Source organism: Stenotrophomonas sp. PE591, assembly GCF_018320795.1.
Lineage (GTDB): Bacteria > Pseudomonadota > Gammaproteobacteria > Xanthomonadales > Xanthomonadaceae > Stenotrophomonas > Stenotrophomonas maltophilia.
In genome coordinates this window covers 54,580-112,250 of sequence record NZ_JAAOKO010000008.1, presented here as the reverse complement: position 1 = coordinate 112,250, position 57,671 = coordinate 54,580, and the positions used below count along the sequence as shown (strand labels likewise).

Sequence of the window (57,671 nt, the reverse complement as noted above, 5' to 3'; positions counted from 1 at the left end):
ATGGCCACTGCACTGGGCGCGGCCGTGTCGGATGCACTGGACGACGGACGTGTGGTGTCCGGCGTGGGTGGCCAGTACAACTTCGTGGCGATGGCACATGCCCTGCCGGAAGCGCGCAGCGTCTTGATGTTCCGCGCGGCGCGCGATGACAAGGGCCAGCGCGAATCCAACGTGCGCTGGAACTATGGGCACACCACCATCCCGCGCCACCTGCGCGACATCTACCTCAACGAATACGGCATCGCCGATCTGCGTGGACTGACGGACGAGGACTGCGTGCATGCGATGACGGCGATCACCGAAGCCCCGTTCCAGAGCGGCCTGCTGCAGCAGGCACACGCCTCGCGCAAGCTGCTGGCAGCCACGCAACCGGATCCGCAGCGCCAGCAGCGCAACACGCCGCAGGCACTGGCGGCGGCACTGGCACCGTTCCGCGCCGACGGCAGCCTGCCGGACTATCCGCTGGGCAGCGACTTCAACGAGATCGAGCAGGTGCTGGTGAAGGCGCTGGGTTGGCTGAAGGCCAACACTCAGACCCGCGGCGACAAGCTGCGCACGGTCTGGGCAGCGCTGCGCCAACCGGCCGGCGATGGCGATGCGGTGTACCTGCAGCGCATGGGCCTGCAGGCCCCGAAGGATTTCGCCGAACGGCTGGACGCGCGCCTCCTGCGGCTGGCACTGGCGCGCACCGCCTGAGAAAAGGGGACGGAGGGGATTAAGTCGCATGTGCACAAACGACTTGATCCCCTCCGTCCCCTTTTTCCTGCGGCAAAGAAAAGGCCGGCGTGCGCCGGCCTTTTCTCATTACGTCGCGAAGCTGCTTACAGCGACTTGGCCGCTTCCACCACGTGCGCGGTGGTGATGCCGAAGTGCTTGTACAGCTGGTCGGCCGGGGCCGAGGCGCCGAAGGTGTCGATACCGATCACGGCACCGTCCAGGCCGACGAACTGGCGCCAGAAACCGGTGACGCCGGCTTCCACCGCCACGCGCTTGCGCACGGCGTTCGGCAGCACCGATTCACGGTAGGCCGCATCCTGGCGCAGGAACACGTCGGTGGACGGCATCGAGACCACGCGGGTCTTGAGGCCGGCCGCGTCCAGCTGGGCCTTGGCTTCGGTGGCCAGCGAGACTTCCGAACCGGTGGCGATCAGGATCACGTCCGGGGTACCGTCGGCATCGGCCAGCACGTAACCACCGCGCTCGATCTGGGCGATCTGCTCGGCGTTGCGCGGCTGGTGCGGCAGGTTCTGGCGACTGAACACCAGGCAGCTCGGGCCGTCCTGGCGGGTGATCGCAGCCTTCCAGCTCACCGCCGACTCGACCGCATCGCACGGACGCCACACGTCGTTGTTCGGGATGTAGCGCAGCGAGGCCAGGTGCTCCACCGGCTGGTGGGTCGGACCGTCTTCGCCCAGGCCGATCGAGTCGTGGGTGTAGACGTGGATGGCGTGGGCCGGGATCAGCGCGCTCATGCGCACGCCGTTGCGGGCGTAGTCGCTGAACACCAGGAAGGTGGCGTCGAACGGAATGAACCCACCGTGCAGGGCCAGGCCGTTGGCAATGGCGGTCATGCCGAACTCGCGCACGCCGTAGTACACGTAGTTGGCGTTGGCGTCGTCGCTGGCGACCGACTTGCTGCCCTTCCACAGGGTCAGGTTGGAGTGCGCCAGGTCGGCCGAGCCGCCGACGATTTCCGGCAGCAGCGGGGCGTAGGCTTCGATGGCCAGTTGCGACGCCTTGCGCGAGGCGATCGTCGGGCCTTCAGCGGCCACCTGGGCGATGTAGGCATCGGCCTTGGCAACGAAGTCGGCCGGCAGTTCGCCATGCGAGCGGCGGGTCAGTTCGGCTGCTTCAGCCGGGTACTGGCTGGCGTACTTGTCGAACAGCTGTTCCCATTCGGCCTGGCGCAGCGTGCCGGCGCCGTTGGCGCGCCAGCCGTCGTAGATCGCCTGCGGGATCTCGAACGGACCGTATTCCCAGCCCAGCTGCTTGCGGGTGGCTTCCAGTTCGTCCTTGCCCAGCGGTGCGCCGTGGCTGGATTCCTTGCCCGCCTTGTTCGGCGAACCAAAGCCAATGGTGGTGCGGCAGCAGATCAGGGTCGGCTTGTCGCTCTGCGACAGCGCGGCCTCGATGCCGGCCTTGATGCTCTCCGGGTCATGGCCATCGACATCACGCACCACGTTCCAGCCATAAGCCTCGAAACGCTCCGGGGTGTTGTCGGTGAACCAGCCTTCGACGTTGCCGTCGATGGAGATGTGGTTGTTGTCCCAGAAGCAGACCAGCTTGTGCAGGCCCCAGGTACCGGCCAGCGAAGCGGCTTCATGCGACACACCTTCCATCAGGCAGCCATCGCCCATGAACACCCAGGTGCGGTGGTCGACCACTTCCAGCTCCGGGCGGTTGAAGCGCTGTGCCAGCAGCTTCTCGGCCAGGGCGAAGCCCACGGCATTGGCGAAACCCTGGCCCAGCGGGCCGGTGGTGGTTTCCACGCCCGGGGTCTCGTGGCGTTCCGGGTGGCCGGCAGTGTGGCTGCCCAGCTGGCGGAACAGCTTCAGCTGTTCGATCGGCAGGTCGTAACCGCTCAGGTGCAGCAGTGCGTACTGCAGCATCGAACCGTGGCCGTTGGACAGCACGAAACGGTCGCGGTTGAACCAGTGCGGATTGCTCGGGTTATGGCGGAGGTAGTCGTTCCAGAGGACTTCGGCGATGTCGGCCATGCCCATGGGCATGCCGGGGTGGCCGGACTTTGCGGTTTCAACCGCATCGGCGGCAAGGAAGCGGATGGCGTTGGCCAACTGGCGACGGGTAGGCTGCGTCATGGTTCTGTCGGAATCGGGAGGCGGCCGCGGACGTGCGGGCGGCCTATTGTCCCATAGTCGCCGGGCCGGGGGTCGGTTCACCTGGCCTGGTCGTGGCGGCCGCTGGCCGGCAGCGTCGTGGTCTCCGCCGGATTCCGCACATGAAAAGGGGTCGGAGCCCTTTCCCTGCGGAAAGGAATCCGACCCCGATCAGGTCGCCAGCTGTGGCGTTGGACTTAGTCCTGCTGCTGGCCCAGCGCCGGGCCGTCGTGGGACTCGCCCTTGGCCACCAGGGTGGTCAGGGCCAGGTCGCCGGTCACGTTCAGCGCCGTACGGCACATGTCCAGGAAGTGGTTCACGCCCAGGATCAGGCCAATGCCCAGCGGGTTCACGCCCACCATCGCACAGATCATCGCCACCACCGGCAGCGAGCCCGACGGCACGCCGGCGGTGCCGATGCCACCGAGGATGCAGACCGCCATCACCATGATCTGCTGGCCGATGCTCAGGTCCACGCCGAAGAACTGGGCCAGGAAGATCACCGTCACGCCCTCGAACAGCGCGGTGCCGTTCTGGTTGGCGGTGGCGCCCACGGTCAGCACGAAGCGCGACACGCGCTGCGGCAGGCCCATCTGGTCGGCCACGCGCAGCGCGGTCGGCAGGGTGGCGTTGCTGGAGGCGGTGGAGAACGCCATCACCGTCGCTTCCTGGGTATCGCGGAAGAACGACAGCGGCGAACGGCCGGACAGCCACACGGCGGTACCGTAGGTCACGATCATGTGCAGGCCGAGTGCCAGCACCACCACGCCCACGTAGGCACCGAGGCGGATGATCAGCTCGAAGCCGAACAGCGCGGCCAGGTTGAACATGAAGCAGGCCACCGCATACGGGGCCAGGCGGATGACCAGGTTGATCAGGGTCATCGAGATTTCGAACACGCCTTCAATGGCGCGGCGCAGCGGCGCGACCTTCTCGTTGTCGGTCAGCACCATGCCGATGCCGAACATCAGCGCGAAGAACATCAGCGACAGGATCGCGCCGTTGTCGGACGCGGCCTGCAGCACGTTGCTCGGCACGATCGACAGCAACATGTCCATGCCCTTCGGCGTGCCATGGATGCCAGCAACGATTTCCTTGCTGCGCTCGGCGTTCTCCGAGAGCATCATCGCGGCGACCTGCGGATCGACGCCGGCACCCGGCTTGAGCAGGTTGACCAGCACCAGGCCGATGCCCACGGCAATGCCGGACAGCAGCACGGTATACGCCAGGGTCTTCCAGCCGATGCGGCCAAGGGCGCGGATGTCGCCCATCTCCGACACGCCCATGATCAGCGCCGAGAAGATCAGCGGCACGATCAGCATGAAGATCAGGTTGAGGAACAGGCCCGACGCCGGGGTGGTGATGTAGTCCATTACCCACTTGGCACCGGCCTGCAGACCATCGACGCTGCCGCCCAGGGCGTGCACGATCAGTCCCAGGATCAGGCCGATCGCAAAGCCGATGCCCATCTTCCAATGCAGGGGCAACTTCTTCTTGTCGGCAGCAGCTGCTGTCATGCGCGGGTTTCCTCGAAAAATGAATGCACTCTAACAAAGCGCGCAAGCGGCGCCGGTTCAGGTTCGCCGCGTTGGATACAGCGGCGCCAGGCCAGTGTCAGCGGCGCCGGTAGCCGCCGACCAGTGCGGTCCGTCACGGAAGACCTCGCGCAGACGCGCGCGCAGCGATGCCAGATCGCCCTGCCCGCCCCAGCGTGCCTGCTGCAGGTCCTGCAGCACCTGGCGCTGGCCAGGGTCATCCAACCGCGCGATGACCTGCTCGATGCGCTCAACCTCGGCCATCGCGCACAGCTGCGCTTCCACCTGATCGAAGCCTTCGCCATCCAGCGTGCGGCGCAGCTCGGCCAGGCCGGCACGTCCGCGCGCCACAGTCGGCACAGAGGGCTTGCCGGCTGCAGGCGTCGCCGCACGCGGCCGGCGGCCTCGCTGCCAGCCCCACAACAGGGTCAGCAGCCACAGCAGCGCCAGGCCGATGGCCGCGCCCATCCACGGCCACGGGCGTTCGGCCAGGCCGCTGGCGCGCGGATCGGTCGCGGCGATGCGGCTGTCCTGGCCATCGCCGCCCGGCAGCGCAGCATCGGTGTCGATCGGCGGCAGCGGCGCAGGTGAAGCACTGCCACCGCCACTGCCGGCTGCGACAGCCAGTGTCAGGTCCGGCAGCTTCGCTTCCTGCGCCTTGCCTGCTCGCACATCCCACCACGGCAGGCGCGGCCCCGGCACCACCAGCGAGCCTGGCTGGCGCGGCACGATCGAATAGCGGCGGGTGATCTTCAGCCGCGGCGTGCTGCCATTGAACGATTCTTCGTACTGCGCAGGTTCGGCGAATACCTGCGCATGGGTGCCCAGATCCGGCACCGGCAGGTCGGTGAACTGTGCGCGGGTTGCCCCTTCGGCAATCGCCTCGACCACCACAGTGGCGGCCTCACCGGTACGGGCACTGGTCGGCGCACTGGTGTAGCGCAGCTGGAGGCTCTGCAGCGGAAGCCATGGCTGCGGCGCCTGTGCCGGTTGCGCCTGCACCTGCAACGTGCGGTCGGCGCCGGTGGCATTCATGCGGCCGTCGCCGCCGCCGAAGAAGTCGTCGAAGAAGCCACCGGCACTGCGCCCACTGAAGCGCGCACCGGCCAGCCGAAGTGCACCGCTGCGCTCGGGGATCAGCAGGAAGCGGCGCTCGACCACGTTGTAGCGGCGGCCGTTGACCTGGCGCACATCGGTGCGGTCATCGCCCACCCGCTGCAGCGACGCACCCGCCGGGGTATCCAGCACCAGTTCGCCAGAGGCCAGCTGAGAGGCGAAGAACAGCCTCACCACCACGCCTACGCTCTGCTGCACATACGGCGTTTCGTCATCGACAACGGTTTCGATGAATGCCATCGCATTGCTGTCGGGGCCGGCCACGGCAGCGGCATCCACCTGCAGGGTCAGCGGCGCGGTACGGACGCTGCCCACCTGCAGGCCCGGCACCACCAGTGCACCACTACGCCGTGGCGTCAGCGCCACGCCATACAGGTTGCGCTGCTGCATGCTGCCGTTGCTCCACTCCACCTGGCGGCTGCTGGTCTGCCCGCTGAGGTCGAAGTCGGTACGCAACGGTGTGAAGTCAGGGGCGCCCTGGTCGCTCTCGACATTGAGCGTGACCGTGTCGCCCATCGCGATGCGGTCGCGGTCCAGCCACGCGCGCGGCTGCGCCCAGGCCAGCAGCGGCAGCCACAGCAGCAGCGTCGCCAGTACCTGTCGGGGCCAGTGCCCGTGCATGTTGATCGCCCGCGTCATCGCCCTTCCCTCTTCCTGCGCTCGTTTTCCAGCTGGAACTTGGCCCGCAGCAATGCGCCCGGATCATCCGGCACGCGTCGCATCCACGCCTCCACCGCCTGTTGCTCTTCGCGTTGGCGCGGAGTAGTGCCGTCACTGCCTGGCACGGGTTTGCCATCCTGTTCGCCCTTGCCCTCACGTGCCTGCTGCATCGCCTGCTGCATGCGCTGGCGCTGCTGCTCATCAGCCTGGGCCTGCGCCTTGGCATCCTCCACCTGTGGTGGCGCCTGCTGTCCATCGCGGCCACGCTCACCGGGCTGAGGCGCCGACTGCGCGTTGTCGTTACCCGCCTGGGGCTGCCCCTGCTGGCCCTGCTGAGATGGTGGCTGACCCTGTCCTGGATCCTTCTGGCCCTGCTGCGGTTGCTGGCCCTGCGGGTTCCGCTGGCCCTGTGAATTGTTCTGCTGCTTCTGCTGCCCGTTCTGCTGCGGTTTCTGCTGGTCCTGGCCCTGCCCCCCCGACTGCTTGCGCTTGCGTGCGGCATCAACCACGGCACGGTTGGCGACCGCATCGGCCATGCCGGGATGCAGCGCCAGCGCGCGGTCGTAGGCGGCGATGGCTTCGTCGTAGCTGCCCTGGCGCGCCAGCGTGTTGGCCAGGTTGTACCAGCCCGCATCACTGTCGATGCCCTCGAACTGATTGCGCGCAGTGGCGAAGTCGCCCGCGCGATAGGCCTGCACGCCGTCGGCCAGGCGCTGGTGCTGCAACTGGTCGGCCCGCTTCCACAGCGTGCCCTGCGATGGCGGCGAAGCGGGCGCTGGAGCTGCCTGCGCCTGCACATCCCCCATCCATGGCAGCAGGCCCACCGCCAGCACTGCGGCCAGCAGCGCGCGGCGGCGGAAGGAGAGCAGCGCCAGCAGCATCACCGGTGGCAGCAGCCAGAATCCTTCATCGCGCCATTGCCTGCCCTCGCCGGGCCGCTGCGCCGCAGTACCTTCGCGTGCATCAAGCACACCCAGTGCGCGCAGGTCACTGCCATCGGCGGTGATGCGCGCATAGCGACCGCCACCTGCCGTGGCCACCGCACGCAGGCGACCTTCGTCCAGCGCAGCCTGGCGGATCTGTCCGCTGTCGTCACGATACGCCGCACCCGCCGGTGTACCGAGCCCCAGCACCGACACCTGCAGGCCGAGCCCACGTGCCTGCGCGGCCGCCAATGCAGCTTCATCATCGGCTTGATCGGTGACCAGCAGGATCTGTCCCTGCGCTGCAGCGATCTGCCGCATCAGCCGCGTGGCCCAGTCGATGCCACGGTCGGCACGCTGGCCATCACGCGGCATCACATCCGGCGACAAGGCATCCAGATACAGCGCGACGTTGCTGCCGTCATCGGTCAGCGGCGCGACGGTGTAGGCATCTTCGGCGTACACCACCAGCCCCACCTGCCCACCCTTGCGTGCGCGCAGGAGCTCGCCGACCTTGGCCCTTGCCTGCAGCAGGCGCGACGGTGGCAGGTCGGTGGCAGTGATGCGGCTGGACAGATCCAGCACGATCAGCAGCGGTGCGCTGGGCTGGAACATCGGCTGTGCCTGCTGCCGCCAGCTCGGCCCCGCCATCGCCAGTGCTGCCAGCGTCCAACCCAGCAGCACTGCCAATGGCAGCCGCACGCGACGGCGAGCACCGGCCGCCAGCAGATGCGGCAACAGGTGCGCATCCACCGCCTGCCGCCACGCATCGCTGCGCCGCTGCCGGTACAGCGCCACGGCGAGAATCACCGGCAAGGCCAGCAAGGCCCACAGCCATTCCGGGCGCAGGAAGTGCAGTGCATTCCAGTCGGGAAGATGGGATGCAAACGCGATCATCGACGGCGCTCCGGCCACACCCATGCCAATGCCCCCAGCAGCAAGGCCAGGCCCAATGGCCACGCATAGCACTCCTCGCGCGGGCGCAGGCTCGGCCCCTTCGCAGCGATCGGCTCCAGACGATCCAGTTCGGCGTAGATGCCGGCCAGCTGCGCGGTATCGCGTGCACGGAAGAACTGGCCACCGGTCAGGCTGGCAATCTTCTTCAACGTGGCCTCGTCGACCGGGTCCTGGTCAGCGGAAATCGGAATACCGAGGAAGCGCATGCTGCCATCGCCACCAAACGCGACGGTGTGGATGCGTACCCCTTCGGCCTGCGCGACTTCGGCCGCACGCAGCGGTTCCAGCACGCCGGCATTGCTGACGCCGTCGGTCAGCAGGATCAGTACACGTTGCCCTTCCGGCTGGCTGCGCAGGCGCTTCACCGCCAGGCCGATGGCATCACCGATGGCCGTCTCGCGCCCGGCCAGGCCGACCACGCTGTCGCGCAGCTGGTCGCGCACACTGGCCAGGTCCGCAGTGAGTGGCGTGAGCGTATAAGCGCGGTCCCCGAAGATCAGCAGGCCGATGCGATCGCCGGCACGACGATCCAGGAAATCGGCCAGCACGGCCTTGGCTGCGGTGAGGCGATCCACCGCCTGCCCCCCCAGCACCATGTCGCCCTCGCCCATGCTGCCGGACACGTCCATCGCCAGCATCATCTGCCGGCCCTGCTGCGGTGGCGTGATCGCTTCGCCCAGCTGTTGCGGGCGAGCCAGTGCGACGCACAGCGCGCACCAGCCCAGCCACAACAGCAGCGTACGCAGCCACGAAACATCGACGCGGCCGCCACCGGCCAGCGCTTCCAGTTCCGTCGCCGCATAGGGCACGCGCAGCGCAGCGCCGGGGTCGGCACGACGCTTCCACCAGCGCATCAGCAGTGGCAGCGGCAACGCCAGCAGGGCCAGCGGCCACGCCAGCTGCAGGTCCGGCCATGGCCAGTAACTTGCCAGCAGGTTCATCGGCGGCGTTCCAGCAGCATCGCCAGGTAGCGCTCGCGCGCCCAGCTACGCACGGCCGCCACTTCGCTGGCGTCCACGCGGGGACGATAGGCACCTTCGGCCAGCAGGCTGCGGCGCGCACCCGGCAACGTGCCCTTCGGATCCACGCGCTGCCACCAGGCATCGTCACGCAGGGATTCACTGCCGGGCTGTGCCTGCCGCGCGGCGCGACGCAGCAGGCCGGCGATCGCCGCCAGCTCCGCGGTGGCATCGGCGGTGGTGGCCAGCTCCTGGTCGAACGCCTGCAACCAGCGTTGGCGACGACGGCGGCGTTTCCACCACAGCAGGGCCAGCGCCAGGATCACCAGCAACACCGCGCCGCCGATCATCAGATAACCGGGGGCCGGCGGCCACCACGACGGTGCGGGCGGCAACTGTACATCGCGCAGCGGAAGGTTGGCGCTCATGCCGGCACCTCGGTTACCGGTGGTGCCAACCAGGCGTCGCTGGGCGCATCGGTGGACAACACCTGCACGTCAACGCGGCGTGCGCCGAGCTGGCGGCGCAGCGCCTGCAGTGGTTCGACGAAGTGCGCCTGCCAGTGCGCCTGCACCTCGCTGCGACGCAGGTCGAGGCCAATGCGCTGCTGCGCGGTCTGGAACTGCAGGGCCGCCGAGGGCGGTTGCAGCTCGAGGGGATCGACCAGCAGCACCAGGCTGAGGTCATGGTGCTGGGCCAGCGCGCTCCAGCGCACGACGGGAATCCGCGCGGCCTGCTGCGGATCGGCCAGCACCAGCATGCGCGCCCCGGGGCGCAGCACGCGGGCGGCATGGTCCAGCGCGCGTTCCAGGCCGAGATCGTCGGCGGGCGGCTGTGCGTACCAGCGGGTGAGTGCGTCGAGCACGCGCAGTACACCACGCGGCCCACCCGCGGGTGCAATCGGCGCTTCGCGGTCGCTGCCGCGCAGGGCACCCACGCGATCACCGCGGCGCTGCGCCGACCACGCGGCGACGGCGCCCGCGCGTGCCGCCTGCACCGACTTGAATCGCACGCGGGTGCCGAAATACAGCGCCGGCGACGTATCGGCCACGATCAGGCTGACCCGCTCGCGTTCGGCCTGGAAAAGCTTGGTATGGGCACGGCCGGTCCGCGCGGTCACGCGCCAGTCGATATGTCGTGCATCATCACCGGCCACGTACTCGCGTGACTCGGCGTACTCCATGCCACGCCCACGCAGCGGCGACGGCGCCTGCCCGGCGTTGCCGGCACGGCCACGGCGTGGCGGCGGCGGCCGCTGTGCCAGCCGGCGCAGGGCCACCAGTTCGGACAGGTGCGGGCGCAGTCCGTCGCCATCGCTGACGGTGGATGCGGCTTCCAGGGATGGATCGGTCATGCGCGGGCTCAGGGTGCCGGCACCCGGGCCAGCAGCTCCTGCACCAGGCGTTCGCCATCCCAGCCTTCGGCGGTGGCTTCGTAGCTGGGCAGCACGCGATGGCGCAGCACGTCGGCGGCAACCGCACGCACATCGTCGGGGGTGACGAAGTCACGGCCGGCCAACCAGGCGCGTGCACGGGCGCAGCGCTCCAGCGCGATGGAACCACGCGGGCTTGCGCCCCAGGCGATGCGGCGCCCGAGGCCGGCGTCATAGCGCGACGGATCACGCGAGGCCAGCACAAGTTCGACCAGATAGCGCTCCAGCGCCGGCGCCATGTGCAGGTCCAGCACTTCGCGGCGGGCATCGAACACATCCTGCATCGGCAGCTTCTCCGGTGCGGGTGCCGCTTCGCCCAGTGCGCCACGGGCACGCTCGCGGGCGAGCCGCAGGATCTCCGATTCGGCGGCCTGGTCCGGATAGCCGATGCGTACGTGCATCAGGAAACGGTCCAGCTGCGCTTCCGGCAGCGGGAAGGTACCTTCCTGCTCGATCGGGTTCTGCGTGGCCATCACCAGGAACAGCGGCGGCAACGCATAGGTGTGGCGGCCAACGGTGACCTGGCGCTCGCCCATCGCTTCCAGCAGTGCCGACTGCACCTTGGCTGGCGCGCGATTGATTTCATCGGCCAGCAGGATCGGGTGGAAGATCGGGCCAGGTACGAATTCGAAGCGCCCTTCCTGCGGGCGCCAGATCTCGGTGCCGGTCAGGTCGGCCGGCAGCAGGTCGGGGGTGAACTGCACGCGGGCGAAATCCGCCTCCAGGCGCGAGGCCAGTGCGCGGATGGCCGTGGTCTTGGCCAGGCCCGGCGCGCCCTCCACCAGCAGGTGCCCGTCGGCCAGCAATGCGATCAACAGGCGTTCGACCAAAGCCGCCTGGCCGACGATTTCGGCCGACAGCGCGTCGCGCAACTGGTTGAAGGCGCCATGCAGGCGGGAGGCGGCCGGCGCGGGCGGCGGCGAGACGGTTTCGGGCATCGGCGGTGGCAGGTTCATGGGGGCCTTTGACCGGCGCGGGACGGCACGGGTTCCCGACATCATCGCAGGGTGCCCTGCGATTGGCATCAAGAACGGCTGAACGGGCCTCTCATCCACGCATGGCGTGGATCTACCGGATCATCCGCATCCGCGGATTACGTCCGGCACCCGCGACACGAAGAAGGGCCGCACATGGCGGCCCTTCTTCGTGTCGCGGGTGCGCTGGCTCAGTTCTGCCTGGCTACGCGCAGCACCTTCGGGGTAACGAACACCAGCAGCTCGGCCTTGTCCTTGCTGCGGCCACGCTTCTTGAACAGGTTGCCCAGGAACGGCACATCGCCCAGGAACGGAACCTTGCTGATGCTGTTGCGGTCGGTGAACTCGTACACACCACCGATGACCACGGTCTGCCCGTCCTCGACCAGCACCGCGGTGTTCACCTCGCGGCGGTTGATCGACGGCACGGTGCCATAGCCTTCCAACTGGATCAGCCGGTCCACTTCGTCCTTCTTCACCTGCATGTTGAGGAACACGCGGTTGTCGTTGGTGATGGTCGGGGTGACCTTCAGTTCCAGCACCACTTCCTTGAACTGCACGTTCGGCGTAGCGACACCGCCCGCACCGGCGCTGATGGTCACATAGCCGATTTCCTTACCCTGCTTGATCAGGGCCTCGCGCTGGTTGGTGGTGACCACGCGCGGGTTGGAGATCACTTCACCACGCGACTCCTCCTGCATGGCCGACAGCTCCACGTCCAGCAGGTAGCCGGCATTGAGGATCGACAGCGCAAGCGAGCCTGCCGGGTTGGTGGACGCCGCCGGCATGGCCCAGTTCAGGCCACGGGTGATTGCCGAGCCGACCGGCACCGGCGCCGGGCCCGTACTGCCACCGGCCAGCCAGTCGCGGTAGGCCTTGGCGTTGGTCGCATTGGCTTCGACCTGCGACTTGCGGGTTGCCTCGTTGGCTTCCAGATTGCCGCTGAAGTAGGCGTTGTCGCGGCTGCCACTGATGCCGAACCGCGCACCCAGCTCACGCGCGAACGTATCGGTGGCGATCACGATGCGGCTTTCGATCAGCACCTGGTCGACCGGGCGGTCGATCACGTTGATCAGCTCACGCATGCGCGCGATCTTCTTCGGAATGTCGCTGATCATCAGCGTGTTGGTGCGCTCGTCGGCAACGATGCGGCCACGGCCGGACAGGAAGCCACTCTCCTCCTGCGACGACCCACCACCACCGCCACCTGCGCCACCACCGCCACCACCGCCGATGCCCTTGGCTTCGGTCAGGGCTTTGAAGATCTGGGTGGCGCTGTGGTAGTTGATCTGGACGTAATCGGTCACCAGGTCTTCGCGGTTCTCGATGGCGATGCGCGCGTCTTCCTTCTCCTGCTCGAACTTGGCCAGCTCTGCCTGCGGGCCGACCCAGATCACACTGCCATCGCGTCGCTTGTCCAGGCCCTTGGCACGCAGCACGATGTCCAGTGCCTGGTCCCACGGCACGTTGACCAGGCGCAGGGTCACATTGCCCTGCACCGAGTCGGAGGCCACCACGTTGAGGTTGGACTCTTCGGCGATCAACTGCAGCACGGTGCGCACTGGCACGTCCTGGAAGTTGAAGGTCACCGGCTTGCCGGTGAAGCCACGCTGGCCGACGGCCTTTGCGGCCTGGGTGACGCTGCCGGCGGTCACTGCACCGACGGCGGCCGGAGCCTGCCGCGCGCTGATCTCCACCACGTATTCGTTGCCGCTCTGGTAGGCCAGCGACTCCACCGCACCGCCGGTGCTCAGCACCAGCTGGGTGCCGGCGCCGGACGGCTTGGCGTCGATGCGCTGCACCGGCGTGGCGAAGTCGACGACGTTCAACGGCTTCTGCAGGTTGGCCGGCAGGCGGGCATTGCCCACGTCGACCACCACGCTGTTGCCCTGCGTGCGCAGGTCCGGGATCGCGCCCTGGCCGTCAAACTGCACGATCAGGCGGCCCGCGCCATCATCGCCGCGCTTGAAATCGATCTTGGCCACCGACAGGCCGGCCGGTGCCGCGGCCGGTGCGACGGTGGTGCCCACCGGCTTCTCCGCCGGTGCGGCGGCCAGCGCCGGAGCGCAGGCCAGCATCAGCGCGACTCCCAACGCGCTGACACGGTTCAAGGTAGAGCGCCGGTTGGGACGCAGCCCCTTGGCTTGGTGAAAGGTCATCGTGCTATCCCCAGTAAACGATCATTGATCTTCAAGCGAGAGCGTTGCCGGCCGTTCCAGCCAGCCACCCGCGCCATCCGGCACCAGTTCGATCAGCTCCACACGGTCTTCGAAGACCGCAGTGGCCCGCCCGTCGCTCTGCCCCAGGTAACCGCCCGGGCGCACCCGGTAGGTCACCTTGTCCGGCCCCATCACCAGTGCGACGGTGCCGCCGCCGGTGCCGATGGTACCGACCATGTCCAGTGCGTCCAGCGGGAAGCCCTCCAGGGGCTCCTTGCGCCGGTTCGGATCCGGCCGCAATCCGCCATTCCCCTGCGGATTGGTCCAGGCATCGGTGAACGGATCACGCAGGCCCTGCGCGGAGTATTCGAAGGTCTCGAACTGCTGCATCACAGGCAACGGTTCCAGCGGCTGCGCCGGCCGGGCACGTTCGCCTTCCACCCACTTCTCGAGATTCGGCGCATCGCCCGGCGTGCTGGTCACGCCACGGCCGCAGGCGGCCAGCAGCAACACGGCAGCGGCCATCCCGCAGCGTGCAAAGAAGGAACGGATCACTTGCTGCCCTCCTTGCCGGCTTCAGCCTTCTGCTGTTCCTGCACCTCGGTCTCGTCGAGATACCGGTAGGTCTTGACCGTGCCGGACAATTCCAGCGCACCGGCACGCGAACCACCGCCAGCCTTGTCCGCCGGCTTCAGATTGATGTCGTGCATGGTCAGGATCACCACGCGCGGCAGCGAGGCCACGCCACTGACGAACGCACCGAACTGGTGGTAGCTGCCCACCATCTTCAGCTTGATCGGCTTCTCGGCGTAGAACTCCTTGACCTGCTCCTGTTCCGGTTCGAACAGCTGGCTGGTCAGGCCGCTGGACAGCGCGGTCTGCGAGATGTCGATGATCAGGTCCGGCATTTCGGTCTTGCTGGGCAGCTGCCGCAGCATCTGCTGCAGCACCTGCTCCATCTGCGCCAGCTGCTGCTTCAGCGGCCCCAGGTTCACCGCGCGTTCCTGCTGCTTGGAGAACTCGGTACGCAGATCGCTTTCCTTCGATTCCAGGCTGGCCAGTTCATCGCGCTTGCCGCTGATCAGCAGCATCCACGCCACGAACATGATGACCAGGGCCAGCAACGAACAGAAGACGATCTTGGCCTTCTGCGGCCAGTTGCCGATGTCGTTGAAATCCAGGTTCTTCAGATCGATTTTCTGGCTCATGCGCGGTCCCCCTGCAGCGGGGCGTAAGAGGCCTGCGGCGGCTGCGCCAGGCGGCTGCCCTCAGGCCTGGCGGCCGGAGCCGGTGCGGCGGGCTGGTTCGGCTTGGCCGGTGCAGGCGCCGGTGCGCTGGCGGGTGCTGCGGCCGGGGCCGCCGCCGGTTGGGCCGGGGCCGGTGCTGGTGCAGCAGCCGGGGCCGCCGCATCGGGGCCGGCGGCAAGCGGCGCCACGGCAGGCGTCGCAGCCGGGGCGGCCGCCACGCTGCCATCCGCGTTCAAACCGGCAGTGCCTGTCTCTTCACTCTGCGCCGGCAGCTTCACCGTGACCTTGAACATGTACGGCAGTGCCTTGATGTCCGATACCGGACCGGCTGCACTCTTGTCGCCGGCACTGGCCTGGATGATCGACAGCTCCGGGTTGGTCATCCAGCCGGAGGTTTCCAGGTTGCGCATGTAAGCCGACACGCGTGCATTGGACTGGGTGCGTCCCTCGAGGGTGAGCATGTCCCCCTCCTGCTGCAGGGCGGTCAGCACCACGCCGTCGGGGATCGTGCGCACCAACGCATCGAACAGGTGCACCATCTGCGAGCGCTTGGCCTGCAGTTCCTCGATCACCTTCTTGCGGGCCAGCAGGCGGTCCTTCTGCGCATCGAGGCGATCGATCTCCTTGTTCTGTTCCTTGACCTTCTCGATCTCGGCTTCCAGATAGGCGTTGCGGTCCATCTGGCCGCTCACCTGGCGGTCGTAGTAGAACCAGATCAGCAGCGACAGCAGCAGGCCACCGATCGCGGCCATGCCCAGCATTGCGTAGAACTCGCGCTGGCGTTGCTTGCGCCGTTCGGCGCGCCAGGGCAATAGGTTGATGCGTGCCATCAGTCGAAGCTCCTCAGTGCCAGACCGGTGGCGATCATCAGCGCGGGGGCATCCTGGGCCAGCGCATGCGCGTTCACCTTCGGGCCCAGGGTCATCTGTGCCAGCGGGTTGGCGACCACGGTCGGCACGCCCAGCTGTTCCTCGACCATTTCCGGCAGCCCGCCCAGCACGGCGCAGCCGCCGGCCAGCACGATGTGATCGACGCGGTTGAACTCACTGCCCGCATAGAAGAACTGCAGCAGGCGGCTGATCTGCTGGACCGTGGCTTCCTTGAACGGCTCCAGCACTTCCATCTCATAGCTTTCCGGCAGCCCGCCCTGGCGCTTGGCCAGTCCGGCCTCCTCGTAGCTCAGTCCGTAACGGCGCATGATCTCGTCGGTCAGCTGCTTGCCACCGAACACCTGTTCGCGGCTGTACAGGCTGCGGCCGCCGCGCAGGACGTTGAGGGTGGTCATGGTGGCGCCGATATCGACCAGCGCGACCACGCCGTCGATGGACACCGGCAGCTCGCTGGCGACCAGGGCGTAGGCGTTCTCGACCGCGAAGGCCTCCACGTCCATCACCTTGGCCTGCAGGCCACCCAGTTCCAGGGCCGACTGGCGCAGTTCCACGTTCTCCGAGCGCGACGCGGCCAGCAGCACCTGGACCATCTCCGGGTTGTTCGGGATCGCCCCGATCACCTCGAAGTCCAGGTTCACTTCCTCGATCGGGTACGGAATGTAGTTGACCGCTTCCAGCTCGATCTGGGCTTCCATGTCGTTCTCGTCGAGCTCGGCCGGCATCGGGATCACCTTGGTGATCACCGCCGACCCGGCGACGGCGGCAGCGGCCAGCTTGGCCTTGCTGCCTGAACGGTTCATGGCACGGCGGATGGCCTCACCCACGGCCTCCACTTCCACGATGTTCTTCTCTACCACCGCATTCGGCGGAAGAGGTTCCACAGCGTAATGTTCCACACGGAAACGATTGCCGCTGCGGGACAGCTGCAAAAGCTTTACCGCAGTCGAACTGATGTCGACGCCTACAAGCGGCGACTGACTTTTTGGGATGAGCCCCACGGTTTCTCCCCTGCCGACGGGCACTTGGACGCAAGACCTGCGCCCGAGCATTAATAACGTATTCTTAGCAAATGGCAACGGCCCTGCTGTGAAGTTCCTCACGGATTCACGATGCAGCCCCTGACTGTTCCCCTTGCGCTCCCCGGTGCCGACCCCAGCCGCCACCTTGCGTAATCTATACTCTGCGACCACGAAATTCGCAATCGGAATCTGAACCCGATGACTCGACTCCGCCGCTGGCTGCGCTGGATCTTCCTGATTGTCCTGGTCCTGGCGCTGATCGGCGCGGCCGCCGTGGGCGGTCTGTACTACGCTGTGTCCTCCAAGCTTCCCGACGTGCAGACCCTGCGCGACGTGGAAATGCAGGAGCCGATGTACGTCTATGCTGCCGACGGCAAGCTGATGGCGGTGTTCGGCGAGACCCGGCGCACCCCGATCACCATGAAGGACGTGCCCGAGCGCCTGAAGCAGGCCTTCCTGGCCACCGAGGACGCCCGCTTCTACGAGCATGGCGGCGTGGACTACATGGGCATCGGCCGTGCGGTGTGGCTGCTGGCCACCACCAACGACAAGCGCGTGCCGGGTGGTTCCACCATCACCCAGCAGGTGGCCCGCCAGTTCTTCCTCAGCTCCGAGTACAGCTACACCCGCAAGCTGGCCGAGATCCTGCTGGCACGGAAGATCGAGTCCGAGCTGAGCAAGGACGAGATCTTCGAGCTGTACCTGAACAAGAGTTTCTTCGGCAACCGCGCCTACGGCGTGGCCGCCGCCGCCGAGTTCTACTACGGCAAGAAGCTGAACGAGCTGGACCTGGACGAGATGGCCTCGCTGGCCGGCATCCCCAAGTTCCCGTCCTCGGGCAATCCGATCTCCAATCCGGAGCGCGCCCGCCAGCGCCGCGACAATTACGTGCTGCAGCGCATGGCCGACCTGAAGTTCGTCAGTCAGGCCGAGGCCGACGCGGCCAAGGCCGTGCCGATGCACGCCACCGCCCATGAGCCGCCGGTGCAGGTCGACGCGCCGTACGTGGCCGAGCTGGTGCGCCAGGAAATGATCGCCCGCTTCGGCGGGGATGTGGTCAACAAGGGTTACCACGTCACCACCACCATCGACTCCACCCTGCAGACCGCCGCCAACCAGTCGGTCCGCGACGGCCTGCTGCTGTACGACCACCGCCACGGCTGGCACGGCGTGGAGAAGCAGGTGCAGGTGGGTGCGGGTGAAGACGCCGCCGCCCTGGCCGAGCACCTGCGCGGCATGTACGGCCAGGCCGGCCTGCTGCCGGCGATCGTCGCCAGCACCGGCGCCGATGGCAGCGCCACCGTGGTGCTGGCCAACCGCAGCGAGATCGTGCTGCCGGCCGGTGCCGCCAAGTGGACCAACAAGACCCCGGGCAAGCTGGTGCAGCGCGGCGACATCGTGCGCGTGCGTGCCGGTGCCAAGGAAGGTGAGTGGCTGCTGGACCAGATCCCGCGCGGCCAGTCCGCGCTGGTCTCGCTGGACGCCCACAACGGCGCCCTGAAGGCGCTGGTCGGTGGCTTCAGCTTCTCCGGAAACAAGTTCAACCGCGCCACCCAGGCCCGCCGCCAGCCGGGTTCGAGCTTCAAGCCCTTCATCTACGCCGCGGCCTTCGACAAGGGCTACAACCCGGCCTCGATCGTGCTCGACGCCCCGGTCGTGTTCCGCGACCGCCGCGGCAAGACCTGGGCCCCGCAGAACGACGGTGGCGGCTTCCGCGGCCCGATGCGCCTGCGCGAAGCGCTGGTGCAGTCACGCAACCTGGTCTCGGTGCGCCTGCTCGATGGCATGGGCGTGGACTACGCGCGCAAGTACATCAGCGAATTTGGTTTCGCCGAATCCGAACTGCCGCCGAACCTGTCGATGTCGCTGGGTACCGCCTCGCTGACCCCGCTGTCGGTGGCCCGTGGCTACGCTGTGTTCGCCAACGGCGGCTCGCGCGTGGACACCTGGCTGATCGACCAGGTCAATGACCGCGACGGCAACCTGGTGTTCAAGGAAAACCCGGCGCTGGCCTGCCGCGACTGCGCCGGCAGCAGCGACCAGCCGGTGAACCAGGTGGTGGACGGCTTCAACTTCGGCGCCCCGGCCCCGAAAGTGGATCCGGCCGCTGCGGCCAAGGCCGAAGCCAAGACCGAAACCCCGGCCGCGCCGGCCAACCCTGATGCCCGCACCGCCCCGCGTGCGATCGACGCCCGCACCGCCTACCAGCTGGTATCGATGATGCGCGACGTGGTCCAGCGCGGTACCGGCGTGCAGGCCAAGGTGCTAGGCCGCGAGGACGTGGGCGGCAAGACCGGCTCCACCAACGACCACCGCGACGCCTGGTTCTCCGGCTTCGGCGGCCCGTACGTGACCACCGTGTGGGTGGGCCGCGACGACTTCCGCTCGCTGGGCTACCGCGAGTACGGTGGCAAGGCGGCCCTGCCGATCTGGATCGACTACATGCGCACCGCGCTGAAGGACACCCCGATCGCGCAGAACGAGCCGCCCAGCGGCATGGTCCAGGCCACGCTCAACGGCGCCACCGAGTGGGTGAAGGTGGAAGACATGGACCGCCTGACCGACTACGACCTGAACCTCAATACGCCGCAGGCCGACGCCGCCGCGTTCGATATCTTCTAAGAGGCAGGTATGGGTGGGTGCCAACCGTTGGTTGGCACCGATGCGGCCCTGGTAGAGGCCAACCTTGGTTGGCGCCTCGTGCCGACCAAGGTCGGCACCTACCAAAGCGTCGGTGGGTGCCAACCTTGGTTGGCACCGATGCATCCGCCGGGCACGGTCCCGCGCTGCTCTGGTAGATGCCAACCTTGGTTGGCGCCCCGTGCCGACCAAGGTCGGCACCTACCAAAGCGTTGGTGGGTGCCAACCGTTGGTTGGCATCTCCGCGCCATACCCACGCAGATGTCACATCCGTGCGCTAATCTGTAGCCAGGTCGCAACAGGGAGTCATCGCATGCACCGCGCTCGTCAGCATGCTGCCAGCCAGACCCGCGAGCGGCGCCACCGCCTCGCCCACGAAGCCGCCCGCCTGATGGCTGAAGGCGGCATCCGCGACTACCACCAGGCCAAGTTGAAGGCCGCCAGCCGGCTCGGCATCCACGACGATGCCTCCCTGCCCCGCAACACCGAGATCGAAGACGCCCTGCGCGAGTACCAGCGGCTGTTCTCCGGCCCCCAGCACGGCAACGAACTGCAGCGCCGCCGCGAGGCCGCCATGCGTGCGCTGGAGTTCCTGCACGGCTTCGCGCCGCGCCTGGCCGGCCCGGTGCTGGACGGCACCGCCGACGCCAACAGCCCCGTGCAGCTGCACCTGCACAGCGACGACCCGGAAGCCGTGCACCGCTTCCTGGACGAACACGGCATTCCCGCCGAATCGCGGACCCGCCGGCTGCGGATGGATCGCGAGCGCAGCCTGGATGTGCCGGTGTGGGTGTTCAGTGCCGAGGAGCTGACCTTCGACCTGGCCGTGCTGCCCTACGATGCCCTGCGCCAGGCACCGCTGTCGCCGGTGGATGAGAAGCCGATGCGACGTGCGTCGGTGGCGCAGTTACGGCAGCTGCTGGCCGAAGCGGAGATCACCGCGTACATCGGCGGGTGACGGTAGCGCAGCGGTGCCCGCCTTGGGTGGGTGCGGACCGTTGGTCCGCACTGTGCTTCGGGCAATCGATTGCCGACCGAAGAGCAGTCGAGCAAGCTCGACCCTACAAAAGCGGTGTTACCTGCCCTGGCAGATGATGCCCATCATGCTCCCGCTACCAGACAAAACGGGTATCGCGCAGCGGGTCGCCGAACAACCGCGGCAACCACGGTGCGGGGGCTCGCTGCGGATACTCCCGCATCATCTGCGCGTGCATGACCTGCAGATCCCGCAGCAACCAGGACTGGTAGTAGATGTCGTCGAATCCATCCGACCACCCGCTCTTCACACGCTCATGCTCGTCTGCCTCCAACGGCGGCATCTGGTCCAGCGGCACCTCCAGGATTGTCGACAGCGCCGCATTGATCTGCGCGTTCTCAACCCCCGCCTGGCGCACGTAGCCCAATCGATCGAGGACCCGCCGGCAGTTGTACGGGAAGCACCCGCCCGTGGCGGTGATGTAGTCAGCAATATCCGCCAGCATGTCGGCTTTCAGCCGCCACACCACTTCGCTGTCCATCACCTGGCGTACCCGCATCGTGCGCAACGTGCTTGCCCGCACCTCTTCCGGCGTAGTGAACGGGGCCCCCGGCGTGCTGCCCGCGTGGCGCACCAGCACGATGCGATGGATCGCCTCGCTGGTGACGCCGTCGATGCGCAGCGCCGCTGCCTGAGGGTGCACGCGCGGCGGCGGCACGCCCAGCATCTGCCACAGGTACCACAGCACCAGCAGCAGACCGGCGATGCATAGCCCGCTCATCAGCGTCCATAGATCCAGGTTCCGGGTGTAGTAGCGAAAGCGCGCCCGCCAGATATAGAACGTGCGATAGCTGATAATTCCGCGTACCCATCTGTACATTGCCATCTCCTCGGCAAGGACCCCGGCGCGGCGGGGTTCATTACGCGCACCACGCCGGGGCTGCATGGCTTACCAGCCGATGCCCACGCCGACGCCCATGCTGCGCTCACCGCTGTTGGTGAACGCACCATTGAGGCTGAAGGTGGCCGAACCCTTCTCGTTCAGCACACGCTGGTAACCCACCGCCATCGCCGACTCACCCTCGCTGTAGCCCACGCCCGCACCCAGGCGGTTGTAGGTGGCCAGGCCTGCGGTGTTCATCGCCATCGCACTCTGCGCACTGCTCATCGCGGCCATACGGTTGAAGCGCTTGTCCATCTTGTCCAGGCGACGCTCGAAGTTACTGATCGCACCATCGGTGTACTCGTTGGCACGGGCCAGCATCTTCTCCAGGTCGGCGGTGTCGACCTGCGGCTTGGGCGTGTCGTCCTGCTTCGACTTCGGCTGCGGCGTCGGCTTGTCACCTTCACCGGTTGAGGCAATTTGCGGCGAGCCGCTGGTCTCCGGCGTCGGCGCGATCTCTTCGGTGGACGGCGAAGGCGTGGACGCTGCGGCCATGGCGCGGGCCTGCGGCTGATCGTCGATGCGCTGCTCCAGCCCATCCATGCGGCCGTTGATCTGCTGCTGCATCGAGTGCAGCTGGCCACCGTTGACCGCATCGCGGCTGCCGGCCGCGATCAGGCCGTTGGCCACGTTGGAGATGACCATGCCGTTGGCGCCGGCCAGGGTGAGCTGTTGGGTACCGTCTGCGCGGACCGAGGGGGTTTCCTGGAAGACGGAGCGGAGCTGGGATTCGACCTGGTTCACCCGCGAGGTGGTGCTGACCACGGCACCGTCCAGCGCTTCCAATGCACCATTGAGGGTGGATTGGGACTGGCCTTGAACGTTGAAGCTGGGGCCGAGGATGTTGCCGTTGGCATCGACTTCACCGCCGAGAGCGGACAGTGCGCCGCGCAGCTGGCCGACGGTGGCAGCGTTGTGGTTGGCGGTGCCGTTGGCGATGTTTACGAGGCGGCGCTTCATCTCACTATTGCCGAACGCAACAGTACCAGCCTCATCTGCAACCGACCAAGCCCCAATAGCAACGCCAGAGCTTGCGCCCTCCTTCACCGCGCTGCCGACACCGATTGCGACACCATTTTCTTCGTGGACAGAAGAGAAGACGCCGATAGCGAAGCCATTCACTGCCATCGCATCAACATAAGCAGCTCTGCCGAGCGCCACTGAATTCTTCCCAGCGGCAGTCGCGAAGCTCCCAATGGCAACTGCCCCTTCACTTAGCAATGAAGCCTCAGCGGAATCACCAATTGCAACCCCGACCGGCCCCGCCTTCGCTGCCTGTCCAGGGCCTAGGTCACCGACAGCAACAAACCGCGACACGGAAGACAGCTTCTGCAGCTTTTCATTGGTCTCATAGAGCTGACTGCCACGCACAACATCGGAACTATCAGCCGACAGGTTCGCCTCGGCCACACCAGTCAAGCGCGCACCACCGAAATCGATCGGACCGCTCGCATCCAATCCACGCATTGCCTGCTCACCCATCTCCCGCTCCTTGCGCATCGCCTCCAGATCATTCCGATTCTGCGAGATCTTCTGCTCTGCAGCGTACAACTGACTGCCGGTTACGGCATCACGGCTTCCTGGGGCTACTCGGCCGTCAGCCAGGTTGGTCAGCACCATGCCATTCGCGCCATTCAGCGCGATCTGGTTCATGCCATCGGCACGGGCCGACGGTGAATCCTGGAAGATCGAGCTCAGCTGACCTTCCACCTTGTCCACGCGACGGCTTGAGGCGATGACGGCGCCATCGAGTGCCATCAATGCATCCTCGACGGTGTTCTGCGTTCCGCTCTGCACTGCATACGTGGGATCGATGATGTTGCCGCTGGCATCGATGCCTGCACCGCCGCCGAGGGTAGCGAGGGAATCCTTAAGCTGAGAGACGGTGGTGGCGTTGTGGTCAGCGGTACCGCTGGCAATGTTGGTAAGACGACGCTGAACTGTGGCATTACCAAAGGAGGCCGTCCCTCCTTCATCTGCAAAGGAGCCCGCCCCCAGCGCCAATGAGCCGGGTGCTGATTCTTCAACAACAGTACCCGCACCGATTGCGATGCCGTTGACTGCATATACTTGAGCGCCGACTCCCATCGCAAACCCAGCAGATGCTTCGCCAGAGACCCCTGCTCCACGGCCAACTGCCACTGAGTTCTTTCCCAGCGCTCCTGCGAAGGCGCCCAATGCTGTCCCACCCTCAGCTCCGGCCTTCGCTGAATCTCCAAGTGCAACGCCAAGCAAGGCTGCCTCCGCGCGCACGCTGAATGCGTCAACACCCACACTCAGATACTGATTGGCGCTTTCCAAATCCGAAATTCGACTGTTCGTCGCGTAGAGTTGACGGCCCGACACAGCCTCCGTGCTACTGGCATCAATGACGCCGTTCGCCACGCCGCTGATCTTCCGGTTTGCATTGGCGCTGTTGCGCACGTCTAGGGTCGAACCGCTGTTCTTCCCACCCAGGCGCACATTGCCAGATGCAGACGTCTGCGCCACCAGACCGCCCAGCGCCGCTGTCTCGGCCAACGCCTTGGCCGCATCCGCCTTTGCCACGGTAGCGTCCGCGCCTGCAGACGTGGCGACACCCTCCACCGTCGCCACCTTGTCATTGGTGGCGCTCAGCTGCCGGCCGTTGACAGCCTCATAGCTGGTGGCAGTCAACGCGCCGTCGGCCACCCCGGTTACCTTCCTGTTCGCGTTGGCGCTGTTACGTACATCCAGCACCGTGCCGCTGTTCTTCCCACCAAGCCGGACATTGCCGTTGGCAGCGACCTGACCAACCAGCCCGCCCAGTACGCCAGCGTCAGCCAACGCCTTGTCCGCGCTGACCTTCGCCGCATTGGCGGTCGTCGTCGCAGCGTCAGCCACGGTCTGCGCCTTGGTTACGGCCTGGTTGGTGGCATGCAGCTGGTTGCCGGTAATCGCGTCGGTGCTACCCGCGCTCACCGCCCCATCAGCCACATACTGGATCTTCCGCTTCCGGCTGGCGCTGCCCACCGAGACGGAGTTGGACGAAGCCGTGACTGCGCCTGCGCCCAATGCCACTGCATTCTCATGTGTCGCCTGCGCGCGGTCACCCAGCGCGACGGCACTGACGGCAGTAGCCTTGGCCAGGTTTCCCGAAGCCGTGGCGAACTGAGCCGTCGCCTCACTGCCGCGTCCCAGGGCAGTCGACTGGCTGGCGCTGGCCTTGCTCAGATAGCCCATTGCGGTGCCATGTTCGGCTGCGGCTTTGGCATCGCCACCCACGGCAATGGAAAAGTTCCCGGTAGCGCTGGCGCGGAAGCCAGCGGCCACGGCACCGTTCGCGCTGCGCGTGCTGGCACCGATCGAGACACCGGCGTTCTGGCCCGTCACCTTCTTGCCATCAGCATCGACGCCCGACAGCGCGTCGTAGCCCACGGCAATGCTCTGTCCGTTGTAGGCCTTGGCATTGTTCCCGAGTGCGGTACTAATGCCGAAGCTGCCATGCTCTGCGACTGCGCCCTTTCCGAGTGCCAGCGTGGTGGCGTCGATGCGATTGCTCGCGCTCTGTGCCAGATTCTGCGCGGTTGCAGCACTGGCTTTGGCTGCGTCAGCCGTCGTCCTCGCCGCGGATACCGCCTGAATGGTGCTGTGGAGCTGACTGCCTGTGACTGCATCGGTGCTACCGGCAGCTACAGTACCGTCGGCCAGATACTGAATCCGCCGCTTGTTGCTGGCGCTGCCAACCGAGATGGATTTGGCCGATGCCGTAACCGAACCTGCACCGAGTGCGTATGCATCGGAATGCTGTCCACTACGGATCATTCCATCGATCACGCCGATCTTCGAGTTCGTTGCATACAGCTGCCGGCCCGTAACAGCATCAGTGCTCGCGGCCGTGACCCGGCCATCTGTAACGTTGACGATCCTCCGGGTCTGCACTGAACTACCAACAGAGACGGTGAAGCTATCCACTGCTGCTGAATTGGCACCAATAGCAACGGAATTGGCAGACCACGCGCGTGCGCCGCTTCCTATGGCGACGGCGTTATTCTTCTCGGCCCTCGCAAAATTGCCAAAAGCGCTTGCGCCGAGCTCAAGTGCTTGTGCGCCAGCACCCACGGCGGTTGAATAGCCACCCCTGCTTATCGAATTGCTACCGATGGCAGTTACGTTGTCTCCGATGGCACTGATGCCATTTCCATAGGCAACCGAATGATGGCCATGCAGAGTTGAACGCGATCCTGACAGAACCAAGTCATAGCCGAGAAACGACGAAGCTTTGTAATCGGGATCTACGATCAGGACGGGGACCGATTTTCCGGGCTGGTAGATGGGGCCACTGTAGCTTGAGATGCCAAGCTGCGACGATGCGAGCAGCGTATCCGTGGACGGCAGGACAGGCTGATGTACGGCGAACACAGCTGACCTACTCCCGGGCTCCGATTCCGCCATCAACGCTTCGCGATGCAATGTCGCGTGCTGGTCTTCGTCCGTCTCGGTTGTGGATCCATGAGCGACAACGGGTAGGCTCGAAGTCATCAGGAGTACAGCGCAACATGTCCGATTGGCCTTGCCCTTAGGGGAAGCCAGCTCGCTGGCAACAACCCAGCACTGCCGGATGGCATTCCAGATACGGCGATAGATTCTATTCATGATTTCTCCTTAACATCGAAGGTGAGAGACGCCCCACGTCGTGCGTGGGGCAGTTCGGGAAACTCAGCTGGCGGAAGCCGCCAAGGTCTGCGTATGTTCGTGATGGCCCTTCCCGGTCAGCCGATAACGCAGCTGCAGAGAGCTGCCGGGCTTGGGCTGGAACGGCAGCTTCAGGTCGGCGTCGGGATACAAGCTTTGCGACACCTCGTGGTCGGCGCAGACGCCTGCCTGCGTGCACTCGGTCACCCCGGTAATGCCCACACGGAGGCTGCCGGTGTTATGCAACGTGTCGTCCTGCAGCTGCAGATCCACTACACCGTCGGCCGGCACGACATTCACCAGCGCGCCCCACACCAGGTTGACGCCCACGTTCGCGCGCGACCCATCGTCTGCGTCTTGCATGGGTGATTCATCAGGGCCCCACACGCCTTCGAAATAGATGCGGTACGCCGCTTCCTTTTCGACCGGCTGCAGTGGAATGACGCGGATCAGCCGGTTGCCGCCGCCAGACAGCGCAAACTTGCCCGGGGTGATGGCGATGGCGGCTTCATCCGGCTCAACCTCCACCTCCGCCTCGGCCTTCCCCGCAGGATCCGCAATGCGGCGCAGGGTGGCCTGCACGAACTGCGGCTGGGTGGACTGCGAGTACACGCGGATCTGCGCGCCCTGCTTGGCATCCACCGCCGCGCGCATGGGATAGATGCCAAGGTTGGCGTGGGCAGGCGTTGCCAGCAGCAGGCTCAACGGCAACAGGAGCAGCATGGGTTTGTTCATCGTGTCCTCCGTGGGATCAGGGGCGGGCGGTAGGCGCGCGCAGCTGCACCTGCAGCTCGCCGTTGTAGAAACCGGGGCGTTTGCTGGCGACAGGAACCAGCGGTGTTTCCAGCGTCAGTGGCGTGGGCACGCAGTACACGGACTCACCTGTGCCGGGCAGTACGATCATTCGGATCTCGCCGCTTTCGATGCCGTACAGCAGTTGCTCCACACCGTTCTTCATCGTTCTTCGGCTGCCGCCGTAGTTCAGGCCGACGTTGAAATCCAGGCGCTGGCTTTCATCGCTGCCGCCGTCCTGGTGCCACGCCGAGAAGTCGTCGCCCCCCGGTGGCCGGCCGCTGCTATCACGTACAGTCACTCCCAGGTACTCGCTCTGCGAGCCCAAGCCGTCGTACAGGCACATGTCCAGCTGCGTACGCCCCCCCACCGTCTGGCGGATCGGGTCGTAGCGCAGATTCAGATTGATGTGGGGCGATGAACTCTCGAAGGCAGGGAAGTAGATCGAGATCGCGTCGTAGTCGGTGATGGTGAAATCGAAATTGAAGACGGCGGTGGCGACCGGTCCTGCGGCAGGGTCGGCTTTGATGTTCAGGCGCATCGAGGCCTTCCAGTGGCCTGCGACGAGCCGTGAGATCTCGCGTTGAGGCAGGATCAGCTCGACGCCGGTTCCAATCGGCTGATCTGCGCCGCTGCCCACACCACACAGAAACCAGTACGCAGAGTACAAAGGCCGCGGATTTTCATCCCAGAAGTCAAGTGCGCAGATGCGACCTGACATGATTCTCTGCAGACTTCCGATCGCGCGAGCTTCTGCAATCAGTCCCGTCCGTTGCTCCACAAGACGCAATACAACCTCAGATGTCCCTGTAATCAGAGGAAGTGCACCTTCCGTCGGACACCGCCCGAACTCAGCGTCAAAGGCAGACTCACAAACCACATGGATCTGCCCGTACTTGAACGCCACATCGTGACTGAATCCCAGCACCGTCCTCGGCCCCCACAACTCCACATCACCCGGCACTGCCGAGCGATCCCAGGTCATCACGATGTCCCTGCTCTGATCCGCTGGATGCGTCTCCGGCGGCCACTGCGCCCACGCCCTCGGCGCCATCACCAGCAGCACACACACCAGCATCAACACCCACATCCAACGCCGGTTCATGGCGTACCTCCTGCAGCAGCGGTTCGAGGGGTCGCGGCAATCAACGCGCGTTCCTGCAGCAGGCGGGTCACCCGGGCCTGCTGGCGGATGTCTGCCGGCAGCTGGGCCACGGCCAGCGGTTCGCAAAACACGGCACCGACCAGCAGCACCACCTGGCGGCGCTCGCGCACCTGCAGCGGGCACTGCAGCAAGCGGTCGCCCTGCAGCAGGTACAGCGTTGTCTCGCGACGGGGAAAATCGGCGACGAAGCCGCCGTTGGCACTGGTGCCGGGCACTGGCGCGTTGAGGATGCGGGCGCCGCCCAGCGGCGCACCGGCAATGTCGCGGGCACTGCCGATGAAGGTGTAGGTCACCTCGATCGGCACCGGCATCCGCACCAGCCGGCCGGGCGACAGGAACAGGGGGCGTGCACCGGTGGCACCGGTCACGCGGATCGCGGCGTTGCTGTCCAGCGTGCTTGCGTCCTGTACCTCGGCGCGATGCGACTGGTAGGCCGACAGCGGCAGCAGACGGCGCTCGCCCAGCTGCAGGCGCTGGGTGCGCAGGCCACCGACCTGCAGTTCGGCAGCAACGCCACGCAGGTCGATATCGTCTACGTTGTCTACCTGCACGGCCAGCCCGGCATCGGCGCCGCTGTTGCCGGCCCAGTAGAAGCCGCGCCGTCCCAGTGCAAAGCCGGAGCTGTGCGTGCCGCTGTAGGCCAGCTCGCTGCGGCCGTGCTGCTGGTAACGGGCCACGGTGGCGCCGGTGTGGCCAATGGCATTCTGCAGCTGTCCGCTCAGCGAGGCGCTGTAGCGCTGGCTGTTGTTGCCGCGCAGTTCACCGGACAGTTCGCGGTACTGTGCGTCAGCTTCCCTGCGCAGGGTCTGGCCGACGCTGTAGTTGATGTCCGGGCGCTGGTGCTGCGGCTGGCGCACATCCACGCCGTAGCGGCGCTGCGCCGAGCCGCCCGCGCCACGCTGCTGGCGGGTCAGGCTGAGATTGAAATAGATGCCGCGGTCACGCTGCTGGCCCAGACCTAGCGGGTCGCTGTTGTGCTGCAGCCAGACGCCTACGCGCGACGAGACACTGAAGTCCTGCCAGCGCTGGGTGCGGCTGTAGCTGGCCTGCCAGGTGCGGCTGAGCTGTGGCTCGCGGCGCGGCTGTGGCAACAGCGGGGGCAACAGCGGGTCCAGACCCGACAACGGATCCTCGCCCAGGCCGGGCACCACGCCGGTACGCCAGGTCTGGCGACGGGTGTAGCCCACGTAGGCGCTGCCACCGGCCAGCGGCAGCGCGATCGAGGCGCTGAGCGAATCGGTACAACCCAGCCGGTCACGCGCGTCGGCTTCAAACTGGCACGCTTTGCCGCGCATGCGCTGCTGGTAGACACTCCACGAGGCTTTGCGGCGGTACGACAGCTGATGCTGCTGGCCATGGCTGCCGTCGCTGCCGCGCATGCCGGCCATCGAGACGCGCAGCTCCTGGGTGGCAAAAAGTCGACGCAGGTCAACCCGCAGTTCGCCATAGCTGTAACCACCCAGATCTGCGGCACCGGCGGTGACCGCCAGATCGCGCCCGAGTGGCACGCGCATGCCGGCCATGGCCACGCGCTCATTGTCGAAACGGTCGCTGCGGCGCTCGCTACGGCGGCCGCCCTGCACGAACCACTGCCATTGGCTGTTGGTCCAGTCGCCGCCCTTGTCGAACGGCGCGTCCTCGGTGCGCACCATCACGCCGTCTTCGTAGATGCGCAGGCTGACGGTGTAGCTGCCGAAGGGAAAGCTGCGGGTGTCGAGCTGATTGATGCCGGCCTGCAGGTAATAGGTCTGCAGCAGCCGCTGGCCGTCGAACGCATCCACCCGCGCGTCGCGCGCCAGCAGCACCGTCAACGGCGTGGACTGCACGGCGGCATCAGCGTCCACATAGGCCTGGGTAGTGCCCAGGCGCGCACCTTGGAAGCGATCCAGCGGCAGCATGCCGAAACCGAAGGTGCCGCCCTGCGGGCTGGACAGGTTGCGACGGTCCATGCGGCCAGCCTGCAGGTAGTGCTCGGCCCCCAGGTCATGGCGGTAATAGACATTGTCGAACTGCAGCTCACTGCGGGTGCCGGAACGCCCATAGCGCTGGTGGCTGAAGTTCCATTCCGCTGCGGCATGGCCGCGCTGGAACAGGCCCAGCACGCCAGTGCCCCGCGCGGCCAATGACTGGTAGTCACGGCCACCACTGACGTTCAACGTCTGCTGGTGCAGGAACGCGTTCTCGGCACCGGTGTTGACGCGATGAAAGCGCTCGGCGGCCGGCTCGCCCGGGAGCCATTGGCGGGCGACGAACAGGCGCACCGCGCCCTCGCCTTCGTCATACAGCGCGCGCACGGCTGAGGGTTCGTCAGGCGCTTCCAGATAGCCGCAGCCTGCGCTGGCGCCACCGTAGCGACAGGCCAGATGGCTGTTGCGTGGCAGCGGCTGCGACAGGGCGGGCAGCAGTGCCTCCTGTGCCTCGGCGGACAGATCCAGCGCCTGCAGCACACGCGCAGCATCTTCCAGCTGCACGTGCTCCAGGGTGACGCGCACCGGCGACAGCCCGGCCGAGCGACCAAACAGGCGGATGTCCAATTGTTCGATCTGGCCTTCCACCAGATCTTCGAAGCCGGGCGGCACGCCACGTGCCGCGACCAGCGGCGTGGCCAGCGACAAGGCGAGCGCGACCGCCAGCCGGGTGAGGGCGGGGGCAGGAGCTTTCATGGGGGATTTCCGGAAGCGGCCGGCCCGCTACCCGGGCCGGCGCGGGGATTACGGGCTGGCGGCCTTCTGGACCATGATCACGCTGACCAGACCTTCGTAGTCACCAGCAACCGAGATCGGCGTGGCGGTGGTCTGGGCGATCCGGAACGGCATGGTGATGGATGCACCCGGAGTGGCGCCATCGAACAGATCAGCAGCAGCGAAGTCCTGCGAAGCGATCGTCAGCGCCTTGTTGTTCAGCGACACCGAAAGCGGCACAGATGCGGCACCGGCAGCGGTGCTGACCAGGGTCGGGGCGTGGCCGAGGCGCACGGCGACATCGGCGGCTTCATCGTTGGAGAAGATGCGCACCTGGCGGCTCCACGGCACCAGGCCCGTCAGCGGGTTGTGCACCAGCTTGATCGAATCCGGCAGCGGGCTGCCGTCGTGCTGCAGGAAGGCCAGGGTCGGGTCGACGTTGGCATAGACGGTGATCTGGGTTTCCACGGCGTGCGCGGACAGCGAAGCAGTGGCCAGCGCTGCAGCGAGCGCGGCCTTCTTGAGAATGGCGTGCATGGGTGTCTCTCTCGGACAGGGGGAATATGAAAGCCCCCCTCCCCTAAGGAGAAAGGGAGAGAGGCGCCGCCCGCAGAGGTGGTTGCGGGCGACGGAGAGAATGTTAGAAATGCGCTGCCATGCAGGCCATTCAAGCATTCCTAAAACGCGGGAGGTTAAGAAGAATTCTTGAAGGCGCTCAATGTTTGAGGGTTATGCAAACTCCCTCACTGCTTGAATGCAATAAACCTCATTGCCTTGGATTTGTAGAGTCGACTGTTAGTCGACTGCTCTTCCGACACTGCAAGAAACACACGCGCTGCGCGCGTGAGCCGAGTACGGCTCGACTCTACAACGGGTCATCCACGCATGGCGTGAATCTGCTGGATGGCATCAGGCCGCCTTTCGGCGGCCTGATGACGCATCGTGTTGGCGCACGATCAGAAGAAGATCGCGTACAGGATCAGCAGCGGAATCGGTACGCCCAACAACCAGAGCAGAATCATTTTCATTGCAGGTCTCCTTGCGTGGAAGGCGGGTTACAGGTCGCGTCGGCGACCGCCCCAGGTGGCGCTGAGGCTGGCGAAGAACGCACCGATCAGCAGGGTGATGAACAGCCACAACGCGGCATAGGCGGTCGCCTTTCGGGCATCGTCGGCGGCCTGCTTGGCGGTATTCCTGGCCTTTTCCAGCGCCGCACGCATGCGCGTCTGCACATCGGTCACGCGCGCCTGCGCTTCGGCCGGGCTCATGCCGGTTTCGCGCGCGATCAGCTGCGCCAGGTACTGGGTGTCGTCCGGGTCCAGGCCGTCTCCCTGCAGGCTGTTGACGATGATGCGGTTCACTTCGGCACGCACTTCGCGGCGGTCGCCCATCGGACCATTACCCGGCATCGGGCGCGGCGGCGGCCCCACGCGCGCATCGCGCGGGCCGACGCTTGCGGCGGGCGGCGGTGGGGCGGCATTCGGATCCATCGGTGCACCCGGCGGCGGCGCTGCAGGATCAGTCGGCCCTGCGCTGGTCGTGCTGCGGAACAGTGAATCCACCCAGTAGTTGAGGTCGCCTTCCGGGGCCGCCGCAGCAGTGCTGCCCGCGCCCGCTGCGGCAACACTGGCGGTGGAAGCGGCAGCACCTGCGGTGGCGCCTGCGACCTTGGCGCCTGCGCCGAGCACGCCACCGATGGCGGAGGTCAGCAGGCCCGCGGTCAGCAGGGTGGCTACAGCCCACGACACGAAGCCGTGCGCCGTATCGCGGAAGTAGGTTTCATCGCCGTGGATCTGCGTCCACTTGGTGCGCAGGCGGCCGGCCAGGTAGCCGCCCAGGCCGGAAGCGGCCAGTGCGGTAAAGGTGAGCCAGATGATGCTGGACCAACCGAAGGTCTCTTTGCTGACGCCTTCGAACGACCATGGCGACACCGACGACAGGCCGAGGCCAACACCGAGGATCAGCAGGATGAGGGAGAGTGCAGCGGCAGCGGTGGCGCCAGCGAAGATCGCGCCCCAGGAAACGGCGCTTTCGCTGGGAGGGGCGACGATCGGGGCGGTGACGACGGCGGCGACGTCAGGGCCGAGCGGTCCGCGCTCGGGTGGGTCGAATCGGGTACTCATCGGGATGGACGCTCCATTTCAGGTGCTGCGGATGCAGCTGGCGTCCTGAGGCTGCGCGAGCGCTTGTGAAGCTGGCGAGACCCTTGAATCACGCGGTCTTGGCGCGATGAAGCGCGTGCCAACCAAGGTTGGCACCTACCAGAAGCGGGAACGCGGTAGATCCACGCCACGCGTGGATGGGAGAGCGTGCCAACCAAGGTTGGCACCTACCGAAGGCGGTTGCGGTGGTAGATCCACGCCGTTCGTGGATGATTTTTCGCGGGCGCCGAAATCGTGCGGACCAACGGTCCGCACCTACCAGGTCCGCTCCAAAAAAAACGCCCCGCGGATGCGGGGCGTTCTTCTCACAACTCACGCCGGGCGATCAGCCCTGGTAGTCGCGCACGTCGCTGCCGGTGTAGACCTGGCGCGGACGGCCGATCTTCATTTCCGGGTCGACCTGCTGTTCCAGCCAATGCGACACCCAGCCGGAGGTACGGCCCAGGGCGAACATGACGGTGAACATTTCGGTCGGGATCTGCAGCGCCTTGTAGATGATGCCGCTGTAGAAATCGACGTTCGGGTACAGCTTGCGGGCGACGAAGTACTCGTCCTGCAGGGCGGCCTGTTCCAGCTTCACGGCCACGTCCAGCAGCGGATCCTGCACGCCCAGCTGCTTGAGCACCTTGCTGGTCATCTCGCCGATGACCTTGGCGCGCGGGTCGAAGTTCTTGTAGACGCGGTGGCCGAAGCCCATCAGGCGGAAGCCGGAGGTCTTGTCCTTGGCCTTGACCACGGCGGACTCGACGTTGTCGGCGCTGCCGATTTCTTCCAGCATCTTCAGCACGGCTTCGTTGGCACCACCGTGGGCCGGACCCCACAGCGCGGTGACACCCGCAGCGACCGACGCGTACGGGTTGGCACCGGTCGAACCGACCAGGCGCACCGTCGAGGTCGAGGCGTTCTGCTCGTGGTCGGCGTGCAGGATGAACAGCAGGTCCAGCGCCTTCACCACGTCCGGGTTCAGGTCGTACTGGCCGTCAGCCGACTCGAAGGTCTGCTTCAGGAAGCGGCTGACGTAGTCCAGCGAGGTGTCCGGCTTGTTGGCCGGCAGGCCCTTGCCATGGCGGTAGATCAGCGCCGACAGGGTCGGCACCTTGGCGATCAGGCGCACGGCAGCCTGGCGGCGCTGTTCGGCGTCGGACAGGTCCAGCGAGTCGTGGTAGATGGCCGACAGCTGCGCGATTGCAGCGGCCAGGATGGCCATCGGATGGGCATCCTTGGCGAAGCTGCCGATCAGGGTGTTGATCGACTCATCGACGTTGGCTTCGGCGGTCAGCTCATCGGTGAAGGCCTTCAGCTGCTCGGCGCTCGGGCGCTCGCCGTTGATCAGCAGGTAGGCCACTTCGACGTAGCTCGACTTTTCCGACAGCTGTTCGATCGGGTAGCCGCGGTACAGCAGCACGCCCTTGTCGCCGTCGATGTAGGTGATGGCGGACTTGCAGCTGGCCGTCGCGGTGAAGCCGGAATCGTAGGTGAAGAACCCCGTTTCCTTGGTCAGCTTCGCGATGTCGACGCAGTCGTTGCCAAGGGTGGGTTTGATGACGGGCAGAACGACCGACTTGTCGCCGGCGTTGAGCGTGACCTGATCAAGATCGGACACTGTGTGCGCTCCTTCATGGGAAGGCGCCTGCCCAAGCGCATTGGTCAGGCACGTGAATGACGTCCTCGGCCTGTGCCGGGGATCAGGTCATTATCGCACAGCAGCATTTGCCCGGCGCTAGACAGAAGTCGTATACGACAGGCAGCCAGACACCGGCCGTTGAGCGGCCCGGATCGGCAAAAGCGTTGTCACACGAACGCAGTGTTCCGTCCATCCAAACGCCCGTTGGGTTGGCGTTGGGGAAAAACAAACGGCCGCGCAGAGCGCGGCCGTTGGTTCGAAGCTGGATCGACAGATCAGCGCGCGTAGCGCTTCTGGAACTTGTCGATACGGCCCGAGGTGTCGATGACCTTGTGCTTGCCCGTGTAGAACGGGTGCGAAGCCGAGGAAATTTCAACCTTGACCAGCGGGTATTCGTTGCCGTCTTCCCACTGGATGGTTTCCTTCGTCGCCATGGTCGAGCGGGTCAGGATCTTGAAATCGGAGGTGACGTCATGGAAGACGACGTCGCGGTAGTTCGGATGGATATCGGCCTTCATGGGCTCACACCGTAAATGGGCTGGTGGTCAAGAGCGGCATTATAAGCACCGGTTGCCGCCCGGGGCAACCGGTGCCGGTCAATCGACGTCAGTCCGCACCCAGGGCCTGGCGCACCAGGGCCTCGAAACGCTGCTGGTCGTAGGCCATCAGCAGATCGCAGTTGTCCGGCTGGCCGGTCTGGCGGTTCCAATCGACGATGGTGGCGCCGCGGCTGAACGTGCCGTTCAGCTCCACGTTCAGCGGGCGCGACTCGACCCGCAGCTGCCCTTCGGGGTTCAGCGCCCAGGCCATGGCCACCGCATCGGCGGTGTACCAGCGCCCGCCCTTGCTGTCTTCGGACAGGCCACGGGTCTTGCGCGAGATCAGTTCGTAGAAGCGGGCGCGATCGGAATCGGCCTGCAGCCACTTCTCGGCGTCCTGCAGCGGCAGGCCATGGGCGACGGTGGCCTCCCAGTCCGACACCAGCAGGTGCTTGAACGAGGTGAACACCACGTGCGCCGCTTCCGGGTCGAACGCAATGTTGAATTCGGCTGCCGGGGTGATGTTGCCGTGGCAGGTGACCGCGCCGCCCATCACCACGATGCGCTTGATGCGCTCGGGCAGGGTCGGGTCCAGCTTCAGTGCCAGGGCAAGGTTGGTCAGCGGGCCCAGCATCACCAGCATCAGTTCGCCGGCGTGCTCGTGCGAGAGGCGCAGGATGGCCAGTGCGGCGTGTTCGGCTTCAGCCTGGCGGCTCGGCGGCGGCAGGTCCACGTCGCCGTAGCCGTCACGGCCATGCACGTGGGCAGCGTCAACGGAGGGATGCAGCAGCGGATCCGGGCTGCCGGCAAACACCGGTACGTCGGTGCGGCCGACGATGTCGCAGAGCTTGAGGGCGTTGCGGACGGTGTACTGCAGGCCGACATTGCCGGCGGCGATGGTCAGGGCGACCACGTCATGCCGTTCGTCGGCAAAGGCCATCAGCAGGGCCAAGGCGTCGTCCACACCGGGGTCGGTGTCGATCAACAGGGGGATCTTGTGGGTCATCGTTGCCGTCTTCAGATCGGCAACGAAGTGTGGACCGGGATGATGACCGTTGCAAGTACGGGGGTTGGGGGGGCCGGCAGGGCTGCGCCCTGCACCCGCCGAATCAACGGCAAACGCCAGAGCAACGGCAGAAGCTGGTTTCCTGGGGGATGGCGGGGTGGGTCCGGTTGCGGGGGACGCTGCAAGTACGTCCATGTAAGCTCGGTCGCCGCATCCATGCGGCTCACGCCCCCCCCCCAACCGGACCCACCCCGCCTTCGACAGTTTTTCGCGGCTGTTGGTGGGTGTCGACCTTGGTCGACACATCCATGCAATGCGTGGATGAACATGGAAATGATCGAAAGCGCTGTCTGTAGAGTCGAGCCTTGCCCGACTCACGCGCGCAGCGCGAACGGCAGCCGGGCACGGCTCTACAGCATATCCACGCCATGCGTGGATGAGCATCCCGGGGATGGGTTCAGAGCCCTTTGCTGTGCAAAGGGGTCTGACCCCGCCACTTACGCCGAGGCGTAACGCACGGCGGTGCCGATCCAGCGCTGCACCACACGATCGGCCAGCGTGGGTTGCTGGTCCAGCAGGCGCTCGGCCAGGTCGTGCACGCCGGGCAGCAGGCCGGCGTCGCGGGCCAGGTCGGCGATGCGGAAACCGGCCAGGCCGGTCTGCCGGGTACCCAGCAATTCACCGGGACCACGCAGTTCCAGATCCTTCTCGGCGATGACGAAACCATCGTTGGTTTCGCGCATGGTCTGCAGGCGCTCGCGTGCCATCTGCGAGAGCGGTGCCTGGTACAGCAGCACGCAGCGCGATACCGCAGAACCACGGCCGACGCGGCCGCGCAGCTGGTGCAGCTGGGCCAGGCCCAGGCGCTCGGCGTTCTCGATCACCATCAGCGAGGCGTTCGGCACATCCACGCCCACTTCAATTACCGTGGTCGCCACCAGCAGGTCGATGTCGCCGGCCTTGAACGCCACCATCGTCGCCAGCTTTTCGGCGGCTTTCAGACGGCCATGCACCAGCCCCACGCGCACGCCCGGCAACAGCGCCTGCAGCGATTCGTAGGTGGCCTGCGCCGGGGTGGCATCCAGTTCTTCGCTTTCCTCGATGAGGGTGCACACCCAGTACACCTGCCGCCCTTCCTGGCAGGCCAGTGCGATGCGCTCGATCAGCTCGGGACGACGATCGTTGTTGAGCGCGACGGTCTGCACCGGAGTGCGGCCCGGCGGCAGTTCGTCGATGGCCGACACATCCAGGTCCGCGTATTCGGACATCGCCAGCGTGCGCGGAATCGGCGTGGCGGTCATCACCAGCTGGTGTGGCACGCTGTTGCCGCCCGCGCCCTTGTCGCGCAGCGCCAAGCGCTGGTGCACGCCGAAGCGGTGCTGCTCGTCGACGATGGCGAGCGCCAGATCCTGGAACACCACCGCCTCCTGCATCAGCGCGTGGGTACCGACCACCACCTGCGCTTCGCCGCTGGCGACCTGCTCCATCACCTTGGCGCGCGCCTTGCCGGTGACTTTGCCGGCCAGCCAGGCGATGCGCACACCGAGCGGCTCCAGCCAACCGCGCAGGTTGTTGAGATGTTGTTCGGCCAGCAGCTCGGTGGGCGCAGCCAATGCAACCTGCTTGCCCTGCTCCACCGCCAGCATCGCCGCCAGCGCGGCGACCACGGTCTTGCCGGAGCCCACATCGCCCTGCACCAGCCGCAGCATCGGGCTGGGCCGCGCGAGGTCTTCGCGGATCTGCTTGAACACGCGCGCCTGCGCGCCGGTGAGCGCGAACGGCAGCTGCTTCAGCAGCGCCTTGGCCAGCTTGCCAGGACCGGCCAGCGGCGGCGCACGGTGTGCCTGCAAGGCAATGCGCTGGCGACGCAGGCTGAGGTGATGGGCCAGCAGTTCTTCCATCGCCAGGCGGCGCTGCGCCGGGTGGGTGCCGGCGGCCAGCGCGGCCAGATCGGCATCTGGTGGCGGCCGGTGCACGGTCAGCAGCGCGCTGCGCAGTGACGGCAGCCCGAGGCCATCGAGCCAGCCGCTGGGCAGCAGTTCCAGCGCGCTTTCCTCGGGCAGGCGGTCCAGCGCCTGGCCGATCAGCTTGCGCATGGTCATCGGACCGACGCCTTCGACGGTGGGATACACCGGGTCGAGGCGGTCGCCGAGTTCGGGATCGTCGTTGCGGCCCAGCACCTGGTAGCTGGGGTGGACGATTTCCAGGCCGAGCTGGCCCGGTTTGGGCGTGCCGAAGCAGCGCAGCCGGTTGCCGACCGCGAACTGGCCGACCTGCTGCTGGCGGAAGTGGAAGAAGCGCAGCACCAAAGTGCCCCGCCCTTCGTCTTCCACCGCCACTTTCAGCATCGGCCGGTAGCGCATGCCGCGCTCGACCGCGACCACCCGCCCTTCCACCTGCGCCGGTACGCCGTTGCGCAGGTCTTCGATGCGGGTCAGCCGGGTCCGGTCTTCATAGCGCAGCGGCAGATGAAGCCAGAGATCCTGCAGGGTGGCCAGGCCACGCGCCTGCAGTTTGGCGGCCACGGCCGGACCGACGCCCGCGAGCATCGCCAGGGATGCTTCGCCGGACGGTGACAGGACCGGGGTGACCGCCGCCTTGCGTGCCACGTGGCGGTCAGTCGATGACCATCACCGCGTCGACCTCGAAGTTGGCGCCCTTCGGCAGGCCGGACACTTCGATGGTGGAACGGGCCGGGTACGGGGCCTGGAAGTAGTCCTGCATGACCGCGTTGACCTTGGCGAACTCGCCCAGGTCGGTCAGGTACAGGCCCAGACGCACGACCTTGTCCAGCGAGCCGCCAGCGGCTTCGGCCACAGCCTTGAGGTTGTCGAAGGCGCGGCGGGCCTGTGCTTCGACGTCACCCGCGCCGACGATGTCGCCGGTGGCCGGGTCGAGCGGGATCTGGCCGGAGAAGTACACGGTGTTGCCGGCGCGCACGGCCTGCGAGTACGGGCCGATGGCGGCGGGGGCCTTTTCGGTGTTGATGATCTGGCGGGACATGGGTCGCTCCGGTGCTTGGGGGAAAACAGAGCGATGATTGTACCGGCTGGGGGTGCATCCACGCATGGCGTGGATCTACCGCACCGCTCCGGTAGTGCCGGCCGCTGGCCGGCAACTTCGCGGTGCTTCCGATGTTCATGAGGTTGCCGGCCAGCGGCCGGCACTACCGGGTCCGCGCAGGACCTACTGGCGGCGTACCGACTGCACGACCGACAGGCGGCGCAGGCGGCGCATCACTTCGGCCAGGTGGTTGCGGTCGCGTACCTGGATGTTGAACGCCAGCACGGCGGCGTTGAAGTCGCGGTCCAGGTAGTCCACGCGCTCGATGTTGGAATGGCTCTGGGCGATGGCGGCGGCCAGCTGCGCCAGCACGCCGGTGCCGTTCTCTACTTCCACCACCAGCGAAGTGTCGTAGTCGCCGGAGACGGTGGTGTCCCAGCCGATCGGCACCCAGCGCTCGGGCGACTTGCGCAGCTCGGCCAGGTTCGGGCAGTCCATGCGGTGCACCACGATGCCCTTGCCGGCGGTGTGGTAGCCCATGATCTCGTCGCCGGGAATCGGCTGGCAGCAGCCGGCGAAGGTGACCACGCCGCGCTCGCTGCCGTTGATCAGGATCTTTTCCTGCGAATGGTGGCGCGAATGCGGGCCGCCACGCAGTTCGGCGTAGGCCATCAGCGCCTGCGCGGCCTGGGTCGGCATCCAGTTGCCCAGCGCGACCTCGGCCAGCAGCGCCTCCAGGCGCGGGAAACGATGCTCGGCCAGGAACGCATCCAGGCGCCCCTTCGGCAGCCGTTCCAGCGACGAATCCATCGCCTCCAGCGCACGGTCGAGCATGCGGTGGCCGAGCTGCACGGCATCTTCGTGCTCCAGCTGCTTGAGCTGGTGGCGGATGGCAGTGCGCGCCTTGCTGGTGACCACGAATTCCAGCCACTGCGGTTTCGGCGTGGCCGAGCGTGCGGTGATGATCTCCACCGACTGCCCCGACACCAGCTTGGTGCGCAGTGGCACCAGTTTCTTGTCAACGCGCGAGGCCACCGCCATGTTGCCGACATCGGTATGCACGGCGTAGGCGAAATCGAGCGCGGTGGAATTGCGCGGCAGGGCCAGGATCTTGCCCTTCGGCGTGAACAGGTAGACCTCGTCCGGGAACAGGTCGACCTTGACGTTGTCGAGGAACTCCAGCGAGGAGCCGGCAGCGCGCTGCGAGTCGATCAGCTCGACGATCCAGGCGTGGGCACGGCTCTGCGCGCTGTTGGGCGAATCGCCACCAAACTTGTAGGTCCAGTGCGCGGCCACGCCGCGCTCGGCGATCAGGTCCATTTCCTCGGTACGGATCTGCACTTCGATCGGCGAGCCGTACGGCCCGAACAGCACGGTGTGCAGCGACTGGTAGCCGTTGGCCTTGGGAATGGCGATGAAATCGCGGAAGCGGCCATCCAGCGGTTTGAAGGTGGCATGCACCGAACCCAGCGCGTGGTAACAGCTGGGCACGCTGCGCACGACCAGGCGGAAGCCGAACACGTCCATCACCTGGTCGAAGGATTTGTTCTCGTCGCGCATCTTGTTGTAGATGCTCCACGGGGTCTTGATGCGGCTGATCAGCCGATGCTCGATCCCCTCCTTGGCCAGGCGCTGCGACAGCTGCACTTCCACCTGCGCCATCGCCTCGCGGCGCACCACCGGCTGGCTGCGGATGTGTTTTTCAATGATGGCGTGGCGCCACGGGTAGAGCGCCTTGAAGCCGAGGTTCTGCAGCTCGCTCTTGACCAGGCTCATGCCCAGGCGCTGGGCGATGGGTGCGTAGATCTCCAGCGTCTCGCGGGCGATGCGGCCGCGCGCTTCACGGCTCTGCGCGCCCAGCGTGCGCATGTTGTGCAGGCGGTCGGCCAGCTTGATCATGATCACGCGCAGGTCGCGCGACATCGCCAGCAGCATCTTGCGGAAGCTCTCGGCGGCCGCTTCCTGGCGGTCGCGGAACTTCAGCTTGTCCAGCTTGGTGACGCCGTCGACCAGTTCGGCCACGGCTTCGCCGAACTCGGCAGCCAGCGCCTCGCGGGTGAGCGGGGTGTCTTCGATGGTGTCGTGCAGGATCGCGGCGATCAGCGCTTCCACGTCCAGGCCGAGCTCGGCCAGCACCTGGGCCACGGCCACCGGATGGGTGATATAGGGCTCGCCCGACTTGCGCGTCTGCCCAGCGTGCGCGGAGGCACCGACTTCCCAGGCACGGCGCAGCAGCGGCAGCTGTTCCGGCGGCAGGTAATGGGCGGCGCGTTCAAGCTGGAGGACGTAGTCGGGTACGGCGGCAGCGGGGGCTGCGGCGACCTTGGCAGTGGGGCCTGGGTTCATGCCCGAAGCCTATTCCAGCGCGACGTTTACGGCAAATCCTGAATGCGAAACAGCCCGCACGGGGCGGGCTGTTCGGCGATCCAGCAATAACGTTGATCGATGCGATCAATCGTCGTTCTTGGACATGTCTTCGTCGGCGACCACTTCGGCGGCAGCCCACTCCAGCGCTTCGCGCTCGGCGCGCTCACGCTCGGCCTTCTCGACTTCGTCGATCAGCGCGTTGTCGATCTTGCGGGCGGCGATTTCGCGCAGCGCCAGCACGGTCGGCTTGTCCTCGGTCTCGCTGTTGTCCAGCGTGGCCTGCACGCCGTTGGCGAGCTGGCGGGCACGCTTGGAAGCCATCATGACCAGTTCGAAACGGTTGTTAACGACTTCCAGGCAATCTTCTACGGTGATGCGGGCCATACGGGCTCCCGGCGACCGGTCGGCCGCTCAGTCGAATGAGGGAAAGGGGACGGAGTGTACTGGCAGGGGCTGGACAAAATCAAGCCAACCCCCACCCGATTCTTTTGGAATCAGTCAGTTGCACCCGGATCGGGGGTCAGCAGGGCCTGGATCAGGCCGGCATGGCGGACCTTCTGGGCCTCCCGGCGCAGGCGGCTGGCGGTGAAGATGGCGCACAGCTCGTCCACGGCGGTGTCGAACACCTCATTGACGATGACGTAGTCGAACTCGTTGAAGTGCAGCATTTCATCGCGTGCCGCGCCCAGGCGCTGGGCGATGACCGCCTCGCTGTCCTGGCCGCGCTTGCGCATGCGGTCCTGCAGGGCCTGCTTGGACGGCGGCAGGATGAACACGGTGACCGTGCCCGGCACCAGCTGGCGCACCTGCTGCGCGCCCTGCCAGTCGATTTCCAGCAGCACGTCCTGGCCGGCGGCCAGCTGCGGCTCCACCGACTGCCGGGCGGTGCCCTTCCAGTCGCCGTGCACCCAGGCATGCTCGAAGAAGTCGCCGGCGGCGATCATTTCCTCGAACCTCTCCGCAGAGACGAAATGGTAGTGCTGGCCGTTCACTTCACCCGGGCGCATCGCGCGCGAGGTGAAGGAGATCGACAGGGCGATCTGCGGGTCACGCGCCAGGGTGGCATTGACGATGCTGCTCTTGCCGGCACCGGACGGGGCGGCAACGATGTACAGCGTGCCGCGCGCAACGGCGTCCGACGGCTTCGACGCGGCGCTCATGCGGGGGATCCAACGGGTTGATTTCGCAAAATTTTTCCTCGGTGTTCCAGATCCGGCGCGGAGGATCGCGCCAGGACGGCGGGGGCTGCGCGGAACATCCTGGAACCAGGCCCGGCAGACGCTTCCCCGGGGGGCGGGCACGCAACTTTACCAGAGCAAGCCTTTCCGGGCCCGTCCGGCAGGCGCCGGGCCTTGTGCCACATGGGCGTACGGGGGCCTGTGCTATAACCGGGCCGTACCCAACGACAGCCCGGAGGCCTGCGCCTCCCCGCCATCCCAGGAGAACGGCATGCCATCGATGAGCCGCCGCCAGTTCCTGAAAGTGACCGGGACAACCCTGGTCGGCTCCAGCCTGGCATTGATGGGCTTCGCGCCCGGCATCGCGCTCGCGGAGGTCAGGCAGTACAAGCTGACCCGCGCGACCGAGACCCGCAACACCTGTACCTACTGTTCGGTGGCCTGCGGCATCCTGATGTACAGCCTCGGCGATGGTGCCAAGAACGCCGAGCCGAGCATCTTCCATATCGAAGGCGACCCGGACCATCCGGTGAACCGCGGCACGCTGTGCCCGAAGGGCGCCGGCCTGGCCGACATCATCCACAGCAAGTCGCGCCTGCTCTACCCCGAGTACCGCGCGCCGGGCTCGAACGAGTGGAAGCGGCTGAGCTGGGACGATGCGCTGGACCGCATCGCGCGGCTGATGAAGGAAGACCGCGATGCCAACTTCGTGCAGAAGAACGAGGCCGGGCAGACGGTCAACCGCTGGCTGACCACCGGCATGCTGGCGGCCTCGGCCACCAGCAATGAAACCGCGGTGCTGACCCACAAGGTCGTGCGCTCCCTTGGCATGTTGGCATTCGACAACCAGGCACGTGTCTGACACGGCCCGACGGTGGCAGGTCTTGCCCCGACGCTAGGCCGTGGTGCGATGACGAATCACTGGGTCGACATCAAGAATGCCGACCTGATCCTGATCATGGGTGGCAATGCCGCCGAGGCGCACCCGTGCGGGTTCAAATGGGTGACCGAGGCCAAGGCACACAACAAGGCACGCCTGATCGTGGTCGATCCGCGCTTCAACCGCTCGGCCGCGGTGGCCGACGTGTACGCGCCGATCCGCACCGGTACCGACATCGTGTTCCTGGGGGGCCTGATCAACTACCTGTTGACCGAGGACCGCATCCAGCACGAGTACGTGCTGAACTACACCGACATGTCGTTCCTGGTGAAGGACGAGTTCGCCTTCAAGGACGGCCTGTACTCGGGCTACAACGCAGAAAAGCGCAGCTACGACCGCTCCAGCTGGGACTACGCCTACGGTGACGACGGCTTCGTGCGCAGCGACCCGACGCTGAAGGACCCGCGCTGCGTCTACAACCTGCTCAAGCAGCACTATGCGCGCTACACGGTAGAGATGGTCGAACGCATCTGCGGCACGCCGGCCGACAGCATCCGCCAGATCTGGGACATGATCGCGTCCACCGCCGGCAAGGACAAGGCGATGACCATCCTGTACGCGCTGGGCTGGACGCAGCACTCGATCGGCGCGCAGAACGTGCGTGCCGGCACCATGGTGCAGCTGCTGCTGGGCAACATCGGCGTGGCCGGTGGTGGCATGAACGCCTTGCGCGGGCACTCCAACATCCAGGGCCTGACCGACATCGGCCTGATGTCCGACCTGCTGCCCGGCTACCTGACCCTGCCGAAACAGGACGAGCAGGACTACGAGGCCTACATCGCCAAGCGCACGCAGAAGCCGCTGCGCGCCAACCAGATGTCGTTCTGGCAGAACTACCCGAAGTTCCACGTCAGCCTGATGAAATCGTGGTGGGGCGACGCCGCCACCGCCGACAACAACTGGTGTTTCGATTACCTGCCCAAGCTCGACAAGCCGTACGACATGCTGCAGGCGTACGAGCTGATGAACGAAGGCAAGATCCACGGCTACATCTGTCAGGGCTTCAATCCGCTGGCCTCGGCGCCGAACAAAGGCAAGCTGATCAGCGCGTTCTCCAAGCTGAAGTTCATGGTCAGCATGGACCCGCTGGAAACCGAGACCATCGCCTTCTGGCAGAACCACGGTGCGTTGAACGACGTCGACCCGAGCACGATCCAGACCGAAGTATTCCGCCTGCCGACCACCTCCTTCGCCGAGGAGAACGGCGCGGTGGTGAATTCCTCGCGCTGGCTGCAGTGGCACTGGAAGGGTGCCAACCCACCGGGAGAAGCACGCAGCGACATCGAGATCATGTCCGAGCTGTTCCATCGCATCAAAGCGATGTACGAGAAGGACGGCGGGGCGTGGTGGGAGCCGGTGCGCGACCTGGCCTGGAACTACGCCAACCCTGAGGTACCCACGCCCGAAGAACTGGCGATGGAATACAACGGCAAGGCGCTGACCGACGTGTTCGATCCGAAGGACCCAACCAAGCTGGTGCGCAAGGCCGGCGAGCAGTTGGCCGCATTCGGCGACCTGCGCGACGACGGCAGCACCGCCTCCGGCTGCTGGATCTACATCGGTGCCTGGGGCCCGACCGGCAACATGATGGCGCGGCGTGACAACAGCGACCCCACCGGCATCGGCAACACGCTGGGCTGGGCCTGGGCGTGGCCGGCCAATCGTCGCGTGATGTACAACCGCGCCTCGTGCGACGTCGCCGGAAAGCCATTTGATCCGCGGCGCACGCTGCTGGCGTGGAACGGGAAAAACTGGGGCAGCGTGGACGTGCCCGACTTCAAGGCCGACGAAGATCCCGCCGGCGGAATGGGCCCGTTCATCATGAACCCGGAGGGCATCGCGCGCTTCTTCGCCAAGGCCGGCATGGCCGAAGGCCCGTTCCCTGAGCACTACGAACCGTTCGATACACCGCTGCGCAGCAACCCGCTCAGCCCCGGCCAGGCACTGACCCTGAACAACCCGGCCGCCCGCGTATTCGCCAGCGATCGCGCACAGATCGGTTCGCCGGACGAGTTCCCGCATGTGGCCACCACCTACCGCCTGACCGAGCATTTCCACTTCTGGACCAAGCACGGCAAGTTGAACGCCATCATCCAGCCCGAGCAGTTCGTCGAGATCGGCGCGGCGTTGGCCGACGAGCTGGGCATCAACAACGGCAGCCGCGTGCGGGTCAGTTCCAAGCGCGGCCACATCGAAGCGGTCGCCATGGTGACCAAGCGCATCAAGGCCCTGCAGATCGATGGCCGGACCGTGCACCAGGTGGGCGTGCCGATCCACTGGGGTTTCCTCGGTGCGGCCAAGCCTGGATACATCGCCAATACGCTGACCAACGCCATCGGTGACGGCAACTCGCAGACGCCCGAATCGAAGTGCATCCTGGTCAAGGTCGAGAAGGTGTAGGAGACACGCCATGTCACTGCAATCCCTGGACATCATCCGCCGCTCGGCCACCACCACGCCCTCGCCGGAGGCGCGTGGTGCGCACACCGGCCAGGTCGCCAAGCTGATCGATGTGAGCAAGTGCATCGGCTGCAAGGCCTGCCAGGTCGCCTGCATGGAGTGGAATGACCTGCGCGACGAAGTGGGCAGCTGCGTTGGCAGCTACGACAACCCGCCCGACCTGAGCGACCAGTCGTGGACGGTGATGAAGTTCCGCGAGTACGAGGACGAGAAGGGCAAGCTGGAGTGGCTGATCCGCAAGGAAGGCTGCATGCACTGCAGCGATCCGGGCTGCCTGAAGGCCTGTCCGTCGCCCGGTGCCATCATCCAGTACGCCAATGGCATCGTCGACTTCCAGGAAGAGAACTGCATCGGCTGCGGCTACTGCGTGACAGGTTGTCCGTTCGACGTGCCGCGCATCTCCAAGAAGGACCACAAGGCCTACAAGTGCACGCTGTGTTCGGACCGGGTGGCGGTGGGCCAGGAACCGGCCTGCGTGAAGACCTGCCCGACCGGCGCGATTACCTTCGGCAGCAAGCAGGCGATGACCGAGCATGCGGCCGGACGCGTGGAAGACCTGAAATCGCGCGGCTACGAGAACGCCGGCCTGTACGACCCGCAGGGCGTCGGCGGCACCCACGTGATGTACGTGCTGCAGCACGTGGACAAGCCGGAGCTGTATGCCGACCTGCCCAAGGATCCGCGCATCAGCCCGATGGTGGAGGTGTGGAAGGGCGTGGCCAAGCCGCTGGGCGTGCTGGCGATTGCCGCCACGGCCTTCGCCGGCTTCCTGCATTACATCGGCATCGGCCGCAATACGGTCAATGACGAGGAAGAAGAGGAAGCCGAACACGAGGCGAAAAAGATCGAAGAGGAGCCGCGGTCATGAAGTACGCCCCGCACCCGCGCCAGATCATCCGCTACCGCGCGCCGACCCGCATCAATCACTGGATCGTGGCGATCTGCTTCGTGCTGACGGCGCTGTCCGGGCTGGCGCTGTTCCACCCTGCCCTGTTCCCGTTGACCCAGCTGTTCGGTGGCGGCCCCTGGACGCGCATCCTGCATCCGTTCATCGGGCTGGCCATGGTGGTGGGCTTTGCGCTGCTGGCGTTCCGCATGTGGCGCGACAATCTGCCGACCGCCGACGATGGCAAGTGGATGCGCGGCATGCGCGATGTGCTGCGCAACGAGGATGAGAAGCTGCCGCCGGTGGGTCGCTTCAATGCCGGCCAGAAACTGCTGTTCTGGGCCATCATCGGTTGCCTGTCGGCGCTGCTGCTGACCGGCTTCGTGATCTGGCGGCAGTACTTCAGCCACTTCTTCCCGATCGGGGTGATCCGCTTCTCGGTGCTGGCCCATGCGCTGTTCGGCTGGGTGCTAGTGTGCGCGATCGTGGTGCACATCTATGCGGCGATCTGGATCAAGGGCTCGGTGCGGGCGATGACCCAGGGCAAGGTGACCTATGGGTGGGCGTACAAGCACCACCGGCAGTGGTTCAGGGACATCCTGCGCGGACGTCGGGAAGAGGGTTAGCGGCAGGGCCTGCGGCCCTGCACCCGCAGAGGCAACGTCAACGTCAAAAGCTGGCTTCCTCAGGGGTGGCCGGGTGGGTCCGGTTGCGGGGGACGCCGTAAACCCGTCCTTGGGGGCTTGGCCGCGGCATCCATGCCGCGGACACCCCCGCAACCGGACCCACCCCGCCTTCGACAGTTTCCCGCTGCTGTCGGAATGGCATGAGCTGCTCTTGGTGGGTGTCGACCTTGGTCGACACAATGAACATGGCAACGACCGAAACCGAATTTTGTAGAGTCGAGCCATGATCGACTGCTTTGCTCGACTGCGCTGCCTGGAACACGCTGGACGCCAGCGCCGACAACGGCGAGGATGGAGCCTGGTTCTTCTGGCCGGCCCTGCATGGCGCAACGCATCCTTGAACCCGGTGAGATCGAGACGCTCGCATCGCGCGATGTCCCGCGCATCATCCTGCCCGATGTCACGTCCCTGTTTGCTGAGCGCGCGACGCGCCTGCGCAGACTGGCCGCGCACAGTGCCATCGGCGGTTACCTGCAGCTGCTGGCGGCGTTGGCCGATGCACAGCAGGCGCTGCTGGATGAACTGACACCGCAGCAGCGCGAGGCGCTGCAGTCGCAGGCGCGTGCGCAGCAGTCGAGAGCGGCGGCCGGTGCCGGCATGCCGTTGCGGCCGGCCAACACGCTTCAGCTGGATGGATGCTGGCGCGACTGGCTGCGCACGCTGTGCCAGCACTGTGCCGACGAAGCCGGGCTGCCGGTGGAAACCCGGCAGGAGCTGCAACGCGTCGCCGCGGCCGACGACGCCTGGCTGGATGCGCAGGCGCACGCGGTGCTGGAGCGCGATGACGCGCCGTCGGTGGATGCGGTCGCTGCGCTGCTGGTGATGAACGCACTGCAGGTTTACTGGGCGGTGCTCGCAGCCAGCTTCCGCCCTACCGACCTGAAGCCGCTGGCTGATGCGCCAGGGCTGTGCCCGCTGTGCGGCACGTTGCCGGTGACCAGCGTGGTGCAGGCGCGGCCACCCTATGCGTCCTACCGTTACCTGTCGTGCTCGCTGTGCGCCTGCCAGTGGCACTACGTGCGCGTGCAGTGCAGCCAGTGTGGTGCCGCCGGCAAGGACATCGCCTATCGCGCCCTGGCCGATGTGGACGGCGACAGCGGCGAGGCGGTGCGCGAGAGCGCGGTGCGTGCCGAGACCTGCGACCACTGCCACAGCTACCGCAAGATCCTGTATCTGGAAAAGGACCCGTCACTTGAGCCGGTGGCCGATGACCTCGGCACGCTGGCGCTGGATCTGCTGCTGGCCGAGGAAGGCTATGCGCGTGCCAGCCAGAATCCTCTGCTGTGGCAATCCGACGGCGATTGAGGCGATGACAGCCATGCCCCCCGCCCCGGCATCGGCCGCCACCCTGCCCTCGCTGGACCGGGTGCTGCGCCTGCCTGCACTGGCGCCACTGATCGAAGGCCACGGTCGAAGCCGCATCACCCAGCTGCTGCGTTCGCACCTGCAGGTGCTGCGTGAGCGTGTAAGCGCCAGCCAGTTGTCGACCGCGCAGCTGCAGGAAGCGGTCGACGGCCCGGCGCTGGTGGCAGCGGTCGAGGCCGCACTGGCAGCCGATGCACGGCTGGACCTGCAACCGATGTTCAACCTGACCGGCACCGTACTGCATACCAACCTGGGTCGCGCATTGCTGCCCGAGGCCGCGGTGCAGGCAGTCACCCGCGCGATGACCGCGCCGGTCGATCTGGAGTTCGACGTCATCCGTGGCCGTCGCGGCGACCGCGATGCGCGGGTACAGGCACTGATCTGCGAGCTGACCGGTGCCGAAGCCGCCACCGTGGTCAACAACAATGCGGCAGCGGTCCTGTTGCTGCTCAACAGCCTGGCCAACCGCCGCGACGTGGTGGTGTCGCGCGGCGAGCTGGTTGAGATCGGCGGCGCCTTCCGCATCCCGGATGTGATGCGCAGCGCGGGCGCGCGGCTGCTGGAAGTGGGTACCACCAACCGCACCCATCCGGCCGACTTCACCAACGCCATCGGCGCGCGCACAGCGCTGCTGATGGAGGTGCATGCCAGCAACTACGCGATCAGCGGATTCACTGCCAAGGTCGACACGGCGGCGATGGCCACGATCGCGCACGAACACGGCCTGCCGCTGGTGGTGGACCTGGGCAGTGGCAGCCTGTGCGATCTGGCCACGTTCGGCCTGCCGCACGAGCCTACCGTGCAGGAAACACTGGCGGACGGCGCCGATCTGGTTTCGTTCAGCGGCGACAAGCTGCTGGGTGGCCCGCAGGCCGGCATCATCGCCGGTCGCGCGGACCTGATCGCGCGGATCAACCGCAACCCGCTGAAGCGGGCACTGCGCATGGACAAGATGGGCCTGGCCGCACTGGAAGCGGTGCTGGCCCTGTACCGCGAACCCGAGCTGCTGGCACAGCGGCTGCCGACACTGCGCACGCTCTCGCGCACGCAGGATGACATTGATGCGCAGGCCCAGCGCCTGCTGCAGCCGATGCGTTCCGCGCTGGCGGCCGACTACGGTCTTGAACGGGCATCGATGCACAGCCAGATCGGCAGCGGCGCCCAGCCACAGGCGCAGCTGGCCAGCGCCGGACTGCGCATTACCAGCGCGCGCCGTGGCGGACTGGATCGCCTGGCCAAGCGCTTGCGTCAGCTGCCGCGCCCCGTGCTGGGCCATATCGCCGATGGCGCGCTGTGGCTGGACCTGCGCTGCCTGGAACCGGCCGACGAAGCGACCTTCCTCGCCCAATGGAGCACGCTGCAGGCATGATCGTCGGCACCGCCGGGCATATCGACCATGGCAAAACAAGCCTGGTACGCGCACTGACCGGCATCGAAACCGATCGCCTGCAGGAAGAGCGTACGCGTGGTATTTCCATCGAACTGGGCTACGCCTATGTCCCGGTGGAAAGCCGGGACGTCGAAGGCCCGGCCGCGACCCTGGGTTTCGTTGACGTGCCGGGCCATGAGCGCTTCGTGCACACGATGGTGGCCGGCGCCACGGGTATCGACGTCGCCCTGCTGGTCATCGCTGCCGACGACGGCGTGATGCCACAGACCCGCGAGCATCTGGCCATCCTGCAGCTGCTGGGCGTGAACCGGGGTGCGGTGGCGCTCACCAAAATCGACCGTGTGGATGCGGCGCGCCTGGCCCGGGTCGAGATCGAGGTCGCTGCCCTGCTGGCCGGCACGCCGCTGCAGGATTCCCCTGTGTTCACCTGCAACAGCACCGCACCCGACGATGCTGGCATCAACGCGCTGCGTACCCAGCTGCACGCGTGGGCGGCGGACGACGCCAGCACGCGCCAGGCCGAACTGCGCAGCGAGCTGTTCCGCATGCCGGTGGACCGCGTGTTCTCGCTGGCCGGCCACGGCACGCTGGTGACCGGCGCTGTGCACGGCGGCATCGCCGCGGTGGGTGAGCATCTGCAGCTGATGCCGGCCGCCACTGAAGTGCGCATACGCAGCATCCACGCGCAGAACCAGGCCAGTGACCACGCGATGGCCGGGCAGCGCTGCGCGCTGAACCTGGCGGCCATCGCCCGTGACGACATCCGCCGCGGTGACTGGATCGCCGACGCACGCGCACTGCTGGCCACCACCCGCGTTGATGTGCGGTTGCGGCTGTCCGCGTTGGCCGCACCGTTGCGCGACTGGGCACCGCTGCATATCCACTGGGGCACGATGCACCGGCAGGCCCATGTGGTGCTGCTGGAGGACCATGACCACGGTGATGGGCAGTTGGTGCAGCTGGTGTTCGATGCTCCGGTCTGTGCGATGTGTGGCGATCGCTTCATTGCCCGCGATTCAGCGGCCACCCACACGCTGGGCGGCGGCCTCGTGCTCGATCCGGACCCGCCACAGCGGCGCCGGCGCAGTCCTGCACGGCTCGCATGGCTGGGAGCACTGGAGCAACTGGCCGCGGGTGCGGGAATCGGCCCACTGTTGCAGCAGGCGCCCTTCGGCGTTGCCATGGCCGCGCTGCAGCGCTACTGCCGGCGCGCCGCCGACCGGATCGATCTTCCTGCAGACACGCGACGCATCGTCACCCGCGAAGACACGGTAGTCATCCTTGTGTCGCACTGGCAGGCATTGCGCGAGCAGGTGATCGCCTCACTGCGTGAATGGCATGAGCGACGCCCGGACGAACCCGGTGTCGACAGCGGCCGCCTGCAGCGCAGCACCCTGCCCGCGCTTGCAGCGAGCCTCTGGAATGCGCTGCTGCAGGAACTGCTGGACGACGGCAGCGTGCAACGCGTGGGTGCCTGGTGGCGCCTGCCCGGGCATGACCATGCGCCACCGGAACGCGAGCGTCTGCTGCTGGAACGCGTGCTGCCGCAACTGCACGCCGGTGGCTTCGATCCGCCGTGGGTGCGCACCCTTGCTGCCGAGATCGGCCTGGCCGAAGACGAAGTCCGCGCCGTCCTGCGCCGCGCCACCGCACGTGGCGAGCTGTTCCAGGTGGTGCCGGACCTGTTCTATGCACCCGCACGCATTGCGGAACTCGCCGCGATCGTCGCGCAGCTGTCACAGGCCAGCGGCACGGTGGATGCGGCCACGTTCCGCGATGCCATCGGCCTGGGCCGCAAACGCAGCATCCAGATCTTGGAGTTCTTCAATCGCGTTGGCTACACTCGACGCGTCGGTGACCAGCATCGGCCGCGCGGCGACCTGCAGTGGAACGCAGCCCGCGACTGAGCCCACCGGTACCGCCGTACTTTCGGAAGGCATGCGCATCCGGGCATGCGGCTGGGCTTCAAACCCAGTAGGGGGCGTCGATCGTTCCCTGGTAGGTTCGACTCCTGCTGCCTTCCGCCATTTGCGTTCCCGCAGGAGATGTCGGCATGGCCACGCACGCGCAGTCCCCCGCCTCTTCAACGGCCGATGCCCCGCAACGACTGACCTCTCTCGCGCATGGCGGCGGCTGCGGCTGCAAGATCGCGCCGGGCGTGCTGAGCGAACTGCTGCGTGGCGTTCCAGCGCTTCCCGCTCCGGCTGAGCTTCTCGTCGGGCGCCAGACCAGCGACGACGCCGCGGTGTACCGCCTCGATGATCGCCAGGCAATCGTCGCCACCACCGATTTCTTCATGCCCATCGTCGACGACCCGTTCGACTTCGGCCGCATCGCCGCCACCAACGCGTTGTCGGACCTGTACGCGATGGGCGCGCGGCCATTGTTCGCACTGGCCATCGTCGGCATGCCGATCAATACGCTGCCGCAGGACACGATCCGCGGCATCCTGCAGGGTGGCGAACGCGCCTGCGCCGATGCTGGCATCGTGGTCGCTGGTGGCCACAGCATCGATTCGGTGGAACCCATCTACGGCCTGGCCGCGATCGGCGTGCTCGACCCGCAACGACTCAAGCGCAATGCCGATGCCCGCGCCGGCGACGTGCTGGTGCTGGGCAAGCCGTTGGGCGTGGGCGTGTATTCGTCGGCGCTGAAGAAGGAAGTGCTCGAGGCGGACGGCTACCAGCAGATGATCGCGTCGACCACCCGCCTGAACACCGTGGGCGTGCCGCTGGCCGCCCTGGACGGTGTGCATGCCATGACCGACGTCACCGGCTTCGGCCTGCTCGGCCACCTGCTGGAAGTGTGCCGCGCCAGTGGTGTCGCTGCCGAGGTGGACAGTGCACAGGTGCCGCTGCTGCCGCAGGCGCTGGAGCTGCTGCAGCGTGGCTGCGTGACCGGCGCTTCCCACCGCAACTGGGCCTCGTATGGCGCCGAGGTGCGCTTCGCCGAGGGCTTGGCCGCCCATTGGCAGCCGCTGCTGACCGACCCTCAGACCAGCGGCGGCCTGCTGGTGTCGTGCGCCCCGGAAGCGGCGGACGCGGTGCTGGCCTGCTTCCACGACGCGGGGTTCGGCCAGGCAGCCGTGGTCGGGCGTTTGAGCGAAGGAGCGCCGGGCGTCAGCGTGGTTTGAGACGTGAAGGTTTGCCAACGTGCCACTTCCGGGCACTTGAATCATGTCCAAAATATTGGACACTAAAGCCATGAACCTGATCGACATCGGCAAGGCGGTTGGTACCCGCCGTGAGCAGCTTGGCCTGTCGCAAGGCCAACTGGCTCATCTCAGCAGCCTTTCCCGGCAGACCGTGGTCGGCCTGGAAGGGGGCACCCTTAGTGATCTGGGCGTCAATCGCGTGGGACAGCTGATGGCCGTGCTCGGTCTGGATGTTCCGGCACCCACCACCGAAAAACGGCTGCGCAAGCAAGGCCTGAAAATGGCCGCGCGAACCGCGAACGTGAGCTACGCAAGCGAATTGACTGCGGGCGAGCTGGCCCGCGTACTGGTCAGCGGGGAAGTTCCTGCCACCTACGCGGCGCAGATGGCGCACCTGCTGGATGAAGCCCCTCCCGCCATGATGGTGATGGCGGTCGAGGAAGCTGCAATCGGCGCGCAGATGCCACCACGACGCATCTGGCGCAACGTGGCGAAGATGGCCAACACACTTTCTGCTCACCGCAAGGACCTGTGGATGTGAACCGCGAATTGCCGGCCGGCGCCTGGCAGGCGCTGCTACCCCGGGCGCTTGTCCTCATCGGGGAGATCCGGCGCCACGGCGGCATCACCGATCCGTTCTGGACGTTGGGTGGCGGAACGGTACTGATGTTTCGACATCGGCACCGGCTCAGCAAGGACATCGACATCTTCGTGCCGAACCCACAGTACCTGGGCTTCGTCACTCCCCGCTTGAGCGATGTGGCCGCGAGCCTTACCGGCGACTACAGCGAAGATCCCAGCGCATGGGTCAAGCTGCAGTTCGAGGAAGGCGAGGTGGATTTCGTCGCAGCTCCCAATCTTCTCGATGACGCCTGGGAGGAATGGACGATCGATGGCCGGCGCATACGCGTGGAAACGTCGGCGGAAATCATCGCCAAGAAAATGTTCCATCGCGGGCATAGAACAACGGCCCGAGACCTGTTCGATCTTGCGCTGGTCATCGAACGCGAGCCGGACGCGCTGGCGGCCGCAGCAGACGCACTGGTCCGCCATCGATCAACGTTTCTTGATCAGATCCGCAATCCCCATCCGACATTGAAGATTGCGTTCAAGGCCATCGACACGCTGGACTAAACGCCAGACTTCGACCACTGCGTCGCGATAGCTGCGGACTACCTGGAAGGACTGTGATCCTCCCAGGCGATTGCGCAGAACATCACTCGATGTTCTGAACCTGTTCGCGGATCTGGTCGATCAGCACCTTCAGCTCCACCGCGGCATTGGACGTCCGGCTGTCCACCGACTTCGAGCCCAGCGTGTTGGCTTCGCGGTTGAACTCCTGCAGCAGGAAGTCCAGGCGGCGGCCGACCGGCTCGCGCTGCTTGAGCACGCGACGAATCTCGACGATATGGCTGCCAAGGCGGTCCAGCTCTTCATCCACGTCCAGCTTCTGCAGCCACAGCACCAGCTCCTGCTCGGCGCGGCCGGGGTCGACCGGGTGCGGCAGGTCAGCCAGACGGGCGGCCAGCTTGGCGCGCTGGCCGTCGCGAATGGCCGGAATCAAGGTGCGCACTTCGGTGGCGATGCGCTCGATGCCGTCCACACGCTCGCTGATGGCCGCAGACAACTTGCCGCCTTCGCGCTCACGGGCCTCGACGAAGCCATCCAGCACCTGGTCCAGCAGCGCCAGCGCCTCGACCTGCAGGGCCGCGGCATCGGTGGCCTCGCCACGGGTCACGCCCGGCAGCTGCAGCAGGTCGGTGAAGCTGACCTGCAGATTGGGGAAATCGGAGGTCAGGCGGTGCGCCAGGCGGCCCAGCTGGCCCAGCAGGGCCTCGTCCACCTGCAGGTTGGCGGCGGCTTCCGGCGCGCGCAGGCGCATCACCAGATCCAGCTTGCCGCGGCTCAGGCGCGCGGCGATGCGCTCGCGCAGCTGCGGTTCGAGCGCCCGCAGTTCCTCGGGCAGGCGGGTGCCGACCTCCAGGAAGCGGTGGTTGACCGAGCGCAGCTCGCAGCCCAGCGTGCCCCACGGGGTGACCCGCTCGCCGCCGGCATAGGCGGTCATGCTTCGAATCATGGATTGTGTCCGGTGCGTGCAAAGGGGGAATGGTACCCTAGCGCCCTCACCAGAGCCCCCTTGCCCGCCCCGTGAAGGCCGCGGGCGTGGCGGCGTACTCCCTTGCCATTACGGAACCCGCACCATGTCCGATTCCCGCCCCAGCGGCCGCCAGCCCGACCAGCTCCGCCCGGTCGTCATCCAACGCGGCTTCACCCGCCACGCCGAAGGTTCGGTGCTGGTGTGCTTCGGTGAAACCCGTGTGCTGTGCACCGCCAGCGTCGAGAACCGCGTGCCGGGCTTCCTGCGCGGCAAGGGCGAAGGCTGGGTCACCGCCGAGTACGGCATGCTGCCACGCGCCACCCACACCCGCAGCGACCGTGAAGCGGCCCGTGGCAAGCAGGGTGGCCGCACCCTGGAGATCCAGCGACTGATCGGCCGCAGCCTGCGCGCCTGTGTGGATCGCAACGCGCTGGGCGAGCGCACCATCACCCTCGACTGCGACGTGCTGCAGGCCGACGGTGGCACCCGCACGGCCGCCATCACCGGCGCCTACGTGGCGCTGGTCGATGCGGTGAACGTGCTGATGAAGCGTGGCGACATCAAGCGCAACCCGATCCTGGGCGCAGTGGCCGCCGTATCGGTAGGCGTGTACCGCGGCACCCCGGTGCTGGACCTGGACTACGCCGAAGACAGCGACTGCGACACCGACATGAACGTGGTGATGAACGACGGTGGCGGCTTCATCGAGCTGCAGGGCACCGCCGAAGGCCACGCCTTCCGTCGCGATGAACTGGATGCGCTGCTGGGCCTGGCCGAAAAGGGCGTGGGCGAACTGCTGGCCGCACAGCAGGCGGCGCTGTCGGCATGAACCGCCGCATCGCCCTGACCACCCTGGTGGTGGCCGACTATGACGAAGCCATTGCCTGGTACACCGGCAAGCTCGGCTTCGCACTGTTGGAGGACATCGACCAGGGCCACAAGCGCTGGGTGGTGGTCGGCCCGACCGACGGCAGCGCCGCCGCCCTGCTGCTGGCCCGCGCCAGCGACGAGGAGCAGCGCAGCCGCATCGGCAACCAGACCGGCGGCCGCGTCGGCTTCTTCCTCAACACCGACGACTTCCGCCGCGACCACGCGGCGATGGTCGCCGCCGGCGTCGAGTTCCTGGAAGCGCCGCGCGAAGAACCCTATGCAACGGTTGCGGTGTTCCGCGATCTGTATGGCAACACCTGGGACCTGCTGGAGCCCCGTCAATGAAGAAACTGGTACTGGCCAGCCACAACGCCGGCAAGCTGGTGGAGATGCAGGAGATCCTTGCCGATCTGCCGCTGCAGATCACCTCGGCCGCCGAACTGGGGCTGGGCGATGTGGAAGAGACCGGCCTGACCTTCGTCGAGAACGCGCTGCTGAAGGCGCGCGCGGCCTGCGAAGCGACCGGCCTGCCGGCGCTGGCCGATGATTCGGGCCTGATCGTCGATGCCCTCGGCGGTGCGCCGGGCCTGTACAGCGCACGCTATGCCGGCCACCCGACCAATGCTGCGGCCAACAATGCCAAGCTGCTGGACGCGATGGCCGACATTCCCGATGGCCAGCGCAGCGCCCGCTTCTATGCGGTGATCGTGTTGCTGCGCCACGCCACCGACCCGCAGCCGCTGATCTGCGAAGGCCGCTGGGAAGGGCAGATCATCCGCGAACTGCGTGGCACCAATGGTTTCGGCTACAACCCGGTATTCCTGGACACCACCCACGGCCTGACCGCCGCGGAAATGGAGCCGGCGCTGAAAAACGCCATCAGCCACCGCGCCATTGCCCTGCAGCAGCTCAAGCAGCAGCTGGCGACGCTGTACTGACGCTACCCGATCGACCCAGGGAAGCCGGCCAGCGGCCGGCACTACCGAAGAAGCCCATGCCGCACGCCCACGACCACTGCAACCACCTGCCCGGCGAAGCCTGCTCCGCCGACCACGACAACCCGCCGCGGCTGGTGCCGCCACCGCTGTCGTTGTACGTGCACCTGCCGTGGTGCGTGCGCAAATGCCCGTACTGCGATTTCAATTCGCACCAGGCCAAGGGCGAGCTGCCGTTCGACGCCTACATCGACGCACTGCTGCGCGACCTCGACCAGGACCTGCCGCTGGTCTGGGGCCGGGTGGTGCACAGCGTGTTCTTCGGTGGCGGCACGCCCAGCCTGTTCCCGCCGGAGGCAATCGACCGCTTCCTGCAACAGGCCAGCGCACGCCTGCGTTTCGCGCCCAATGCCGAAATCACCCTGGAAACCAACCCGGGAACCGCCGAAC

45 protein-coding genes and 1 tRNA gene (2 of these 46 only partly in view) are annotated in these 57,671 nt (G+C 66.5%); 17 read left to right on the top strand and 29 right to left on the bottom strand.

The annotated features are described in order from the left end of the window. Window positions 1–696, top strand: partial view of an acetyl-CoA hydrolase/transferase C-terminal domain-containing protein gene (locus JLDANKMP_RS17330; RefSeq protein WP_212561727.1) — the final stretch only. Its footprint begins 1,257 nt before the window's first position; the window shows 696 of its 1,953 coding nt (coding positions 1,258–1,953); its start codon lies beyond the left edge, outside the window; the stop codon is at window positions 694–696. Window positions 697–821: 125 nt separating this feature from the next. Here the strand turns inward: JLDANKMP_RS17330 and tkt are convergent, their stop codons facing one another. From tkt to JLDANKMP_RS17265, 13 genes are all read right to left on the bottom strand, one after another. After that, a complete protein-coding gene (tkt, locus tag JLDANKMP_RS17325; protein ID WP_005414341.1) occupies window positions 822–2,819 on the bottom strand; it encodes a transketolase in 1,998 nt (665 codons plus the stop codon). A gap of 215 nt (window positions 2,820–3,034) precedes the next feature. Then, window positions 3,035–4,354: a dicarboxylate/amino acid:cation symporter gene (locus JLDANKMP_RS17320; RefSeq protein WP_076739765.1), complete on the bottom strand. Its 1,320-nt coding sequence runs from the start codon at window positions 4,352–4,354 to the stop codon at window positions 3,035–3,037. A gap of 57 nt (window positions 4,355–4,411) precedes the next feature. Then, window positions 4,412–6,127, bottom strand: coding sequence for a BatD family protein (locus JLDANKMP_RS17315; protein ID WP_212561726.1), 1,716 nt, complete (start codon window positions 6,125–6,127; stop codon window positions 4,412–4,414). Further along, window positions 6,124–7,968, bottom strand: a complete 1,845-nt coding sequence (locus JLDANKMP_RS17310; RefSeq protein ID WP_212561725.1) for a VWA domain-containing protein — start codon at window positions 7,966–7,968, stop codon at window positions 6,124–6,126. Before JLDANKMP_RS17310 ends, JLDANKMP_RS17315 begins: the two co-directional genes overlap by 4 nt. Further along, the gene (locus JLDANKMP_RS17305; protein ID WP_212561724.1) at window positions 7,965–8,969 is read right to left on the bottom strand and encodes a VWA domain-containing protein; all 1,005 of its coding nucleotides are present in this window, start codon (window positions 8,967–8,969) and stop codon (window positions 7,965–7,967) included. The genes JLDANKMP_RS17310 and JLDANKMP_RS17305 overlap by 4 nt, the downstream gene beginning before the upstream one ends. Further along, window positions 8,966–9,415, bottom strand: a complete 450-nt coding sequence (locus JLDANKMP_RS17300) for a DUF4381 family protein (protein WP_111205120.1) — start codon at window positions 9,413–9,415, stop codon at window positions 8,966–8,968. The genes JLDANKMP_RS17305 and JLDANKMP_RS17300 overlap by 4 nt, the downstream gene beginning before the upstream one ends. Beyond that, window positions 9,412–10,341, bottom strand: coding sequence for a DUF58 domain-containing protein (locus tag JLDANKMP_RS17295; RefSeq protein ID WP_049396145.1), 930 nt, complete (start codon window positions 10,339–10,341; stop codon window positions 9,412–9,414). The genes JLDANKMP_RS17300 and JLDANKMP_RS17295 overlap by 4 nt, the downstream gene beginning before the upstream one ends. 8 nt (window positions 10,342–10,349) lie before the next feature. Next, window positions 10,350–11,375 (bottom strand): MoxR family ATPase, encoded by a 1,026-nt coding sequence (locus tag JLDANKMP_RS17290; protein WP_005410854.1) that lies wholly within the window; start codon window positions 11,373–11,375, stop codon window positions 10,350–10,352. 209 nt (window positions 11,376–11,584) lie between these two features. Beyond that, the gene (locus JLDANKMP_RS17285; RefSeq protein WP_005410855.1) at window positions 11,585–13,552 is read right to left on the bottom strand and encodes a type IV pilus secretin PilQ; all 1,968 of its coding nucleotides are present in this window, start codon (window positions 13,550–13,552) and stop codon (window positions 11,585–11,587) included. 21 nt (window positions 13,553–13,573) lie between these two features. Next, window positions 13,574–14,077 carry a pilus assembly protein PilP gene (locus JLDANKMP_RS17280; RefSeq protein ID WP_212561758.1) on the bottom strand — a complete coding sequence of 168 codons (504 nt, stop codon included), beginning with the start codon at window positions 14,075–14,077 and terminating at the stop codon, window positions 13,574–13,576. Between the two features lie 26 nt (window positions 14,078–14,103). Then, window positions 14,104–14,760: a type 4a pilus biogenesis protein PilO gene (gene pilO, locus JLDANKMP_RS17275; RefSeq protein ID WP_005410857.1), complete on the bottom strand. Its 657-nt coding sequence runs from the start codon at window positions 14,758–14,760 to the stop codon at window positions 14,104–14,106. Next, the gene (locus JLDANKMP_RS17270; protein ID WP_005414347.1) at window positions 14,757–15,629 is read right to left on the bottom strand and encodes a PilN domain-containing protein; all 873 of its coding nucleotides are present in this window, start codon (window positions 15,627–15,629) and stop codon (window positions 14,757–14,759) included. The genes pilO and JLDANKMP_RS17270 overlap by 4 nt, the downstream gene beginning before the upstream one ends. Then, a complete protein-coding gene (locus tag JLDANKMP_RS17265) occupies window positions 15,629–16,687 on the bottom strand; it encodes a pilus assembly protein PilM (RefSeq protein WP_005410860.1) in 1,059 nt (352 codons plus the stop codon). Before JLDANKMP_RS17265 ends, JLDANKMP_RS17270 begins: the two co-directional genes overlap by 1 nt. Before the next feature lie 219 nt (window positions 16,688–16,906). On the opposite strand from JLDANKMP_RS17265, the gene JLDANKMP_RS17260 reads away from it, so the two are divergent. Both JLDANKMP_RS17260 and JLDANKMP_RS17255 read left to right on the top strand, forming a co-directional pair. Then, window positions 16,907–19,330, top strand: coding sequence for a penicillin-binding protein 1A (locus tag JLDANKMP_RS17260; protein WP_005410861.1), 2,424 nt, complete (start codon window positions 16,907–16,909; stop codon window positions 19,328–19,330). A gap of 331 nt (window positions 19,331–19,661) precedes the next feature. Then, window positions 19,662–20,306: a hypothetical protein gene (locus JLDANKMP_RS17255; RefSeq protein WP_188240645.1), complete on the top strand. Its 645-nt coding sequence runs from the start codon at window positions 19,662–19,664 to the stop codon at window positions 20,304–20,306. A gap of 154 nt (window positions 20,307–20,460) precedes the next feature. Here JLDANKMP_RS17255 and JLDANKMP_RS17250 read toward each other — a convergent pair whose 3' ends face one another. From JLDANKMP_RS17250 to gmk, 15 genes are all read right to left on the bottom strand, one after another. Next, entirely contained in the window at window positions 20,461–21,204 is a 744-nt protein-coding gene (locus JLDANKMP_RS17250) for a hypothetical protein (protein WP_212561757.1), read from the bottom strand. A 69-nt stretch (window positions 21,205–21,273) separates the two neighbouring features. Then, window positions 21,274–25,881, bottom strand: a complete 4,608-nt coding sequence (locus tag JLDANKMP_RS17245) for an ESPR-type extended signal peptide-containing protein (RefSeq protein ID WP_212561723.1) — start codon at window positions 25,879–25,881, stop codon at window positions 21,274–21,276. Window positions 25,882–25,944: 63 nt separating this feature from the next. After that, window positions 25,945–26,655: a pilus assembly protein gene (locus tag JLDANKMP_RS17240; RefSeq protein WP_212561722.1), complete on the bottom strand. Its 711-nt coding sequence runs from the start codon at window positions 26,653–26,655 to the stop codon at window positions 25,945–25,947. Window positions 26,656–26,671: 16 nt separating this feature from the next. Further along, complete coding sequence (locus tag JLDANKMP_RS17235; protein ID WP_212561721.1) at window positions 26,672–27,817, bottom strand: CfaE/CblD family pilus tip adhesin; 1,146 nt, start codon at window positions 27,815–27,817, stop codon at window positions 26,672–26,674. Continuing rightward, window positions 27,814–30,540 carry a TcfC E-set like domain-containing protein gene (locus JLDANKMP_RS17230; protein WP_212561720.1) on the bottom strand — a complete coding sequence of 909 codons (2,727 nt, stop codon included), beginning with the start codon at window positions 30,538–30,540 and terminating at the stop codon, window positions 27,814–27,816. Before JLDANKMP_RS17230 ends, JLDANKMP_RS17235 begins: the two co-directional genes overlap by 4 nt. Before the next feature lie 48 nt (window positions 30,541–30,588). Next, window positions 30,589–31,095: a CS1 type fimbrial major subunit gene (locus JLDANKMP_RS17225; RefSeq protein WP_212561719.1), complete on the bottom strand. Its 507-nt coding sequence runs from the start codon at window positions 31,093–31,095 to the stop codon at window positions 30,589–30,591. A 518-nt stretch (window positions 31,096–31,613) separates the two neighbouring features. Continuing rightward, window positions 31,614–32,681, bottom strand: coding sequence for a hypothetical protein (locus JLDANKMP_RS17220; RefSeq protein ID WP_212561718.1), 1,068 nt, complete (start codon window positions 32,679–32,681; stop codon window positions 31,614–31,616). A gap of 364 nt (window positions 32,682–33,045) precedes the next feature. Continuing rightward, the gene (locus JLDANKMP_RS17215) at window positions 33,046–34,323 is read right to left on the bottom strand and encodes a citrate synthase (protein ID WP_005410870.1); all 1,278 of its coding nucleotides are present in this window, start codon (window positions 34,321–34,323) and stop codon (window positions 33,046–33,048) included. Between the two features lie 296 nt (window positions 34,324–34,619). Continuing rightward, the gene (locus JLDANKMP_RS17210; protein ID WP_005410871.1) at window positions 34,620–34,862 is read right to left on the bottom strand and encodes a type B 50S ribosomal protein L31; all 243 of its coding nucleotides are present in this window, start codon (window positions 34,860–34,862) and stop codon (window positions 34,620–34,622) included. Window positions 34,863–34,950: 88 nt separating this feature from the next. Continuing rightward, window positions 34,951–35,889 carry a nucleoside hydrolase gene (locus tag JLDANKMP_RS17205; RefSeq protein ID WP_005410872.1) on the bottom strand — a complete coding sequence of 313 codons (939 nt, stop codon included), beginning with the start codon at window positions 35,887–35,889 and terminating at the stop codon, window positions 34,951–34,953. 497 nt (window positions 35,890–36,386) lie between these two features. Beyond that, window positions 36,387–38,498, bottom strand: coding sequence for an ATP-dependent DNA helicase RecG (gene recG, locus JLDANKMP_RS17200; protein WP_212561717.1), 2,112 nt, complete (start codon window positions 38,496–38,498; stop codon window positions 36,387–36,389). Window positions 38,499–38,505: 7 nt separating this feature from the next. Then, window positions 38,506–38,892 carry a RidA family protein gene (locus JLDANKMP_RS17195; RefSeq protein ID WP_005410875.1) on the bottom strand — a complete coding sequence of 129 codons (387 nt, stop codon included), beginning with the start codon at window positions 38,890–38,892 and terminating at the stop codon, window positions 38,506–38,508. Window positions 38,893–39,075: 183 nt separating this feature from the next. After that, on the bottom strand, window positions 39,076–41,238 hold the full coding sequence (locus JLDANKMP_RS17190) for a bifunctional (p)ppGpp synthetase/guanosine-3',5'-bis(diphosphate) 3'-pyrophosphohydrolase (protein ID WP_005410876.1): 2,163 nt from the start codon (window positions 41,236–41,238) through the stop codon (window positions 39,076–39,078). 105 nt (window positions 41,239–41,343) lie between these two features. Beyond that, on the bottom strand, window positions 41,344–41,643 hold the full coding sequence (gene rpoZ / locus JLDANKMP_RS17185) for a DNA-directed RNA polymerase subunit omega (RefSeq protein WP_005410877.1): 300 nt from the start codon (window positions 41,641–41,643) through the stop codon (window positions 41,344–41,346). Between the two features lie 110 nt (window positions 41,644–41,753). Next, the gene (gene gmk / locus JLDANKMP_RS17180) at window positions 41,754–42,419 is read right to left on the bottom strand and encodes a guanylate kinase (protein ID WP_005414359.1); all 666 of its coding nucleotides are present in this window, start codon (window positions 42,417–42,419) and stop codon (window positions 41,754–41,756) included. A 289-nt stretch (window positions 42,420–42,708) separates the two neighbouring features. On the opposite strand from gmk, the gene fdnG reads away from it, so the two are divergent. The 10 genes from fdnG (at window position 42,709) to JLDANKMP_RS17130 (ending at window position 54,452) form a co-directional block, all read left to right on the top strand. Beyond that, window positions 42,709–45,777, top strand: a complete 3,069-nt coding sequence (gene fdnG, locus JLDANKMP_RS17175; protein ID WP_143568324.1) for a formate dehydrogenase-N subunit alpha — start codon at window positions 42,709–42,711, stop codon at window positions 45,775–45,777. Between the two features lie 10 nt (window positions 45,778–45,787). Beyond that, window positions 45,788–46,705, top strand: a complete 918-nt coding sequence (gene fdxH, locus JLDANKMP_RS17170) for a formate dehydrogenase subunit beta (protein ID WP_212561716.1) — start codon at window positions 45,788–45,790, stop codon at window positions 46,703–46,705. Beyond that, window positions 46,702–47,349, top strand: a complete 648-nt coding sequence (locus JLDANKMP_RS17165; RefSeq protein ID WP_032127833.1) for a formate dehydrogenase subunit gamma — start codon at window positions 46,702–46,704, stop codon at window positions 47,347–47,349. Before fdxH ends, JLDANKMP_RS17165 begins: the two co-directional genes overlap by 4 nt. Before the next feature lie 381 nt (window positions 47,350–47,730). After that, window positions 47,731–48,714, top strand: a complete 984-nt coding sequence (gene fdhE / locus JLDANKMP_RS17160) for a formate dehydrogenase accessory protein FdhE (RefSeq protein WP_212561715.1) — start codon at window positions 47,731–47,733, stop codon at window positions 48,712–48,714. A 4-nt stretch (window positions 48,715–48,718) separates the two neighbouring features. Continuing rightward, window positions 48,719–50,143 carry an L-seryl-tRNA(Sec) selenium transferase gene (gene selA / locus JLDANKMP_RS17155; RefSeq protein WP_212561714.1) on the top strand — a complete coding sequence of 475 codons (1,425 nt, stop codon included), beginning with the start codon at window positions 48,719–48,721 and terminating at the stop codon, window positions 50,141–50,143. Continuing rightward, complete coding sequence (selB, locus tag JLDANKMP_RS17150) at window positions 50,140–52,071, top strand: selenocysteine-specific translation elongation factor (protein WP_212561713.1); 1,932 nt, start codon at window positions 50,140–50,142, stop codon at window positions 52,069–52,071. The genes selA and selB overlap by 4 nt, the downstream gene beginning before the upstream one ends. A gap of 24 nt (window positions 52,072–52,095) precedes the next feature. Next, window positions 52,096–52,191: transfer RNA gene (locus JLDANKMP_RS17145), tRNA-Sec, on the top strand. Window positions 52,192–52,217: 26 nt separating this feature from the next. Further along, a complete protein-coding gene (gene selD, locus JLDANKMP_RS17140; RefSeq protein WP_212561712.1) occupies window positions 52,218–53,297 on the top strand; it encodes a selenide, water dikinase SelD in 1,080 nt (359 codons plus the stop codon). Between the two features lie 70 nt (window positions 53,298–53,367). After that, complete coding sequence (locus JLDANKMP_RS17135; protein WP_212561711.1) at window positions 53,368–53,859, top strand: helix-turn-helix domain-containing protein; 492 nt, start codon at window positions 53,368–53,370, stop codon at window positions 53,857–53,859. Next, entirely contained in the window at window positions 53,856–54,452 is a 597-nt protein-coding gene (locus tag JLDANKMP_RS17130) for a nucleotidyl transferase AbiEii/AbiGii toxin family protein (protein WP_012481161.1), read from the top strand. Before JLDANKMP_RS17135 ends, JLDANKMP_RS17130 begins: the two co-directional genes overlap by 4 nt. An 82-nt stretch (window positions 54,453–54,534) precedes the next feature. Here JLDANKMP_RS17130 and JLDANKMP_RS17125 read toward each other — a convergent pair whose 3' ends face one another. Next, window positions 54,535–55,395 carry a YicC/YloC family endoribonuclease gene (locus JLDANKMP_RS17125; RefSeq protein WP_019661992.1) on the bottom strand — a complete coding sequence of 287 codons (861 nt, stop codon included), beginning with the start codon at window positions 55,393–55,395 and terminating at the stop codon, window positions 54,535–54,537. A 124-nt stretch (window positions 55,396–55,519) separates the two neighbouring features. Here JLDANKMP_RS17125 and rph point away from each other — a divergent pair, with 124 nt between their 5' ends. The 4 genes in view from rph to hemW are tightly spaced (at most 56 nt apart) and all read left to right on the top strand, a layout consistent with a single transcriptional unit that may run on beyond the window. Then, window positions 55,520–56,245, top strand: coding sequence for a ribonuclease PH (gene rph, locus JLDANKMP_RS17120; protein WP_005410889.1), 726 nt, complete (start codon window positions 55,520–55,522; stop codon window positions 56,243–56,245). Then, window positions 56,242–56,631, top strand: a complete 390-nt coding sequence (locus JLDANKMP_RS17115) for a VOC family protein (RefSeq protein ID WP_005414366.1) — start codon at window positions 56,242–56,244, stop codon at window positions 56,629–56,631. Before rph ends, JLDANKMP_RS17115 begins: the two co-directional genes overlap by 4 nt. After that, window positions 56,628–57,224: an RdgB/HAM1 family non-canonical purine NTP pyrophosphatase gene (gene rdgB, locus JLDANKMP_RS17110; RefSeq protein WP_005410891.1), complete on the top strand. Its 597-nt coding sequence runs from the start codon at window positions 56,628–56,630 to the stop codon at window positions 57,222–57,224. The genes JLDANKMP_RS17115 and rdgB overlap by 4 nt, the downstream gene beginning before the upstream one ends. Window positions 57,225–57,280: 56 nt before the next feature. Then, window positions 57,281–57,671: the beginning of a radical SAM family heme chaperone HemW gene (gene hemW / locus JLDANKMP_RS17105; protein ID WP_033834955.1), read on the top strand. Its footprint extends 836 nt past the window's final position; only the first 391 of its 1,227 coding nucleotides appear in the window; its start codon is at window positions 57,281–57,283; the stop codon falls past the right edge of the window.

Coding starts and splice junctions, on each gene's coding strand:
- tkt (WP_005414341.1), bottom strand. CDS start 2,819: ATGACGCAGCCTACCCGTCGCCAGTTGGCCAACGCCATCCGCTTCCTT.
- JLDANKMP_RS17320 (WP_076739765.1), bottom strand. CDS start 4,354: ATGACAGCAGCTGCTGCCGACAAGAAGAAGTTGCCCCTGCATTGGAAG.
- JLDANKMP_RS17315 (WP_212561726.1), bottom strand. CDS start 6,127: ATGACGCGGGCGATCAACATGCACGGGCACTGGCCCCGACAGGTACTG.
- JLDANKMP_RS17310 (WP_212561725.1), bottom strand. CDS start 7,968: ATGATCGCGTTTGCATCCCATCTTCCCGACTGGAATGCACTGCACTTC.
- JLDANKMP_RS17305 (WP_212561724.1), bottom strand. CDS start 8,969: ATGAACCTGCTGGCAAGTTACTGGCCATGGCCGGACCTGCAGCTGGCG.
- JLDANKMP_RS17300 (WP_111205120.1), bottom strand. CDS start 9,415: ATGAGCGCCAACCTTCCGCTGCGCGATGTACAGTTGCCGCCCGCACCG.
- JLDANKMP_RS17295 (WP_049396145.1), bottom strand. CDS start 10,341: ATGACCGATCCATCCCTGGAAGCCGCATCCACCGTCAGCGATGGCGAC.
- JLDANKMP_RS17290 (WP_005410854.1), bottom strand. CDS start 11,375: ATGAACCTGCCACCGCCGATGCCCGAAACCGTCTCGCCGCCGCCCGCG.
- JLDANKMP_RS17285 (WP_005410855.1), bottom strand. CDS start 13,552: ATGACCTTTCACCAAGCCAAGGGGCTGCGTCCCAACCGGCGCTCTACC.
- JLDANKMP_RS17280 (WP_212561758.1), bottom strand. CDS start 14,077: ATGGCCGCTGCCGTGTTGCTGCTGGCCGCCTGCGGCCGTGGCGTGACC.
- pilO (WP_005410857.1), bottom strand. CDS start 14,760: ATGAGCCAGAAAATCGATCTGAAGAACCTGGATTTCAACGACATCGGC.
- JLDANKMP_RS17270 (WP_005414347.1), bottom strand. CDS start 15,629: ATGGCACGCATCAACCTATTGCCCTGGCGCGCCGAACGGCGCAAGCAA.
- JLDANKMP_RS17260 (WP_005410861.1), top strand. CDS start 16,907: ATGACTCGACTCCGCCGCTGGCTGCGCTGGATCTTCCTGATTGTCCTG.
- JLDANKMP_RS17255 (WP_188240645.1), top strand. CDS start 19,662: ATGCACCGCGCTCGTCAGCATGCTGCCAGCCAGACCCGCGAGCGGCGC.
- JLDANKMP_RS17250 (WP_212561757.1), bottom strand. CDS start 21,204: ATGTACAGATGGGTACGCGGAATTATCAGCTATCGCACGTTCTATATC.
- JLDANKMP_RS17245 (WP_212561723.1), bottom strand. CDS start 25,881: ATGAATAGAATCTATCGCCGTATCTGGAATGCCATCCGGCAGTGCTGG.
- JLDANKMP_RS17240 (WP_212561722.1), bottom strand. CDS start 26,655: ATGAACAAACCCATGCTGCTCCTGTTGCCGTTGAGCCTGCTGCTGGCA.
- JLDANKMP_RS17235 (WP_212561721.1), bottom strand. CDS start 27,817: ATGAACCGGCGTTGGATGTGGGTGTTGATGCTGGTGTGTGTGCTGCTG.
- JLDANKMP_RS17230 (WP_212561720.1), bottom strand. CDS start 30,540: ATGAAAGCTCCTGCCCCCGCCCTCACCCGGCTGGCGGTCGCGCTCGCC.
- JLDANKMP_RS17225 (WP_212561719.1), bottom strand. CDS start 31,095: ATGCACGCCATTCTCAAGAAGGCCGCGCTCGCTGCAGCGCTGGCCACT.
- JLDANKMP_RS17220 (WP_212561718.1), bottom strand. CDS start 32,681: ATGAGTACCCGATTCGACCCACCCGAGCGCGGACCGCTCGGCCCTGAC.
- JLDANKMP_RS17210 (WP_005410871.1), bottom strand. CDS start 34,862: ATGAAGGCCGATATCCATCCGAACTACCGCGACGTCGTCTTCCATGAC.
- JLDANKMP_RS17205 (WP_005410872.1), bottom strand. CDS start 35,889: ATGACCCACAAGATCCCCCTGTTGATCGACACCGACCCCGGTGTGGAC.
- JLDANKMP_RS17195 (WP_005410875.1), bottom strand. CDS start 38,892: ATGTCCCGCCAGATCATCAACACCGAAAAGGCCCCCGCCGCCATCGGC.
- JLDANKMP_RS17190 (WP_005410876.1), bottom strand. CDS start 41,238: ATGAACCCAGGCCCCACTGCCAAGGTCGCCGCAGCCCCCGCTGCCGCC.
- rpoZ (WP_005410877.1), bottom strand. CDS start 41,643: ATGGCCCGCATCACCGTAGAAGATTGCCTGGAAGTCGTTAACAACCGT.
- gmk (WP_005414359.1), bottom strand. CDS start 42,419: ATGAGCGCCGCGTCGAAGCCGTCGGACGCCGTTGCGCGCGGCACGCTG.
- fdxH (WP_212561716.1), top strand. CDS start 45,788: ATGTCACTGCAATCCCTGGACATCATCCGCCGCTCGGCCACCACCACG.
- JLDANKMP_RS17165 (WP_032127833.1), top strand. CDS start 46,702: ATGAAGTACGCCCCGCACCCGCGCCAGATCATCCGCTACCGCGCGCCG.
- fdhE (WP_212561715.1), top strand. CDS start 47,731: ATGGCGCAACGCATCCTTGAACCCGGTGAGATCGAGACGCTCGCATCG.
- selA (WP_212561714.1), top strand. CDS start 48,719: ATGACAGCCATGCCCCCCGCCCCGGCATCGGCCGCCACCCTGCCCTCG.
- selB (WP_212561713.1), top strand. CDS start 50,140: ATGATCGTCGGCACCGCCGGGCATATCGACCATGGCAAAACAAGCCTG.
- selD (WP_212561712.1), top strand. CDS start 52,218: ATGGCCACGCACGCGCAGTCCCCCGCCTCTTCAACGGCCGATGCCCCG.
- JLDANKMP_RS17135 (WP_212561711.1), top strand. CDS start 53,368: ATGAACCTGATCGACATCGGCAAGGCGGTTGGTACCCGCCGTGAGCAG.
- JLDANKMP_RS17125 (WP_019661992.1), bottom strand. CDS start 55,395: ATGATTCGAAGCATGACCGCCTATGCCGGCGGCGAGCGGGTCACCCCG.
- rph (WP_005410889.1), top strand. CDS start 55,520: ATGTCCGATTCCCGCCCCAGCGGCCGCCAGCCCGACCAGCTCCGCCCG.
- JLDANKMP_RS17115 (WP_005414366.1), top strand. CDS start 56,242: ATGAACCGCCGCATCGCCCTGACCACCCTGGTGGTGGCCGACTATGAC.
- rdgB (WP_005410891.1), top strand. CDS start 56,628: ATGAAGAAACTGGTACTGGCCAGCCACAACGCCGGCAAGCTGGTGGAG.